This window comes from Truepera sp. (assembly GCA_032027045.1).
Taxonomy (GTDB): domain Bacteria; phylum Deinococcota; class Deinococci; order Deinococcales; family Trueperaceae; genus JAAYYF01.
The window spans coordinates 1672642-1713384 of the sequence record JAVSMU010000001.1 but is presented as its reverse complement, the minus strand read 5'-3'; the positions used below and the strand labels follow the sequence as shown (position 1 = coordinate 1713384).

The window sequence follows — 40743 nt, the reverse complement described above, 5'->3', positions numbered from 1 at the left end:
GTGTAACCGCCCGCCTCGAGCCACAGGCGGCTGCCCGCCAGGAAGGCGGTTCGGAGGGTGGCGGCGTCGAGCAGCGCGCGGTCGTGGCTTATCACGACCGCTGCCCCCTCGTAGGCGCGCAGGTAGCGCCCGAGCCACTCCCGAGCGGCGAGGTCGAGGTGGTTGGTGGGCTCGTCGAGCAGTAGGACGTCGGCGCCCTGCGTCAGCGTCAGGGCGAGGCCGAGGCGGCGGCGCTCGCCGGCCGAAAGCTCGGCAACCTCGCGGCCTTGCTCATCGGCGCCGAACCCCAGCGCCGCGAAGACCTCCCGCGCCATCCCCTCGGCCGCGTACCCGCCGAGCCGCTCGAACTCGACCTGCAGCGCCGAGTAGTTCGCCGCCGCCGACTCGCCGGCTGCCAGGCGCTGCTCCTCCAGCCGGAGCCTCGCCTCCAGCTCTCGAGCATGCGCAGTGGCGGCCCTGGCCACCAGTGCCACCGTCTTGGCGGGCAAGCCGACACCGGTTTGCGGAAGGAGCGCGACCCTGACCCCCGGGGCGCGCCGGACGCTACCCTCGGCCGGCTCGAGCCTGCCGGCAACGAGTGCGAGCAGGGTGCTCTTGCCGCTGCCGTTCGCCCCCACGAGCCCTACCCGGTCCCCGAGCGCCAGCGTCAGGCTTACGGCACTGAAGAGCTCGCTGTTGCCCAGCTGGGCGGTCAGGTTGGAGGCGCTCAGCAGCTCCACGTTACCGGCCGGGTGGCGGCGAGGCGCTTGTGATCCACGGGGCCATCTTAGCCGCGCGAGTAGCCGCATGCCTGCCCTCAGGGCGGGCATGCGGCTATGCTCGGGGGGTGAAGCGTTTTACTGGCCGCGACGTCAACCAGGGGTTCGAGTGCGTGGAGTGCGGGGCCCACGTGCCTCCCCTCCAGGGCGGCGGCTACCGCAACCACTGCCCGCGCTGCCTGCACTCGCTGCACGTCGACGTCAACCCGGGCGACCGCGCCAACCCCTGTGGAGGAGTGCTCGAGCCCGTGGCCGTCGAGCGCAGCGCCAAGAAGGGTTGGGTCATCGTCCACCGCTGCCGGTCGTGCGGAGCGATCGGGCGGAACCGGGCGGCATTGGAGGACGCGGCCTTCCCCGATGACTTCGACGTCATAGTTGCCCTGGCCAGCGGCAGCCTCGCACCCTGAACGTCCAATACGGCGGTTGGATAGACTGACCCGACTCGTAGATGGACTGACCCGACTCGGCCAAGGAGCGGAAGATGAACTACGACCACTTGAAGCTGGATGAGCAGGGCGGCGTCTTGCGCGTCGCCCTTGACCGCCCGGACGTCCTCAACGCCCTCAACCTCGAGCTGCTCGAGGAGCTGGCCGACGCCCTGAGCGGGCCCTCGGCGCAAGGGAGCGTCCGGGCCGTGCTCATCACCGGTAACGGGCGCGGCTTCTGCGCCGGGGCCGACCTCGGCTCCACGCCGGTGGACGGCGACATCGGGAAGATGCTCGAGGAGTACTACCACCCGGTCGTCCGGGCCATGGCGGCGCTGCCCAAGCCCGTGGTGGCGGGCGTCAACGGCGTAGCCGCCGGGGCCGGCGTCGCGCTTGCCGCCGCGTGCGACGTGCGCGTGGCCTCGGCCAACGCCACGTTCACCCTCGGCTTCACGGGTATAGGCCTGGCGCTCGACGCGGGCAGCAGCTACTTCCTCGCGCGCCTGATAGGCACGGGACGGGCGTACGAACTGGCCATCAGCAACCGCCGGGTCGACGCCACCGAGGCCCTCGCCATCGGCCTGGTGGAACGAGTGATCAGCCACGAGAGCTACGAGCTCGAGATCATGGCCGTCCTGCAGACCTTCGCGCAGGGCCCGACCCACGCCTACGGCCTCATCAAGGAGGAGCTGCGGGTCGCCATGACGAACTCGCTCGAGGAACAGCTGCTGGTGGAGGCGCGCGCGCAGTCGGCGGCGGCGGCTTCGCGAGACGCCCGCGAGGGCGTGCTCGCCTTCAAGGAGAAGCGCGGCCCACGGTTCGAGGGTCGCTGAATGCCCGTAGCCGACACCATCCTCTACGGTTCCGTGATCACCATGGACCGGTCGCGGCCCCGCGCCTCCGGCGTTGCGCTCGCGGGCGATAGGATCGTCGCAGTTGGCGACATGGAGGAGCTGCACGAGGTGGCGGGTAAGGAAACCCGAGTCGTAGACTTCGGCTCTGCCTGCATCATGCCCGGCTTTCACGACGCGCACGTGCACCTCACCTGGCACGGGCTCGAACTGGCGGACCTCGACCTGCGCCCCGCCGGGAGCCTGGAGGAGGCCTGCGAGCTGTTGCGCGACCGGGCCGCCGCGACCCCGGAAGGCGACTGGCTCACGGCGGCGGGCTTCGCCTTGCAACGGTGGAACCTCGCAACCATCGACCGGCCCGAGGCCGACGCCCTTGAGCGGGCAGCGCTGGGTCGCAAGGTGCTCATCCACAGCCAAGACCACCACTCGGCCTGGGCCAGCCGCGCGGCCCTGGCCGCCGCGGGGATCACGGGCGCCACGCCGACGGCGGAGGGCGCGGTCGTCGTCCTCGCGCGAGACGGTGAGCCCAGCGGCCTCCTGCTGGAGAGCGCCGTGGACATGGTGGCCGACGTCGTTCCCACCCCTGGCCGCGACGACCTGCGCAGGGCGCTGGAGCGTGCCGGCGATCACCTGGCAGCGTTGGGCGTCACCACCGTGCACCACATGGCGGCCGAGGGGCCGGACCTGTGGCGCCAGCTGGCGCTGACCGCCAGCGACGACGCCTATCCGTTGCGAGTGTGGGCCTGCATCCCGCACGCGGATATCGAGGCCGCCGCCGCCATCGGCGTCGCCACCAACCAGGGCGGCCGCAACTTCCGCGTGGGCGGCGCCAAGTTCTTCGCCGACGGTGCGCTCGGCAGCCGCACGGCCTGGATGCTCGAGCCGTACGCCGGGACCACCGATGCGGGCATGGCGATGGACGGCCCCGACGTCTTACGCGAGCGCGTGCCGCTGGCGCTCGAGGCGGGGCTCACTCCCGTGGTCCACGCCATCGGCGACGCGGCCACGCGCGCAGCGTTGGACGCCTTCGAGGCCACTCGCGAGCAGTGGCGGGGGCTCGGCCTACGGCCGCGCCTCGAGCACGCACAGCACATGCACCCGGCCGACGTGGCGAGGGCCGGGCGCCTCGGGGTAGTGGCGTCCATGCAGCCGATACACCTGACGTTCGACATCGCGTCCATCGACAACCTGTTGGCGGACCGGAAGGACCGGGCGTACGCCATCCGGTCGCTGGCGGCGGCGGGGGCGGTCCTCGCGTTCGGTTCCGACACGCCCGTGGCCCCACCCGACGTGTTCGAGGGTCTTCGCGCCGCTTGCCGGCGTTCCGACGGCCACGGGCGTCGCCTCAACGCTTCCGAAGCTCTGTCGCCCGACGCGGCACTGGCCGCCTACACGACGGGCGCCGCCTACGCCATCCAGGCCGAGGGACACTCGGGCATGCTGAAGCCCGGTTTCGACGCCGACATCGTCGTGCTGAACCACGACCCGCTGGTGTCTCTCGACGGCCTCGCCGTCGTAGCCACGATGAAGGGCGGGGCGTTCACCTTCGGACCCGGCTGAGGCCGGGAGGCGAAGCGTCGCCGCGCGCAGTCGTCACCGGAGTCTTGATTCACCGCGGCCTTGATTCACCGCGGCCTTGAGTTACCGCACCCCTAACGGGAGCTCGTGCACGAAGCCGCGAGGCGGCCGGCTGAGCAGGAACTCGACGGCGTCGCAGAACGCCTCGGCCGAGATCCACTTGTCCGGGTCCGCCTTCGGCATCGCTGCCCGGTTACCCGGGGTGTCCAGCGCCCCCTGCGGCAACAGCAGGCCCACGCTCACCCCGTTCCCGGCGACCTGAGCGGCCAGGGAGCGGAAGTAGGCCGCCAGGGCTCCCTTGCCCACCGCGTAGGCGACCGTCTTGGGCGCGGGGTCGATGGCGGCGGCGGCGCCGACCGCAACGATGGCGCCGGCACCCGCGGCCAGCATGTCGGGCAGCACGGCGGCCGCGCTGTAGACCGCGCTCCGCAAGTTGCTGTCCAACGAGCGCTCGAGCGCCACCGCCGCGGCATCTGGTCCGGCGTCCGCTGCCGGCCCGCCCTCGAAGCGACCGGCCAGGTTGACCAAAGCCGTCGGCGCGCCCATCTCGGCCTTGATCTTGGCGAAGCCGGCACTCACCGAGGCCGGGTCGGCGAGGTCGATGCCGAACGTGCGCAGCTCGGCGCCGTCGGCCGCCAGCTCCTCGTAGCGTTGGGTGGTCTCGCGCTCGCCGCCGGGCCTGGACGTCAGGGCAAGCCGCCAACCGTGCGCGGCCAGCCGAGGAACGAGCGAGCCCGCCATGCCACCCGCTGCTGCGGTGACGACGACGAGCCCAGCTGTCACGGGTGCAAAAGTAGTCACGAGTCACCATACGTCCTACGCGGGTTCGGCTCTGTGTTGGCTATACTCGCGCATGCTCGCCTCCGCGTCCACCCAGACCGCAACCGACCAACAGGGTGCAGCCGAGGGCAAGCTGGCACCCCTCCTGGCCGCCGCGCGTGCCGCCTCGCGCTCGCTGCCCCACCTCGACCGCCGTGCGGCGCTCGTCGCGGTGGCCGAGCAGCTGCGCGGAGGCTCGGCGCTGGTGCTCGAGGCCAACGCCGAGGACGTGGCGGCCGAGCGGGAGCGCGGCACAAGTGCGCCGCTGCTGGACCGGCTAACCCTCACGGCCGAGCGCCTGGAGAGCATGGCCGTCGCCGTGCTCCAGGTAGCCGATCTGCCCGACCCCCTCGGCCGCGTGCTGGCTGGCTGGGAGACACCGAACGGCCTGCGCATGCGGCGCGTGAGCGTGCCGTTCGGGGTCATCGGCATGGTGTACGAGTCGCGGCCCAACGTCACCGTCGACGCCGCGGTGCTCGCACTGAAGGCCGGTAGCGCCGCGGTGCTGCGGGGCTCTTCGAACGCGCTGGCCAGTAATCGCGCCCTGGTCTCGCTCATGCGAGCCGCGCTGGAGGCCGCAGGGGCGCCGGCGGACGCCGTCCAGCTCGTCGACTCCAAGGACCGCGCGTTGGTGACCGCTCTGCTGCGCGCCCGTGGGCAGGTCGACCTGGTCATCCCACGGGGCGGTGCGGGCCTCATCCGTCACGTGGTCGATACGGCGCGCGTCCCGGTCATCGAGACGGGCGTCGGCAACTGCCACGTCTACGTGGACGCGGGTGCCGACCTGGCGGCCGCCCTGCCCATCGTCCTCAATTCCAAGGTGCAGCGCCCTGGCGTGTGCAACGCCATGGAAACCCTTCTCGTCAACGAGGACGAGGCGGCGGCCTTCCTGCCCAGCGCGGCGGCGGCGCTGCGGGCGGCTGGCGTTACGCTCTACGGTTGCGAGCGCTCGCGGGAACTCGTCCCCGGAATGCTGCCCGCCACAGACGCCGAGTATGCCGAGGAGTTCTTGGGCCTTAACCTGGCGGTGCGGGTGGTGGCCGACCTCGATGAGGCGTTGGCGCACGTGGCGCGTTACGGCACGCAACACACCGAGGTGATACTCACCTCGGACCTCGCGCGCGCCGAGCGCTTCAGGCGCGAGGTCGACGCGGCGGTGGTGATCGTCAACGCCTCGTCGCGTTTCACGGACGGCTTCGAGTTCGGTTTCGGCGCCGAGATAGGGATCAGCACGCAAAAACTCCACGCTCGCGGGCCTGTCGGGCTCGAGCAGTTGGTCACCTACAAGTACCTGGTGGACGGCGACGGCCAGACGCGCGCCTGACGCCCCGGCAAGGTGGGGCGAAAAGCCCAAGGACCATAGGCAGAAATACCGTCCAGGACGGTAAGTTTCGTTTGACCAGGGGGCTCCCGCGGGGTAGAATCGAGGGGCTTGAGGGCCGCGGAATCGCGGCCACCGGCCCGCGGCTGCTGCCCGGCGCCGGCGGCCGGAGCGGCCCCGGAGGTAAGCCTTGAATCAACACGAGCACCAGGGCAACGGGTACACAGCCGAGAACATCAAGGTCTTACGCGGCCTGGAGGGCGTGCGCAAGCGTCCCGCCATGTACGTCCAGGGCGGCACGGGCATAGACGGCTACCATCAGTTGCTCACCGAGATCATCGACAACGCCATCGACGAGACGCTGGCGGGCTACGCCGACACCGTCGAGGTGACCCTCAACCCCGACGGCTCCGCTTCGGTCGCCGACAACGGCCGCGGTATCCCCGTAGACATCATGGAGCGCGAGGGCCGTCCCGCCATAGAGGTCATCTTCACCGAGCTGCACGCCGGCGGCAAGTTCGACGACGGCGCCTACAAGGTGTCGGGCGGACTTCACGGCGTGGGCAGCTCGGTCGTGAACGCGCTCTCGAACTGGTTCGTGGCCGAGGTCTGGCGCGACGGCAAGCACTACCGCATCGGCTTCGAGAACGGCGCCGTGGTGGAACCACTGCACGTGGTGGGCAAGGCCGCGCGCGGCCAAGAGGGTAGCAAGGTGACCTTCCACCCCGACGCTCACGTCTTCAAGGACGTGGAGGGCTTCGACTACTCGCGCGTTCGCCGCCGCCTGCGCGAGCTCTCGTACCTCACCGGCGGGGTCAAGATCGTCCTTTCCGACCTGCGCGGCGCCACCCCGAAGACCGAGACCTTCCATGAAGAGGGCGGGGTGGGCGCGTACGCCGCGTTCCTCGCCCGCGAGGGCACGGCCCTTTACGACAAGCCGGTCGTGCTCAAGGGCACCGCCAGCGTGCCCACGGAGAGCGGCACCCACGACGTCGAGGTCGACGTAGGGCTCACGCACACTACGGGCTACGGCCAGACGGTCCTCACCTACGCCAACATGATCACCAACCGCGACGGCGGCACTCACCTCACGGGCTTCAAGAGCGCGTACACGCGCGTCCTGAACAACTACGCCAGGAACAAGAACCTGATCAAGAAGGGCGACACCCAACCCACGGGCGACGACTTCCTCGAAGGCATCGCGTGCGTGATATCGGTGAAGCTGCCCGAGCCGCAGTTCGAGTCGCAGGCCAAGGTGAAGCTCCTGAACGCCGAGGCGCAGACGGCCGTGAACAGCGTCGTCTACGAGAAGCTCTCGGACGCCCTCGAGGAGAACCCCAAGACCGCTCGCGCCATCATCGAGAAGGCGGCCCAGGCCGCGCGCGCCCGCGAGGCCGCGCGAAAGGCGCGTGACCTCGTACGCCGCGCCAACCCACTGGACAACGACGACCTGCCGGGCAAGCTGGCCGACTGCCAGTCCTCCGACCCGGCCGTCAGCGAGATCTACATAGTGGAGGGCGATTCGGCCGGCGGCACCGCCAAGCAGGGTCGGGAGCGGCGCTTCCAGGCCATCCTGCCGCTAAGGGGCAAGATCCTCAACGTGGAGAAGGCCAATCTCGCCAAGATCCTGAAGAACGCCGAGATCCGCGCCATGATCGCCGCCATCGGCGCCGGCGTCGAAGGCACCGGCGACGATACGCACTTCAACATCGAAGACGTCCGCTACCACCGGATCATCATCATGACCGACGCCGACGTCGACGGCTCACACATCCGCACGCTGCTGCTCACGTTCTTCTACCGCTACATGCGGCCGCTCATCGACGCGGGCTACTTGTATATCGCCCAGCCACCCCTCTACGGGCTGCGGTTCCCGCGCCAGAAGGAACTGCAGTACGTGTACGACGAGGCCGCGTTGGCCGAACTGCAACGCAAGAACAAGGACCGCAAGTTCGAGATCCAGCGCTTCAAGGGTCTGGGCGAGATGAACGCCGAGCAACTCTGGGAGACCACCATGAACCCGGAGACGCGCATCCTCAAGCGCGTGACCATCGACGACGTCCTGGAAGCCAGCGAGACGTTCGAGATCCTCATGGGCACCGAGGTTCCGCCGCGGCGCGAGTTCATCGAGACACACGCGCACCTCGCGCACCTAGACGTCTGACGTAAGGCGTCTGACGAACGGCGGCGGCTGACGCTCGACGTCGGTCGCGCGGGGCCAGAGGTCGCCCGCGTACCCTCGGTCCCATGGCCGCGAACGCCAGAAGCGCCGACCCCGGAAACGCCAACGCCTTGAGCGCCGACACGAGAAGCACCAGCACCCGAGACACCAACACCAGAAAAGGGCCCGCGCTTTTCGGCGCGGGCCCAATGAGTTTGCGTTCCTCGGTGGCCTACTCGAGGCCCGCCGCCTTCCGCGCGTCGTAAACCTCCGAAGCGGTGAGCATCTTGCCGCGCACCTCGTTGACCTCGTCCGCCGTGTACGGCTGGTAGTCGGCGGGCAAGTCGGCGTCGTTGCCCCAGGCCTTCATGACGTAGTCGAGGACGGCCGCTATCTCGTCGTCCTGCATCTGCAGGTGCGAGGGCATGACGCCGTTGTAGGTGGCGCCGGCCGCGGTGATGGCGCCTTGCATGCCGAAGACGACGATCTCCATGGGCAGCTCGCGGCTCGCCTTGTAGAGCTCGGGGGCAGTCCCGGCCAGGGGCGGGAACGCCCCGGGGATGCCCTGACCCGAGGCCTGATGGCAGGCCGAGCAGGTGCTGACGAAGAGGGCCTCGCCGTCGGGACCGGCCGCGACCTGGGTAGCCTCTCCGCCGGCCGGTGCGCCGGCTGCCTCGGTGGAGGGCGCAGCGGTGCCCGTGGCGGCCGGAGCCGCGCCTGCCGCGGCCGGGGCGGCCGCCCCGAAGAAGCCCGGCTCTTGGACCCCGCGCTCGACGACGAGCTCCATCGCCCGGTTGATGTCGATGCGGGCCTTCCCGCCGCCCAAGTCCTCGTAGCCCGTGATGCTATCCACGGCGGAGTTGAGCTGGGTCTGGAACGCCGTCCCGTCCAGGATCACGAACTTCCCCTGGGGCCTCGAAGTGGCGAGGAAGAAGAGCACCAGGATGGTGAGAGCCATGCCGACGCTGCCCAGCAGCACCGTCAGGCGCACCTGCTTCTCGCTGATCAAGTACCTACGCTCATCAGGCATGATGATCTGCCACCACCTTCACGAGGCGTGGATCGTTCGCCGGCAGCACGTTCCGCGCGGTCAGGGCGCGCGCGTAGACGGCGACCCAGATGCCGCCCAAGCCAACCAGCATCAGCACGTCGAGGACGGTCAGCTGGAAGCCCTGGCGGCCGAAACCCGGCACGATGAACCAGAAGTAGTTGAGCAGCTGCACGATCAACGCCCACACCGCCACCGTCGCGAGGGCGCGCCGCGTGCGCTTGACCCAGCGGGAGAAGAGGATCATGAACGGCGCGAAGAAGCCGAAGAAGAGGATGAACGCCGCCAGGCCCAACCACGTCGGGCTGAAGCGGATGACGTACCAGCTCGCCGTCTCGACGATGTTGTTCGACCACTGGATGATGAGTTGCGACACCTGCAGGTAGGCCCAGAACATGATGACCGCCATCAGCATGTTCCCCAGGTCCTGGAGGCGCTTGGGGGTGAGCAGCCGGTCGACCGTCGGACTCCTGGCCGCGAGGTTGACCATGACCAGGATGACGAGCGCGATGGCCGATACGACCTGACCCGCCATGATGATGCCCGGGTAGACGCCCGAGTACCACGTGGGCGTGACCGACATGGCCCAATCGAAGGCCGCGAACGTCATGGTCAGGATGTAGACGACGATCCACACGCCACCCAGGTTCTTCATCCTGTAGCCGCTGCGTGGCGCGGTGCTTTCGTCCTCATCCTGCCTCTTGCTCAAGTGGCGGTAGAGGTAACTGCCGAGCGAGAAGACCGCGAAGATGATCACGGCCCTCGCGATGAAGAAGCCGACGTTGAGGTACCACCCGGTCTTGTCCGCCACGGTCGGCTCCGACGCCACGTACTCCGCGTGGACCCAGGGGTAGAGGTCGCTCATGCCCAACAGGATCGGCACGAACAGCAGGGCTAGGAGTGGCACGGCGCTGGCGGCCGCCTCCAGCGGCCTCACGATGATGGCGCCCCACGAGCCGCCGGCCAAGTGCACGATGAACAGTAGGGCCAGTGAGCCGAGCGACAGCCCGACCCAGAAGAGGTAACTCACCAGGTACGACTGGAAGAACCCCGCCGCGTGCCCCGTGAAACCGAGGATCACGGCGACCAGGAGCGCCAAGGCGCCGATGACGAGGGCCGTCAATTGGGCCTTCGCGGTATCGATTGGAGGGAGCTTGAGCGAGGTCATGGGTTCGACTCCGTGCTTGCCTTGGTCAGCTCGACGCCCGCCGGTACGTCGGCGATGCTGGCGTTCTGGCTCAGCTGCAGGGCCTTGACGTACGCCGCGATGGCCCAGCGGTCGGCCACGGGCACACGCGCGGCGTAGCTGTACATGCGGCCGAAGCCGTTCGTCATGGCGTTGAAGAAGTAACCGACGGGCGCGTCGAGGAGGCGCTGCGTCGTGGTGAAGTCGGGCGGTTGCGGGAAGCCCTTGAGGACCGTCGCACCCATGCCGTCGGCGTTGTAGTTGTGGCACGGGGAGCAGTAGATGTCGAAACGTTCCTGCCCGCGGAGCATCAGGTCGCTGGTGAGCTCGACAGGCAGCTCGGCCAAGAACCCGCTCGGCCCCATGCCGGTCAGGTAGGCGGGCTCGAGGGCGCCGAACTCACGCGACACCGTGCCGGGGGGGATCGGCCGCATGGCGGAGCCGTCGGCGAAGAACGGCGACGCCTGGAACGCCTTCGCCTTGGGCTGGTCCCACATGGTGCGGCCGCAGCCGCTAAGGAGTAGCGAGCCCAGGACCGCGAACGCCAAGAGCAGGCGTGGACGGGCGAACCCCCTCACTTCTCCACCTCCGAGACGACCATCGGCTCGAGCCCCTCGAGGAACGCGCGCGTGGCGGCGAGGTCGAACTTCGGGTCGCGCGCCTCGACGCACAAGAAGAAGCGGTCGCGCATGGCGTTCTCGAAGCCCGGGGTGTTGAAGATCGAGTGGTACGGGCGCGGGAGGCCGTTGCGGATGATCATGAGGATGCCCGCCGTAAGGCCCGCGAACAAGATGGTGCACTCGTACATGATGACGATCCAGTTGGGCCAGCTGTTGAACGGCTTGCCGCCGATGTTGAGGGCGTAGTAGTTGGTGTTGGCGAACCACTGCATCCAGAACCCGAACAGGCCGCCGCTGATGCCCATGATGAGCACCGCCCAACCGAGGCGCGTGGGTTTCATGCCCAGGTCGAGGTCGAGGTCGTCGACGGGGAAGGGAGTGTAGGCGTCGATCTTGGTATAGCCGGCGTCGCGGACGCGCGCCGCCGCGGCCTTGATGGCCTCCGGACTGTCGAATTGCGCCACCAGGCCGTACAGGTTGGGCGCAGCCGCTTTGCGGCCGAGTGTAACGCTGCTCATGCCGGCTCCTCGGCGTGGAAGTACTCCATGCGCGCGCGCTCGAAGACGTCGCTGCCATGGTGTTGGTCGTGGTGGGCGGTCTCCTTGGTCTCGGCGGTTGCTATCGACGGCAACAAGCGGATGAAGAGGAAGAACAGGGTAGAGAACAGACCCAGGCTACCGATGAACAAGGACCAGTCCCAGAAGGTGGAGATGTAGTCGGCCCACGAGGAGAGCAGGAAGTCCTTGGTCAGTGACACGACGAAGATCACGAAGCGCTCGAGCCACATGCCCACGCTGACGATGATAGCGATGAGGAAGAGCGCCCACGGACTCTGCCGGACCCGACGGAACCAGATCGGTTGGATGGCCACGAAGTTGCAGAAGATGAGCGCCCAGAAGAAGATGGCGTGATCGCCGAAGATGCGGTTCCAGCTCATGTACTTCTCGAACTCGACGCCCGAGTAGAAGGAGCTGAAGATCTCGATGAAGTAGCCGTACACGACTATCATGCCGGTCGTCAGCATGAGCTTGGCGGCGTTGTCGAGGTGGCGCAGGGTGATCAGGTGCTCGAGCTTGAACGCCTTCCTGAGCGGCACCGCCAGGATCAGCACCATCGCGAAGCCCGCGAACACCGCGCCGGCGACGAAGTAGGGCGGCATGATCGTGTTGTTCCAGCCGGGCAGCTGCGCCACGGCGAAGTCCATCGCGATCGTGCTGTGAACGCTGAGCACGAGCGGGAAGCTCAGGGCGGCCAGCAGGAGGTAAGCGCGCTGGTAGCGCTGCCAGGCCTTGGTGGAGCCGTTCCAACCGAGGCTGAGCACGCCGTACAGGAGCTGTTGGAACTTGGTCTTGGAGCGATCGCGCAGCGTCGCGAGGTCGGGGATCAGGCCGATGAACCAGAACACCACCGAGATGGTGAAGTAGGTGCCGATCGCGAAGAAGTCCCAGTCGAGCGGGCTGCGGAACTGTGGCCACAGGCCCATGGTGTTCGGGTAGGGCACGAGCCAGTAGAAGACCCAAGGGCGGCCCAGGTGCAAGATGGGGTAGAGCCCGGCGCACACGACCGCGAAGATCGTCATGGCCTCGGCGAAGCGGTTGACCGTCGTCCGCCAGGGCTGGCGGAAGAGGAGCAGCGCCGCCGAGATCAGGGTCCCGGCGTGGCCGATGCCGATCCACCACACGAAGTTGATGATGGGCATGCCCCACGCGACCGGGATGTTGTTGCCGAAGATCCCGATGCCCGTGGTGATGAGCTTGACGACCGACACCAGGTACATGACGAGGACGGCGGACGAGATGCCGAACCCTATCCACCACCAGGTGGGCGTCCTTTCGACCGTGCCCAGGACGGGGGAGAGTACTGCGTCGTCGATGCCGCCGTAGGTCTCACCCGGCCGGATGACGCGGTTCGTCTCGCGGAATGGCGCCTTGGGCTTGCCGGCGGTTACTGCCATCAACGGCTCCCTTCGGCATCGGCCAACGCCGGGTTGGGGTTCTTGACCTTGGCCAGGTACGTGGTGCGCGGGAACGTCTGGAGCTCTTCGAGCATCCAGTAGTTGAGCGGCGAGGACTTGACGGCAGCCACGCGCGACTCCGGGTCGTTGAGGTCACCGAAGACGATGGCCTGGGTGGGGCAGGCGGCCTGGCAGGCGGTGACGACCTCGCCGTCCCTGATCTTCCTGTCCTCGTTGGAGGCGTCGATGCGCGCGCTCGCGATGCGTTGCGTGCAGTACGTGCACTTCTCCATGACCCCGCGCGAGCGGACGGTGACGTCGGGGTTGTTGGCGAGCGAGATCTCGGTGGCGTCCGTGGCCAGCTCGGCGTACTGGAGCCAGTTGAAGCGGCGCACCTTGTAGGGGCAGTTGTTGGAGCAGTAGCGGGTGCCGACGCAACGGTTGTAGACCATCACGTTGAGGCCCTCCGAGTCGTGGACCGTGGCGCCGACCGGACAGACGGGCTCGCACGGGGCCTTCTCGCACTGCTGGCAGGGCATGGGCTGGTGGTAGAACTCGGGCTCGTCCATGCTGCCGGAGTAGTAGTTGTCGATCCGGATCCAGTGCATCTCGCGGCCGACTTCCACCTGCTTCTTGCCGACGATCGGGATGTTGTTCTCCGACTGACAGGCGACGACGCAGGCGTTGCAGCCGGTGCAGACCGTCTGGTCGATGACCATGCCCCACTTGTAGCCCTTGTACTCGTAGTCGGGGTAGAGGTCCGCCGATTCGTGCGCCACGGGGTGCACGAAGCCCGGGTGGTTTGGCGCGGAGCGGAACTCGTTCAGGGTGCCCGCGCGCACGATGTGCCGGCGTTCGCCCGTGCCCTCCAGGCTGTGGTGCATCTGCGTGCTGGCCATCTTGTACTGCGCGCCGGTCTTGCTGACGGTCACGGCAGGGGCGCCCTGGACGGTGTGATCGACGAGGCTGTAGGCGTCGACGCCCACGCCCGTTCCGACCTTGCCGGCCTTGGTGCGGCCGTATCCGAGCGAGAGCGTCAGCGCGCCCGCTGCCTGACCCGGCTGCACCCAGACGGGCGCCTCCAGGTCGCGACCGTTGCTCGTGAGCTTGACCACGTCGCCGCTCTTGAGCTCGAGCTCCTCGGCGGTGGCGGGGGCTATGAGCGCCGCGTTGTCCCAGGTGAGGTTGCTGAACGCCTTGGGAAGCTCCTGCAGCCAGCCGTTGTTGGCGAAGCGGCCGTCTAGGAGCGAGGCGTCGAGCACCAGGCTGAGTTCGGTGTCTGCTCCGGTGGGGAGCGCGGCGGTCACCGCCGCCGCGGTGACGTTCACCACGGGGGAGGCGCTTCCCGCCACCGTGCCGCGGTAGACGGTCTCGCGCCAGAAGTCGTCGAACGAGCCGGTGACGTTCGCCTTCCAGTAGGCGCGCACCAGGTCGTAGCTGGTCGACTTGGCGTCACCCAGGATGACGGCCAGGAGCTCGTGGGCGCTCTTGCCGTTGTAGAAGGGCAGGATGAGCGGTTGCATGATGGTCACGGTGCCGTCGAAAGCGCGGGCGTCGCTCCAGGCCTCGAGGAAGTGGGTCTGGGGCAGAGCCCATTCGACGGCCGCCGAGGTCTCGTCCGGGTAGAGCCCCAAGTGCGCGGTGAACGGCGCCTTCTTCAGGGCCGCCGCGAAGTCCAGGCTGGCGGGCGCCGTGTAGACGGGGTTGGCGTCGACGATCACGAGCGCCTTGATGTTGCCGTCGTTCAGGTCGGCCACCAGGCCGGCCAGCTCGTCGCGGTGGATGGCCGGGCGAGCGTCCGCGGGCGCCACGTAACTCACGGTCTGGCCGACGTTCCCGAGCGCCTCGTTCATAGCGTGAGCGAGCGCATGGACCACGGGTGGCTGGTTCTCGCCGGCGATGACGAGGCTCTTGCCCTTGTTGGCGTTCAGGTCCGCCACCAGGGCGTCGAAGAGCTCCTTGGATACGCCGGCGGGCAGTTGCGCCTGCGGGGCGGATGCGCCCACGGCTGCCGCCAGGGCCGCGGAGAAGGCGGCGACGTCGCTCGGCTTGAGCGCCACCCGGTGGTCGGCCAGCGAGGCCGAGGTCGTGGGGGTCGTCTCGAACTGGTACAGGCGGTTCATGCTGTCCGTCGAACGGTGGATGCGGCGCGCGTCGGCGAAGCCGCGCGCGTGTGCCAGGCGGCCGGGGCCGGAGTTCATGAAGTCGGCGTCGAGCCCCACGACCACTGTCGCCTTGCTGAAGTCGAGGACCGGCGTGACGTCTTGCCCGAACGCCAGCCGGGCTCCCGCCACCGCGTTATCTGGGTGGAGCGGGTCGTACTGGTACCAGCGTGCCGCGGGGTACTTGGCCTGCAACGCCGCGATCTGCGAGGCCAGCGTGGGCGAGGTGACGTTCTCGGTCAGGAGCGCGAATCCCTCGCCGTTCGGCAGTTGTGACAGCGCCCCCGTGACGGCGGCCGAGAAGTCCTCCCAGGTGCTCGCCACCCCGCCGCGGGTGAACTCCTGCGACCGGTCGGGGTCGTAGAGCGAGAGGACCTGCGCCTGAGTGACGGCGGCGGTGGCGCCGAGGCTGGCGGGGTGGTCGGGGTTGCCCTCCAGCTTGGTCGGGCGGCCCTGATGGCTCTCGGCCAACACGCCCTCCGCGTAGCCGCCGTAGGTGACGGCGGTGGCGAAGAACAGCGGCCTGCCGGGCGTGATCTGTTCGGGTTGCTTGACGTAGGGGACGATCTTCTCGTGTGCCAGGGGCGGCCGGGCGCAGGCGCTCAGGCCTGCCAGCGCCATGCTGGCTCCCAGCAGCTTGAGGAAGTCGCGGCGCTCGAGGCTGTTCTCCATGGGCGCGGCCTGGCGCGGGAACTCGCGCTGTAAGAAGAGCTGGAACTCTTCGGTGTCCGCCAGTTGGTCCAGGCTGCGCCAGTAGGCGGGGCCCTCCTGGTTGGCGAGCTTGGCGCGGATCTTGCTGAAGTCCATCTGGGAATCGCTCATCGGTGGCACGTCGAGCACTGAATGAGCTTGTCGGTGTCGATGTGGTACGCCTCCACCAGGGTGGCGCCCAGGGCGAGCTGAGAGTTGGGTTCGGGCAAAGGCTGATAGGCCATGTTGAAGACCTCGCTCACGGGCCGCAGCGCCTTGGCGGGGTTGCGGTGGCACTCGAGGCACCAACCCATCGTCATGGGCTGGTTCTTCCAGATCTGGGTCATCTCGTCGATGCGACCGTGGCAGCTGCTGCAGCCGACGCCGTTGTTCACGTGCGCGCTGTGGTTGAAATAGACGAAATCGGGAAGCTCGTGGACGCGGTTCCACTGCAGCGGAACCTGGGCGTTCCAGGAATCCACGACGGCCTGCGTCTGTGGCGTGCCCACGCGCAACTGCGAGTGGCAGGTCATGCAGGTCTCGGTGGGGGGGACGGAGGCGGTGTTGGAGGTCTCGACGGTGGTGTGGCAGTAGCGGCAGTCGAGGCCTACTTGCACCACGTGGAGGTTGTGCGGGTAGTCCACGGGCTGCGCCACGGGCACGCCGACGTTGTTGTTGGTGACGCGGGCGTAGAAGGGCATAGCGATCAGCAAGAGAACGACGAAGACGCCGCCACCCCACACTGCCCAGGTCACGAAGGCGTTCGAGTTGGGTGGGAAGTACTGCGGCATCAGGCGGACACCTCGAAGCTCTCCTTATGTCTGTGCACGCGTGGGGGGACGCTGAGCGGCCTCATCGCGCGGGTTTGCGCGGGCCGACTGGGTTCGACGCTCATGATGCTGGGATCGACCTCCTAACACGAGACCGGGCCGTGGGGCCCGTGCTGTACGCTCTTCGGCGGCGCTGCCGCATGTGAACCTGGCACAATCTATCACAACCGCCTTGCGGCGTATTTCAGAGCCGTAATGCCTTTTAGCTCTCGAGGAGTCGCACCCTCGAATCCTCTCCTACGGAACGTACTTGGACCATGTTAGGCCCCTCGAGCCGGGCCCAGCAGGTGGATTCGCCACGGCGCCGATCGCCCGAATGGATTAACGGCAGCATCTAGCGTTCGAACCCCCGCTCCGGAGCGGGGGTTCGATTGGCGCTGGCGCGCGTTTGGTGGAGCCTGCCGGACTCGAACCGGCGACATCTCGCTTGCAAAGCGAACGCTCTCCCAGCTGAGCTAAGGCCCCTCACGGCGCGGTGGTGGGCGCCTAGAGCGTACGTCGGGTCTAGGGTGTCTTGTCAAGGAGCGTGGACTCGTCTGAAGGCTTGGCGAACAGCATTCGACCCATGTTCGTCTGCAGGCTGGAGGTGACGACCACGTCGATGGTATGGCCCACGCGGTCGCCGGCCTCCTCGACCACCACCATGGTGCCGTCCTCGAGGTAAGCGAGGCCCTGGCCGGACTCGCGGCCCTGCCGCACGATGCTCAGGGCGAGGCGCTCGCCAGGAAGGTACGCGATCCTCACCGCACTGGCGAGCTGGTGGAGGTTGAGAACGCGCACGCCCTGCAGCGCCGCCACCCGGCTCAGGTTGTAGTCGGTCGTGATGAGGTCCGCGTTTCGTTCCAGGCAGAGGCGCACGAGCTTGTCATCGACCACCCCCTTGCCGACGTCGTCGTGCGCCACCTCCGTCACCACGCCCGGCGAGGAGGCGAGCAGGTCGAGGGTCTCCAGGCCGCGCCGCCCGCGCTGACGCTTGAGTTGGTCGTCCGAGTCGGCGATGTGCTGCAGCTCGGTCAGGACGAAGTGCGGCAGGATCAGCTTTCCCTCGAGGAAGTTCGAATCGAGCACCGCCAGCAGCCGGCCGTCGATGACCGCCGAGCTGTCTACTACCTTGTCGTTAGCCGCGCCGGCCCCGGCGCCCACGCGCTTGCCGTCGGCGGCCGGGAGGAAGTAGAGCAGGCGGCGGTTGGTGACGAAGAACCCGCCCATGCCCGCGACCAGGACGATGGCCGCCAGCAGGGACCAGTACCAGGTGAAGCCGGGCACGTTGGCGAGGACGTTGTTGATGAGCACGGTCACCAGCAGCCCAAGGGTGGCGCCGGCGAAGGCGGCGAGCACCGCGTCGGGCCGCACGCCCGACACCCGCGCCATGAACCGCTCCCACACGTGCCCGAAGCGCTCCGCCAGGGGACCGCCGAACAGGTAGGCGCTGAGCACCCCGACCACGGTGATGAACAAGACGTTGTTGGGCCCCGACAGCAGACCGCGGTCGACCAGCAGCCTGCCGACCAGGAAACCCACGATGCCGCCGGCCAGGGCCAGCGCTCCGCGCGCCAGGGCGGCCCCCAGGTGGGAGCTGCTGCTGCCGCCCGCCGCCTCGCGCCCGCCGGTGCGGACCTCATAGCCCCCGGTGCCGGTGCGGCCGTCGTAACCCCCGGCGCCGGCGTGGCCGCGGTTCTGGTCGGCTTCATGGTTCATGTCGAACCCCACAGTAGCAACAGCGCCTCGCGCAGGGTACCCACTCCGTCTTTCAGCTCGCGCGAGCGGGGGCCCACGAGGTGGGGGTGCCCGGCGCGCTTCGCCTCCTCCAGGCGCCTGCTCAACTGGCTGACGGAGCGGAGTTCCCCGGCCAGGCCTATCTCGCCCACGAACGCCGTGTCCTCCGGGGCGGGCCGGTTGGTCACGGCGGAATAGACCGCCACGGCCACCGCCAGGTCCGCGCCGGGGTCGGTTATGCGCAGGCCGCCGGCCACGTTCACGAACACGTCGAGCGCCGCCAGCGGCAACTCGAGGCGCCGCTCGAGCACTGCCAGCACCACGTCCACGCGGCGGGCGTCGAGGCCCTGGACCACGCGGCGCGGGGCCGCGTACGGGCTCTTGGACGCCAGCGCCTGAACCTCCAGGAGGAGTGGTCGCTGTCCCTCCAGCGCGGCCACGACCACCGAACCGGGCGCCCCCAGGGGCCGCTCCGCCAAGAACGCCTCGCTCGGGTTCCCGACCGCCTGCATCCCCGTGGCAGTCATCTCGAAGACGCCCACCTCACCCGCGGGGCCGAAGCGGTTCTTGATGGCGCGGACCACCCGCAGTCCCGCGGCCGACTCGAGGGCGAAGGTGGCGTCGACCACGTGCTCTATGACCTTGGGTCCGGCTATCGAGCCCTGTTTTGTCACGTGGCCGATGAGCACCAGCGTCGTGCCGGCGGCCTTGGCGGCCTTCACGAGCAGTGCGGTGGCGTCACGCAGGCTCGTGAGGGTGCCTGGAACCGTGCCCTCCTCGACCACCAGCGTCTGGATGGAGTCGACGATCACCAGGTCCGGCGCCGTGGCGTACAGGTGCTCGGCGATCACGTTGGCGTCGTTCTCGCGCGTCAGCTCCATGCCGGCGCCGAGCCCCAGGCGGTCGGCGCGCAGCCGCACCTGGGCCGGCGATTCCTCGCCCGCAACGTAGAGCACGCGGCGTCCGGCGGCCACCGCGTGCTGCGCGAGTTGCAGCAGCAGGGTCGACTTGCCGATCCCGGGCTCGCCCGCCAAGAGCACGGCGGCTCCCACGACCCAACCGCCGCCCAGCACCCTGTCGACCTCGGCGTCACCGCTCGCGAACCTTACGAGGCCGGCGTCGGAGACCGCGTCCAGGCGCATGCTCTCCAGGTGGCGGGCCTTGCCCGGGCCGCGGGCGCCGCCCGCGGTTGGCGACGGTTGCTCGGCGATCATGCTGCCCCACGCGCCACACGTCGGGCAGCGGCCCAGGTGAGCGGGGCTGCGTGCCCCGCACTCCTGACAGACGTAGCCGGCGCCCCGGGCCACCCGCGGCCTCAGCCTGAGGCGCCGGGCGTAGCGGCCGGTACCGCTGCTCGTTCTAGCCGGCGCGGGATCAAACCAGTGACACCGGCCGCGCGAAGACGGTCTTGTCGTTCTCCACCGTCACCAATAGCGGCTCGGTGTTCCCGTGTTCGAGCAGCTCGGAGGAGAGGGGATCCTCGATGTGTTCGCGGATCACGCCGCGCAGCGGCCTCACGCTCTCGCCCTTCGGGAGCTTGTCGACCAGGAACGCGGCGACTTCTGCGCCGAACGTCACCTGGATGTCGCGGCCCAGCAGCTCGCGGCGGATGTCCTCGAGCATCTGGTTCGTGATTATCACTACGTCTTCTCTGTTGAACGATTCGAAGACGATGACCTCGTCGAGGCGGTCGAGGAACTCCGGCGAGAAGATGCCCTTCAGCGGTTGGCCGGGGTCCTGGTGCGCCTGGTCCTGGAAGCCGATGGTGCTGCCGGGCAGGTTGAAGCCCGTGTTGCTCGTCATGATGAGTATCACGCGGCGGAAGTCGACTGTGCGGCCGAGCCCGTCCGTCAGCCTGCCGTCGTCGAGCACCTGTAAGAACGTGTTGTAGATGTCGGGGTGCGCCTTCTCGATCTCGTCGAGGAGCACCACGCTGAACGGCTGGCGCCTCACGGCCTCGGTGAGGCGGCCACCCTGCTCGTGGCCCACGTAGCCCGGAGGGGCGCCGATGAGCTTGCTGATGGAGTGAGGCTCCTGGAACTCGCTCATGTCGAGCCTCACGAGGGACCGCTCGCTACCGAACAGCAGGATCGCGAGCTGCTTCGCGAGGTACGTCTTGCCGACGCCGGAAGCGCCCACGAAGAGGAACGACGCGGACACGCGCGTGCGGCCGCCGAGCCCGACGCGCGAGCGTCTGAGCGCCGCGCCCAGGGCGCGGATGGCGTTGCGCTGCCCCACCACCGTGTGCCGCAGGTGCTCCTCGATGTGGGCGAGCTTCTCGTTGTCCTGTTCGTCGACGTAGATGCCGCCCCACGAGTCGACCACCGCCTCGAGGTCCTCGCGGCCCACGATGGGCGTGCCGTCGGGCTCCTCGAGCACCGGGAAGCCGAGCGACTTGTTCAGGCGCGTGCGCGACGCAGACTCGTCGATCAGGTCGATGGCCTTGTCGGGGAAGTTGCGGCCCGGCAGGCTCCGCTCGCCGAACCTCACGGCCAGCTCCAGCATCTCCCGGGGGATGACCACGCCGTGATGCGCCTCGTACTTGTCGCGCAGGCCGATGAGGATCTCGAGCGACTCCTCGGGCGACGGCTCCAGCACGATGACGGGCTGGAAGCGGCGCTCGAGGGCGGCGTCCTTCTCGATGTAGCGGTGGTACTCGCCGGTGGTGGTGGCCCCGATGACCTGCACCTCGCCGCGCGAGAGCGGCGGCTTCAAGATGTTGGCCGCGTCGAGCGTGCCCTCGGCGCCGCCGGCGCCCACCAGCGTGTGCAGCTCGTCGATGAAGGCCACGACGCGCGCGCGGCGCAGCTCCTCGATTATCTGGCGCAGCCGCTCCTCGAACTCGCCCCGGTACTTCGTGCCGGCGACGACGTTGCTGAGTTCGATGCCGAGCACCCGCAGGCTGAGCAGGTTGGGTGGCACGCGGCCCTCGACGATGGCCTGGGCCAGCCCCTCGACGATGGCCGTCTTGCCCACCCCCGGCTCGCCGATCAGGACGGGGTTGTTCTTCGTGCGGCGCGACAGGATCTGGATGACGCGCCGTATCTCCTCGGTGCGGCCGATGACGGGATCGAGCTTGCCTTCTTGCGCCTCGCGCGTGAGATCGCGCGAGTACTCGTCGAGGAAGGGCGTGTTGACCGGCTCGGCCTGGCCCTTGGGGTCGGCTGCGGCCAGGATGCGCCAGCGCACCGAGTCGACGTCGCGGGTGAGGTTCTGCAAGATGCGGTAGGCGACGCCGTCGCCCTCGCGGATGATGCCTAGGAGGATGTGCTCGGTGGCGATTATCGAGGAGCCGAGGCTACGCGCCTCGGACCCGGCGAGCTCCATGACGCGCCTGGCACGCGGCGTGATGGCCGCGGCCTCGTTCTTGGGCATGCCGTCACCGCGGCCGACCATCTCCTCGACTTGCAGCCTGAAGTCGTCGAGCGAGGCCCCAAACTCTTCGAGGACCTTGCAGGCCGTGCCACTCTCGCGCATCAGGCCAAGGAGCAGGTGCTCGGGCCCGATCATGGTGTGGCCCAGCTTCGCGCCCTCTTCACGCGCGTAGTGGAAGACCAGCCTGGACCTGTCGTCGTACCTATTCACGGTGATCTCCGAACCGGGACGGCCCGCTGGCGCGCAGAAAAACTGGTGATTGCGGACGACGCCGCGTAGTCATGGGCCCATAGTACCCGTCCGAGGTTGCGACAGGCTGCGACTTCGTTACCATTTCCTTCATCGGGCCGCCATCCAGACATGGACCCTGGGGCTTGGACCCGATCAACGCTTACAATCGCGAGGTGATGGCGGCGCCCTTCCTCGCGTGCCGCGCGGCCGGCGGGCAGCGCCCGGGCCGAACTAGGGAGTAGCATGCTCTTCCAGGAGATAGTCGCACGCCTCGACCGCTATTGGGCGGAACGCGGCTGCGTGGTGGCCCCGCCGCAAGACACCGAGGTCGGCGCGGGCACGTTCTACCCGACCACCTTCTTGCGGTCGCTGGGCGAAGAGCCGTGGCGCGTGGCCGGCATCGCCCCGAGCCGCCGGCCGACCGACGGCCGCTACGGCGACAACCCTTACCGTTTCCAGTACTTCTACCAGTACCAGGTCCTCCTCAAGCCCTCGCCCGCCGACGTGCAAGACCTCTACCTGGACTCGCTCTACGCGCTGGGCATAGATCCCAAGGCGCACGACATCCGCTTCGTGGAGGACAACTGGGAATCGCCCACGCTGGGAGCCTGGGGGCTTGGCTGGGAGGTGTGGATGGACGGCATGGAGGTCACGCAGTTCACCTACTTCCAGCAGGTGGCGGGCTTCGACTGCAAGCCGGTCTCGGTCGAGCTGACCTACGGGCTGGAGCGCCTCACCATGTACTTGCAGGGCAAGACGCACGCGTTCGACGTGGATTACGGCCCCGGCGTCACGCTGGGAGACCTGCGGCGCGACCTCGAGGTCCAGCACTCCCGTTACAACTTCGAGGAGTCCGATCCCGAACTCCAACGCCTGCTGTTCGAGAAGTTCGAGCTGGAGGCGTACCGGCTTCTCGGCAAGGGGCTCGTCTATCCGGGCTACGAGTTCGTGCTGCGCTGTTCTCACGCCTTCAACCTGCTCGACGCCAGGGGCGTCCTCTCGCAGACCGAGCGCCAGGCGTTCGTTCAGCGCGTGAGACGCATGGCCGAGGCCACCGCCAAGGCGTACTTGCGGCCGGTCGAGCAGGCGGGAGCGGAGGCCACGGGTGGCTGACCTGTTGTTCGAGATCGGCACGGAGGAGCTACCCAGCTGGTACGTGAAGTCGGGCGGCGAAGCGCTGGTGGTGTTACTGACGCAGCGCCTTGCCGCCGCCGAACTCGCGCCCACCGGCGCCTCGGGCTACGCCACCCCCCGCAGGCTGGCCGTATGGGCGAGGGGCCTACCGGCCTCCACCCCCAAGCGCACGGTGGAGCGACGTGGGCCGCCGGCGAGCGTGGCCTTCGACGAATCTGGGGCCCCCACGAAGGCGGCCCTGGCCTTCGCAGCCAAGAACGGTGTCGACCAGGGGGCGTTGGAGCTTCGGAAGGATGAGAAGGGCGAGTACGTCTACGCCCACGTAACGGTCGGGGGAGAGGCCGCCGCGGCCGTTCTACCTGAACTTCTCGCCGGCGTGGTCAAGGACCTCCCGGCGCCACGGAAGATGCGCTGGGGCGACGAGCCGACCCCGTTCATCCGGCCGGTGGCCTGGCTGCTGGCGCTCCTCGGCGACGAGGTCATTCCGGTGGCAGCGGCCGGCGTCCGGGCCGGCGCAATCACTCGTGGCCACCGCTTCATGGCGGAAGGCGAGTTCGGGGTGAAGAGCGCCGCCGATTACGCGCCCGCGCTTGCGGAACGCTTCGTCATGGCCGACCGCGCGGCGCGCCGCGAAGCCACCTGGCTGGCGGTGCAGGCGGCCGCCGACGAGCAGGGCCTGAGCGTCACCGAGGACGACGCGCTGCTCGACGAGGTGACCGACCTGGTCGAGAGCCCGTTCGCGGTACTGGGGAGCTTCGCGAGCGGCTACCTGCAACTGCCCGAGGAGGTGCTGGCAACGGTGATGATCAAGCACCAGCGCTTCTTCCCCACGCGCGACGCCTCCGGGCGCCTGGCGGCCGCCTTCGTGGGCGTCTCCAACACCTCCGTGCCCGACGTGGCCGTGGTGCGGCAAGGCTACGAGCAGGTGCTCGCGGGGCGCCTCTACGACGCCCGTTTCTTCTGGACCTCCGACCGGCGCAAGAGCCTGTCGCAGCACGCCTGGGGCCTCAGCGGGATCGCCTTCCAGCAGGAACTCGGCAGCATGGCCGACAAGACCGCCCGCGTGGGCGAGACCGTCGGCCAGCTGCTCGACGCCCTCGACCTCGAGCAGAAGGAGGCCTACGCCGCAACGCAGGCCCTGCCCATCTTCCGCGCCGACCTGGCGACCGAGATGATCTTCGAGTTCCCGGAGCTCGAGGGGGTGATGGCGCGCGCCTACGCCCTCGCCGAGGGGCTCCCGGCCGCGACCGCCGAAGCGCTCCTGGGCGGCGTGAGCCCCAGGACGCACGAGGACGACGTACCCGCCACCGCCGCGGGCGCCGTGCTGGCCCTGGCCGACAGGGTCGACAAGCTGATCGGCTTCTTCGCACTGGGTAAGCGCCCGAGCGGGTCGGCCGACCCGTTCGCTCTGCGCCGCGACGGCCTGGCGGTGGCGCGGGTGCTGAACGCTCGCGGCTGGCCGTTGCGCCTGACGACCCTGGTGGAGGCGGGCTCCGCCGCCTACGCGGCCGGCCCGGTGACCGCCTCCACCGACGTGCAGCAGGCGGTAGTGGAGTTCGTCTGGGACCGGGTGGCGTCGCTCCTGCTCGACAACGGCGCCCCCGTCAACGTGGTCCGCGCCGCCATCCAGGGCTCGGTGACGGTCATAGGCGCCGCCCGCAGGGTGGAGCTACTCAAGGCGCTCATGGACCTCGAAGAGATGCCCGCCCTGATGGCGCTTTACAAGCGCGCAGCCAACCTCGCGAAGGGCGAGGCCGTGCCAGTCGACGCGCACGCCTTCGACCACCCGGAGCACAAGTTGGGCGCCGCCGTCAAGCCGGCGCTGTTCACCGAGCCGCAAGAAGCGCCGCTCCTGGCGGCGTTACCCGCCGCGCAGCGCGGCGCCGACGAACTGCTGGCCGCCGCCAAGGGCCAGCTGCCCGGCTGGGACCTGAGGGACCCCGCCCCACGCCAGCTGACGGGCGTGGCCGACGCGCTGCAGGCCCTGATAGGCATCAAGGCGCCGCTCGACGACTTCCTCGACGGCGTGCTCGTGATGGCCGACGACCCGGACGTGCGCCGAAACCGCCTGGCGCTCCTGAGCGAGGTAGTGCGCCTGCTCCGCCAACTCGGCGACCTCGAGCAACTCGCGGGTTCCTAGGACGCGCAAAAGGACCTAGCTAGGGCGCGCTGGCGGGCGTTCGCGGCAGTCGAAGGGGCCCCGGACGGTTTCTCCGGGGCCCCTCTGGTTCGCCGCAGCGCGCGCTCTGGTGCCGAAGGTGGGACTTGAACCCACACGTCCTCACGGACACACGACCCTGAATCGTGCGCGTCTACCGATTCCGCCACTTCGGCACGCGCTCAGCGGTCTAGAAGGATACCCAGCCCCGGCCGGTCGCGCAAGTGCCCCATGGGGCAATCGGCACGCTCAACCGACCAGCTTGCCGCCCGCCAGGAACGGCTCGCCGTCGAGCGCGACGCTGCCCTCTGAGCGGAGGTCGCAGACGAGGTCCCAATGGACGCCACTCCTGTTCACCCCGCCCGTTTCCGCGTACGAGGATCCGAGGGCGAGGTGGATGGTGCCGAGGATCTTCTCGTCGAAGAGAGTCTGTAGCGTGGGGAACGTGATGTGCGGGTTGGTGCCTATGCCAAGCTCGCCCAGGAACCTCGCGCCGGGGTCGGTGTTCAGCTGCGCGTCGAGCACCGCCTGACCCTGGCGGGCCGTGGCCTCGACCACCTTGCCTGCCTCGAAGCGCAGCGTTACGCCTTCGACCACCGTGCCCGCCACGCTCGATGGGATGGCGAAGTGGATCGTGCCCTCGGCGGAATCCTCGATGGGCCCGGTGAACACCTCGCCCGAAGGCATGTTGCGTTTGCCGTCCGAGTTGACCCACTTGCGGCCCGCGACGCTTAAGCGCAGGTCGGTGCCGGGCCCCTCGATCCTCACCTCGCCGGCGCGCTCGAGGCGGTCGACCCAGCGCTGCTGCGCCGCACCCAGCTCGCGCCAGCGCTGGGCGGGGTCGGGGTCGTGGAGGAACATGGCGCCGAACACGAACTTCTCGTAGGCGTCCGTGCTCATGCCGGCGGACTGCGCGGCCGCGCTGGTCGGATATAGCGTTCCGACCCAGCGTGTACTCGCCACGCGGTGGCGGGTCACGTCCTGCATGCGCTTGCTCCACGCCGTCACGCGGCTCGAGTCGACGCCTTGAAGGTGGTGCGAGTTGGACGGGGCCGATACCCGCACGTAGCCGTCCATACGCCTTATCTCCTCGAGCTGCACCTGCGGTGGAGACGCGAGCAGCGCGTCCGAGGCCAGCTCCATGATGTCGGCCGCCAGCTCGGGGTACGCGAGCCGCAGGTGGGGCTCGGCGCCCGCCGCGAGCACGCGGCGGGTGAGTGCCCGCGCCAGCGACAGCGCGCCGGTCTCTACCTGGAGCAAGACGTCGTCCCCCGGCTGTACGTTCAGGCAGTACTCGACCAGCAGCTTGGCGTACCGGTCGCTCATGGGGTGGATCATGCCTGGAACGCTATCACTCGGCGCGGCCGCCGCGCTCGACGGTGAACGCGCTCGAGCCCAGAGCCAGCAGCGTGCCGTCGTCGTCGAACACTTCCGTGCGCACGACGATCACGCTGCGGCCGCTGCGCATGACCTCGGCGTCGGCCCTGAGCGAGGCGCCTCGCCCGGGCCTCACGAAATCCACCCGCATGTCGATGGTCGCGACGCTGGGCGCCCGGGAGAGGTCGTCGAGGGTGAGGGCCGCGGCGGCCCCGGCGGCGGCGTCGACGAGGGCGGCCACCACCCCGCCATGCGGCATGCGCCTCACCACGTTACCGATGTGCGCGTCCTGCACCGGCATCGCCAGGCTCACGCGGTTGCCGGCCCGGTCGATCTCCTCGACCTTCACGCCCAGGTGGCGGTTGAAAGGGATGACGTCCTCGATGATGGAGCGCAGCGTAGAGTCGAGGGCACTCACGGAATCCGACATGCCCCATGCTACCCGCGCCGTGGTGGCGCGAGGGCACGCGGGGCGTTGCGCCCTTCCCTTATCATGGGCCTGCATGAGCGCGAAGCGGCCGCCGCGACGGGGGCCTCCCACGAGCAAACCAACACAGCGGACCAAGCGCAAGGGGACCACCACCGGGGCCTCCGAGGAAGGTGCCGGGGCCGGGCGCCGGCAGCGGCCCGCGGCGCCCTCGAGCCCCCTAGCGGGCGAGCGCGTCCAGCGCTTGATCGCGCGGGCCGGCGTGGCGAGCCGCCGCAAGGCCGAGGAACTCATCACGGCCCGCCGCGTCAAGATCAACGGCCGCGTGGCGGAGCTGGGCGACCGCGCCCTGCCCGGCGACGACGTACGTGTAGACGGCAAGCAGTTGCACGTGAGCGACGACCACGTGACCTACGTCCTCAACAAGCCGGCGGGCTACGTGACGACGGCGCGAGACGAGCGGGGCCGGGCCACGGTCTTCGACCTCCTGCCCCCGACCCCCGGGCTGCACTCGGTGGGCCGCCTGGACCGCGAGTCCGAAGGGCTGCTGGTCCTCACCACCGATGGCGACCTCACGCTCAAGCTCACCCATCCGCGTTACGAGCTGGAGAAGGAGTACCGCGTCTGGACCAAGCAGGGTCGGGTGGACCCGGCCGCCCTGAAGCGACTCTTAGGCGGGGTGGAACTCGAAGACGGCCACGCCGCCGCCAAGAGCGCCAGGCCCGCTCCAGGTGGCGCTTACGTGGTATTGACCGAAGGTCGCAAGCGCGAGGTCAGGCGGCTCTTCAAGGCGCTCGGTTACTCGGTCGAGAGGCTGGTTCGTGTGCGTGCGGGCGGTCTGAAGCTGGGCGATCTGGCGGTAGGGGGCTTCCGGGAGTTGACGCCCAAGGAGCTGCGCGCGCTTGGGTATAATCCCGACGAGCGGAGCTGAGAGCCACGGCCCGGACAGTCGGGTACCGGTTATCGCCGCAGCAGGAGCGTTGCCAACGGTGCAGTCAAGTGAACCAGGACCTCGAGTGACGAGCGGCATCTTCCACCCGGGCACGGGCGCGGTGCAGATAAGTGCAGGCGCGATAGCCGCACGCGTGGCTGAGATGGGCCAACAGATCGCCGCCGACCACGAAGGGGCGGACCTTCACCTGATCTGCGTGCTGAACGGCGCGTTCATCTTCATGGCGGATCTCGTCAGGGCCATCGACCGACCCTTGACGCTCGACTTCCTGTCGGTCTCCAGCTACGGGTCGCGCACCGAGTCCAGCGGCGAGGTGCGCTTGGTGAAGGACCTCGAGCAGAGCCTCAAGGGCCGGAGCGTGGTGTTGGTGGAGGACATCGTCGACACGGGCCTGACCATGCAGTACCTCCTTTCTTACCTGCATGGGCGGGCGCCCCGGTCGGTGAAGGTCGCCACGCTGCTGAGCAAGCCCTCGCGGCGCAAGGTGGAAGTGCCCATCGATTACGTCGGCTTCACCATCGACGATGCCTTCGTCTACGGCTTCGGCCTCGACGTCGACCACCGCCTGCGTAACCTGCCGTTCGTCACGAGCCAAGGGACCTGATGCCGCGGGCACGCCGGAACGCCTTGGTGGCCCTCGCGGTACTCGGCCTCGCCCTCGTCACGCTCACGGTGGCGGCGGCGCTGCGCGACACCACGCCGCCACAGCTGTATTCCGAGCCCCCGACCCGGTTGGCGGTCGGCGCCCCGCTCGGCCTCTTCGTCAGCGCTGACGAACCCGTAACGTACGTTCTCGATTACGGCGGCGAGACGACCACGCTGGTCGACCAGGACGCGACTTTCGACGTTCCCGCCGTTCCGGGCGTGCAGCTGGCGCACCTAAGCGCCAAGGACGCGGCCGGAAACGAGACCGTGCTGGAGGCGTCCATAGTAGGGGTGCCGGCCTTCGAGCCGGCACTAGCGGCGCCGGGCCAGGTCAGGGCCGGCGACCCGCTCGGAGTGACCATCACCGGACTCCCCGGCCCCGGCGCCGATCCGGTGCTGAGCGCGGCCGTCACGTCCGTGACGCTGACGGCGGACGGCGCGGTCGTGCCGCTGCGCGAGGTGGCGGGCCCGGCCTACCGCGGCATGCTCGCGACCCCCATGACCGTGGACCCGCAGGCCCTGACCCTGGCGCTGCACGTGACCGACGAGTTCGGTCGCGCCTATGACGTGAGCACCACCACCCTCCTGGAAGCGCTGCCGGTCGAGGTGGAGCAGTTGAGGCTCTCGGCGTCCACCCTCGCCGTGATCACTCCCGAGGGCCGCGAGTTGGAGGCCGAGACCGCCGCCGCCGCGTGGGCCGGTGCGCGGCCGGGCCCGCTATGGACCAAGCCGTTCATCATGCCCATAGACGGCGTGTCGACGAGCGGCTTCGGCGACGCGCGGCGGTACGTTCAGGACGGTCCCGTGTCGTTTCACTACGGACTGGACCTGGCCACCGCCCAGGGCACGCCCATCCACGCCACCAACGACGGCGTCGTGGTCGTTGCCGGCCGCTACCCCATCAAGGGCGGCTGGGTCGCCATCGACCACGGTGCCGGCCTGATGAGTTACTACTTCCACATGTCCGAGGTGAAGGCGGAAGTCGGGCAGGAAGTGAAGCAGGGCGACGTCATCGGCCTCGTGGGCACCACGGGCCTCTCGACCGGACCCCACCTGCACTGGGAGATGCGCGTGAGGCAGGCGGCAAGCAACCCGCTCGCCTGGGTGGGCAAGACGTTCCCGTGACCCGAGCCGCACGCCCAGGACTCAAACTGGGGGGCGCGCTGTTGACGATGGCACTGCTCACACTCGTTCTCCCCGGCCAGCCCGCGCTCGCCCGGGACGCGGCCAGCGCGTTGCCGCCCGGCACGCCGCACTGGAGCGAGGTCGTCTGGTACGAGGTTTTCGTGCGCTCGTTCCAGGACTCGGACGGCGACGGCATCGGCGACTTGCGGGGCCTCATCGAACGCCTGCCGTACCTTTCCGGCCTAGGCGTCGGCGGCCTGTGGCTCATGCCCATCTACCCGAGCCCCAGCTACCACGGCTACGACGTCACCGACTACACGGGAGTCAACCCGGAATACGGCGACGAGGCCGACCTGGTGGAACTCGTCGAGCGTGCCCACGAGCTTGGCATCCGCGTGATCCTGGACTTCGTTCCGAACCACACCTCCAGCGCCCACCCGTGGTTCCGCGCCGCGCTGGCCGGTGACGAGACTTTCCGCGCTTACTACCGCTTCGAGCGGGACCCCCCGCCGATGCGCGGCACGAGGGGGGGCAACGCCTGGCACCTCGCTCCGGACGGCACCAGCTACCTGGGGCTGTTCTCGGAGCGCATGCCCGACCTGAACCTCGCCAACCCCGCCGTCACCGCCGAGCTGCAGGCTGCCGCGCTCCACTGGCTGGAGCTGGGGGTGGACGGTTTTCGGATCGACGCCATCCAGCACCTCATCGAGGGCCCGGACGGGCAGATCTCGAACACTCCAGAGACCTACGAGTGGGTGCGCGCCTTCGAGGCGTACGTGCATGAGGTCGCGCCGCATGCGTTCCTCGTGGGTGAGACGTGGACGGAGATGCCAGCCATCGTCCGCTATCACACGGCCGGCAACCTCGACATGTCGTTCGACTACCCCCTCTGGAAGGTCCTGCTCTCCGCCCTGCAATCGCGCAGCGCGGCGGACCTGGCCGACACCCTGGCGCAGGAGAGGAAGCTGTATCCGGAGGGAGCGGTCCGGGGCACGTTCCTCGACAATCACGACCAGACGCGGCTGGCGACCAGGCTCTCGATCCCCCGCCGCGACGAGGCCAGGTTGAAGCTGGCCGCGGGACTCTTGCTCACGCTGCCGGGCACGCCGTTCGTCTATTACGGTGACGAGATCGGCATGCCCGACGGCCCCGGCGTGTTCGACGTGGAGAAGCGGACGCCCATGCGCTGGGAGGCGGTGGACGCGGACGGCCTGTTCGGGTTCAGCACGGCGCAGCCGTGGACCGACCCTGGCCGCGGCATCCCGGGCGTGAGCGTGGCCGAACAGGACGCCGACCCGGCCTCGCTCCTCAACCACTACCGCCACCTGGCCGCGCTGCGGAACTCGCACGAGGCCCTGCGTTCTGGCGACTGGAGCGTGGTGCCTACCGGCTCCTCGAGGGCCGTGCTGGCGCTGGTGCGCACCGCGCCCGGCGGCGAGCGACTGCTGGTGCTCGCCAACTTGTCGGCGCGGGCGGCGGAGTGGGAGCCGGGCGACCTGCGCATGGCAAGCTACCCGGACCTCGTTACGGGCGCCCCGCTGCGCGTCCTCGAGGGCGGCAACCTCGAGCTTCCGGCCCTCGGCCTGAGCGTGATCCCGCTGCGCTGAACCGCCGGCGGCAGGGGCACCCGTATACTTGGCCCTTATGAGTCCAGCAACCACCGTGGCCAAGGCGCGCGTCTTCTCGGGCGTGCAACCCACCGGAACCCTCCACCTGGGCACGTACGTTGGCGCCCTGCAGCAGTGGGTGGCGCAGCAGCACGAGCGCGACGGCATCTTCTGCGTGGTAGACCTGCACGCCTTGACCGTGCCCGAAGAGGTGGAGCCCGCCCGCCTCAAGGAGCAGGTGCGCAGCGTGGCGGCGCTTTACTTCGCGGTCGGGATCGAGCCCGAGAACAACCTGGTGTTCGTGCAGTCGGCGGTGCGCGAGCACACCGAGTTGACCTGGCTCCTCAACTGCGTGACGCCGCTCGGGTGGCTCTACCGCATGACGCAGTTCAAGTCGAAGTCGGAGGGCCGCGACAGCGTCGGCACCGGCCTACTCGACTACCCCGTGCTCATGGCGGCCGACATCTTGCTTTACGACACGGCCTTCGTGCCGGTGGGTGAGGACCAGGTGCAGCACATCGAGCTCACGCGTGACTTGGCGCAGCGCTTCAACAACCTCTTCGGCGAGGTCTTCAAGGTCCCCAAGGCGCAGATCCCCGAGGTGGGCGCGCGCATCATGGGGCTCGACGAGCCGACCGTGAAGATGTCCAAGAGCATCGCCGTGCATAGGCCCGGCCACGCCATCAACCTCCTGGACGACCCGGCAGCCATCAAGAAGGCCGTCATGAGCGCCGTCACCGATTCGGGGCGCGAGTTGCGCTTCGAGCACGCCTCCCCGGGCGTCCGGAACCTCCTCTCGATCTACCAGGTGCTCACGCGCAAGGCGCCGGCCGAGATCGAGGCCGAGTTCGACGGCGCCGGCTACGGCCACCTCAAGAAGGCGGTGGTGGAGGTGGTGGTCGAGACGCTCCGGCCCATCCAGGCCCGCTACCACGAGTACATGGACGACCGGGCCCAGCTGGAGGCACTCCTCGCGACGGGCGCCGACCGCGCCCGCGAGATCGCAGGCGCCACCATGCAGCGCGTACGCGCCGCCATGGGGGTCGGCTGACGACGGGCGGCCGCATGGGTCGGTCCGAGGGCGGCGAGAGGTTGCCGGACAGCGTGCTGTTCGTGTTCCTCGACGGCGTCGGCCTGGGCGTGGCCGACCCCGCCACCAACCCCCTGGCCGCGGCCGCCACGCCCTTCTTGCGCGAGGTATTGGCCGGGCCCCTCACCAGGGAGACGCCCGAGGTCACCAGGCCCGGTGTCGTCTACCGCCGCTTGGACGCCACCCTGGGGGTCGAGGGGCTGCCGCAGTCGGCCACGGGCCAGACGACCCTGCTTACGGGCGTGAACGGGGCGCTGGCCATGGGACGCCATTACGGGCCCTGGCCCGGTCCGACCCTGAGGGCGGTGCTCGAGAAGGGCTCGCTATTCACCAGGGGCCTGGAACTCCGCGGCGCGGTGCTGGCCAACGCCTACCCACCCCAGTACTTCGAGTCGCTGGGCACCAGGCGCCACCGGCCGAACGCGCCGGTGGTGGCCGCCACCGCCGCCGGCCTGGAACTCCGCGACATGGGCGCCTACCGCGCCGGCCTCGCGGTGGCCGCCGACGTCGACGGTGCGCGCTTCGCCCGCATGGACCCGAGCCTCACCCCGCAGGGCGCGGCGGGGGCCGCCGGCAGCCTGATCCGCCTCGCGGCGAGCGCGTCCTTCGTCTTCTTCGACGTCTGGCCCACCGACGCGCTCGGTCACGCCCGGGACTTCAGCGGGGCAACGAGGTTGCTCGAACAGGTCGATCTATTACTCGAGCGCGTGGCCGGTTCCGGCATCACGGTGGTCGTGACCTCGGATCACGGCAACCTCGAGGACGTCACTTCTGGCCGGCATACGCTGAACCGGGTCCCCCTGTTGGTCTTCGGGCCGGGCGCGCCCGAGTTCGCCGGCGCCGAATCGCTTCTCGACGTGGCGCCGGCCATCGAGCGCTTCTGGGGGCTCGTTACAGGGCCTTAGGCAAGGCCGAGGATGATGATCAGCGCCTCGTACCACGCGCCGACCAGGAGGATGACGCCCGCGATCGGCAGCATGAGGAGCAGCTTGCGGAAGCCGCGCGCGAACCGGCCCGGCGGGCCGGGCCGCACCAGGGTGGCGAGAAGCATGCCGCCTCCGGCGACGACCAGGAAGTATGACGTCAGCTCGAGGGCGAGCAGAACCAGCAGCAACAGGATGTAGATGGGGCCGCCTGAGGCGAGCAACCCGAACGGGATGCCCTGCGTGAAGAAGGACGCGGCCGCGAAAACGTAGGCGGGCACCCCGAAGAGCGCCGCGAGCGGGAAGGTGACGGAGGTCGTCACCACCACGAAGTTCTGGAAGTAGGTGGTAGCCGCGGCGCGCAAGACGTTGCCGCTGCCGTACGCCTGGCTCGCGCCCACCGTGCCGATGGCGGCGTTCACGACGTCCAGCACGGCCTGCTCGCACTCCACGGGGAGCGTGGTGCCGACGAAGGCGCCGAGGCCGAACAGGGCGTACAGCGAGATGAGCGTGATTGCGACGAGCCGGCGGTGCTCGCGGATGACTGTGAGGCCCGCCGCCAACCAGCGCCGCAGCAGGGAGCCCTTGCGGGTCAGGGCGAGAAGCACGAGAAGCGAGAACGCGGCGAACACCCACGCCGCCGCCGGGGTCTGCAACCAGGCGCGGGCGCCAACGGGTTGGTTCTGGTTGAGGAAGCCCACGCTGGCGGCCTTCCAGGCGCCGTCGGCTCGTTGCATGACGACCTCGACCACGTCGAGTTGGTTGCCCGGCCGCACGGCCGCGTAAGTGAAGCGCCTGACGTCGGGGTCGTCGCTGGGCTGCTCGATCCGGTCCTCGAGCCGCACCTCGGTGCCGGGCAGCGGGGCCGGGTTCGCGATTAGGTCGGGGAGTTGCCGACAGAGGTCGGCCGCATCGAGTTGCGAGAGGCTCATGAGCGACACGGGCTCGCGCGCGAGCCACGCCTTGACGGCCGCATCGGCCTCCTGGGGCACCGGATCTGCCGGCGCCTCGGCGACCGGGCCACCGTCCGCGGGCCCCCCTGGGGCGGCGGGAGCTTGCGGCGCGGTGGGCGACTGAGCCCAGCCCGTGGCTGCGAGCAGCGCCAGGAGCAAGACGATCAACGATGGCCAGCGTTCGGGTCGGACGGGACGGTCAAGCACCAAGGACTCCAGGGCCGCCGTGCCGGCGGGAATGGCGCTAGCATACCGCCCCCGGCAGGGCGCCGGTCGTAGACTTGCCCTTGCATGCGCTTGAAGCCCCCCGTCTGGTACGCGAACGCCCTGCGGCGAACGTTGCTGTCGCTGGTGCCCGCGCTGGCCAGGCCGGACGACCCGTGGGCCGAGCAGCACCTGACGCCGAACGAGTACGCGCTCTTCGCCCGGCTCTCGCCCCAGGAGCGGGCGCACGGGGTGGACGTGGCGCGCCGACTAAGGCGCCTCAGGCCGGACGCCCCGAGGGAGGTGGTGGCCGCCGCGCTGCTCCACGACGTGGGCAAGCTCGGAACGCCACAAGCGACCGGCTGGCGGATCCTGGCGCACCTCCTGCCATGGGCGAACGTGCCGCCCGAGCCCAGGTTGCGCGGCCTGGCCGGAGCGCGGCAGGCGCGCGCGCATCACGCCCGCTACGGCGCGGACCTCCTGCGCGGCGCCGGTGCCGCCCCCCGCGTCGTCGAACTCGTGCAGCGTCACCATTCGGATGGCGCCGACCCCGACGCGAAGCTCCTGTTGGAGTGCGATGAGCGCACGTGACGCGCTGGGGGCCGCCTCCAACCTGGACTGGCTCTTCTCCTTGCAGCGCTTCGGCGTGAAGCCCGGCCTCGGGCCGATAAGGGCCCTCCTCACGGAGCTGGGCTCGCCCGACGAGCGGCTGCGCTGCGTGCTGGTCGCGGGCACCAACGGCAAGGGCAGCGTGGCGCGCGTGCTCGCGGCGAGCCTGATGAAGGCCGGCGAGCGCGTCGGGCTCTACACGAGCCCCCACCTCCAGCGGCTCGGCGAGCGGGTGCAAGTGGACCTGGCCCCCGAGCCGCACGAGCGGATCGAGGAGCTGATCGGGCGGGTCAGGCCCGCCGCCGAGCGGCATGGCAACACGTTCTTCGAGGTGGTGACCGCGGCGGCCCTGCTGCGCTTCGCGGAGGCGGGGGTGGCCTGGGCCGTCCTCGAGGTCGGCCTGGGCGGCCGCCTCGACGCCACCAACGCCGTCAGGCCCGAGCTGAGCGTCATCACCTCGGTGGCCCTCGATCACACGGCGGTCCTGGGCGCCACCCTCGAGGAGATCGCCTTCGAGAAGGCGGGCGTCATGCGGCCAGGCGTGCCGCTGATCTCCGGAGTCACCGAGCCGCGACCCGCGGGCGTCATCGCCCGCCGGGCCGCCGAAGTTGGCGCCGGCCTGACCGTGTACGGCAAGGACTTCTGGGGCGAGGACGCGCGGCTGGCCTGGGAGGGCACGAGCTTCACTTGGCGGCATCCGGGCGCCGCGAGCGACGGCGTGCGGGTGGCCTCCGGCCTGGTGGGTAGGCACCAGGTCGCCAACCTCACGCTTGCACTCGAGGCCGGCTGCCGTCTAGGCGTCGGCCTCGAGGAGGCGCTCGACGCCGTGCGCCATGCGCGGTGGCCCGGGCGCCTCGAGAGCTTCTGGTTGCAGGGACGCCGCGTGGTCCTGGATGGGGCCCACAACCCCGCCGCGGCCCGCGCCCTGGCGGCGGCGATCACCGAGCTGACGGGTGAGGCCGCGGTGCTCGTGTTCGGCGCGTCGGCAGACAAGGACGTCGCGGGCGTGGTGGCGGCCCTGGCGCCGGTGGCGCGCCGGACCGTCGTGACCCACGCCGTGCACAGCCCCAGGGCGATGGCGCCCCTGGACCTGGCGGCGCTGCTCCCGGGCGCCACGGTCGCCGACGACCCGGGGGCGGCGCTCGAGGCGGCGCTCGGCCTCTCGCGACCGGGAGAGACCGTAGTTGTCGCGGGCAGCCTCTTCCTGGTCGGGGAGGCGCGTGACCGGCTTACCGGGGACGCCGGCGAGGATCGCCCTCGCTGGCAGTGACCTTGCCGCCGCCGCGCCACTGCAGCGCGTGCTTGAGCAACACGACCAAGACGATGGGAAGCACGCCGGTCACGACCTCGAAGGCTCGTTCCTGTTCCCAACCGAACCGGTTCAGGGTGAGTAGCGCGAGGAAGGGGTACGTGAGGACGGTGATGACGGCCGCCACGCCGGCACTACGTGTGATGAGGATCAGCGCCACTATGAGCACGAGCGCCGCCAGACCCACCTGCGGGTATAGCGGCAGCGAGACGCCGAACGTGGTGGCGAGCCCCTTGCCCCCGCTGAAGCCCACGAACATGGAGAAAGCGTGGCCGAGCACGGCGCCGAAGCCGGCGGCCAGCGGGGCCAGGAGGCTCGGATCGGTGCCACCGGCGGCGCTCGAGGCGCCCGCTATCAGCATGCCCAAGAAGGTGGCGAGGGCGCCCTTGGCCACGTCGACCACTAGCACGGCGGCGCCGAGGCCGAAGCCTAGGTTGCGGGCCGTGTTCATGGCGCCCATGTTCCCCGACCCCAGCCCGAACACGTCCTTCCCCTTGGCCCTGGCGATCCAAGCGGCCGTGGGCACCGAACCCACCAGGTAGCCGACAGCCAGAGCCGCGAGCCCCTCAAACACCGGGGCGCACCAGGGCGCTGTCGCGCGCCGCGGCGAAGCTGCGGAGTTCACGCACGTGGTAGGTCACGTAGGCCTCGAGCAGCTTCCAGTGCTGGCCGCGGTCCACGTACTCGGCCGCGAGAGCCGCTGCCATGGGCCCCTCGACCAGGAGCCGGAGCTCCTCCGCCTTGGCCCCCAGCAGCGCCAGGCCGCTGCGGTGCGTCGCACAGGTGAGGCCGCCGTCCGCCACGTTCAGGGCCACCAACGGCCCGGCCGCGCCGCAGACCAAGCACGCCTTGACGCTAGGCGCCAGGCCGGTGACCCCCAGCAGGCGCCAGGCGTAGAGGAGCGCCACCAGCTCGGGGTCGTGGTGCTCGTTCAACCCCCTCAGGGCAGAGGTCAGGTAGTCGTACACGCGCGCTTCCAGGTGGAGGTCGACGGTGAGGGCGTCGGCCAACTCGCAGAGGAGGTGTGCGAGGGGGTAGGTCGCCGTGCCGCTCAGGCCCGCCAGGGCGCCGTTGAGCTGCACTTGCGTTAGCAGGGCCAGGTCGTCCTCCTGGCGCCGGTAGAACTGCACGGTAACGTCGTGGAAGAGCGACAGTCGGCCGAGGTTGCCGCCCGGCAGCGTTCCCTTGCGGGCCACTGCCCGCCACTTGCCCTGGCGCCCCAGGAGCGTGACCACCACGTCGCCAGACGGCAGCGCGCGCCGTTTGATGACCAGGCCGTCACTGACCGTGTAGCGCTTCATCGAGGAAGTCTAGCGCGCTTGGTGCCAGAGCAACATCGCCGGGGTTGCCACGCTGCGCAGCGTGGCGGTCGTGCCCGCGGGCAAGTCCAGGGCGTCACCCGGGCGCAGCACCCGGAACTCGCCCGCTTCGAGATCGACGATCACCTCGCCGCTCATGACCATGACCCAGCGCGCCGCGTTGCCCGACGAGTCGCAGGGCACCAGCAACTGCTGGACCCTGAACGGGCTGCCCGGAACGTCGATCGGTTCCCCCGCGGCGGAGCGCGCCAGGGCCGGGAGGTTCAGGGCCCGGCCGGGAGTCGTCACCCTCAGCCGCCGGCCTCGCGCTTCCGAGCGCGTCCGTAGCTCATGCGCAACTTGAACAGCCCGCGCTTGTTGCGCGCCGCCGCCTCGTCCTCGCTGAGGCCCAGCTTCTTAGCGGCCTCCGCCACGCTTGCCGCCGGGGCGTCTACGCCCAGGGTGAGCCGGACGACGGCGGCGTCGCCGGCGTCGAGTTCGCCCAGGTGGGCCGCCAGTTGCTCGGGCGTCGCCTTCGGCCTCTTCGCGGCCGAGGACTTGCCGGGATCGGCACCGCGTGTCTTGCCCTTCTGTGCCTTGCCTTTCTGCGCCTTGCCCTTCGGCGCTTTAGCCTTGGCACCCTTGGCCCCCTTGGCGGGCGCCTTCTTGGCGGCGGACGCCTGCTTCGCCTTGCCGCGCCCTCCAGCACGGCCACTACCGCCGCTCGCGCCGAGGGTGGCTTCGCGAGCGTCCAGCAACTCGGCGGCGCGCTCCAGCGAGATGTCGTCGATGGCCACGTCGCGCGGCAACGAGGCGTTCACCTTGCCGCGCTTCACATACGGCCCGAACCGACCCTCGTACAGCTCGATGGGGTCGCCCGAGGTGGGATCGTCTCCCAGCTCCTTGACGGGCGCGTTGCCGCGACGCTTCTTCTGCGCGAGCAGCTCCAGGGCGCGCTCCAGGGTGACGTCCAACAAGAACTCGCCCTTGGGTATCGAGGCGAAGACGCTCCCATGCTTGACGTACGGCCCGTAGCGGCCGATGCCGACCTCCACGCCCTTGTCGTCGCCGGGGAACTCCCCCAGCCGCTTGGGGAGCTCGATCAGCTTGAGCGCGAGCTCCTCGTTCACGTCGTGAGGCTCCACGCCCGGCGGCAACGAGACGCGCTTGGGTTTCTCGCCGCCCTTGCCGGTGTCGCCGAGCTGCAAGTACGGTCCGAAGGGACCGCGCTTCAGGTTGATGGGCATGCCCATCGTCGGTTCGGTGGCCACCTCGACGTCACCCATGTTCCCCTCGGTGAGGTAGGCGACGAGCGCTTCCTTGGTCAGGTCGCCGGGAGACACGTCCTTGGGCAGCGAGGTCGTCTTGGTCTCACCGTCGAGCGGCCCCTCGACGTACGGTCCGTAGCGTCCCACGCGCACCACGTAAGGCGACCATGCCTCGTTGTGGATGGTGGAGATCTGCCGGGCGTCGATCTCTTCGAGGGCCTCGTCGACGAGGCGCGCGATGCCGTGATCGCCCAGGTAGAAATCGCGGAGGTAGTTCGCCGAGGTGCGCTCCCCCGCAGCGATGTCGTCGAGCACCTTCTCCATCTGCGCCGTGAACTCCGTGTCGACGAGGCGGCGGAACTGCTTCTCGAGCAGGTTGTTGGTGGCGAAGGCCGTGAACGTCGGGACGAGCTGCTGGCCCTGTTTGCGGGCGTAGCCCCGTGCCTGGATGGTCTCGATGATGCTCGCGTAGGTGCTCGGCCGCCCGATCCCCTCGGCCTCGAGGAGCTTGACGAGTGACGCCTCGGTGTAGCGCGCGGGCGGCTTGGTCTCGTGGCCCTCGGCGCTCACGGCGTCGCAGGCCAGGCCGTCGCCCTTGGCGAGCAGCGGCAGGGGCTGGTCACGGTCGTCGAGGGCGGCCTCCGGGTCGTCGCTTCCCTCCACGTACGCGCGGAAGAAGCCGGCGAAGAGGACGCTGCGGCCGCTGGCCCTGAAGGTCAGCTCCGGCTCGCCCTGGAGCAGCGCCGAGATCCGCGCCGTCACGAACTTGATGCGTGCGTCCGCCATCTGCGACGCCACGGTGCGCTTCCAGACCAGGTCGTAGACGGCGGCCTCCAGGCCCTTGAGGCCGTGCTCCGCGGCCGTCTTCATCTCGGTGCCGGCCGGGCGGATGGCCTCGTGGGCCTCCTGCGCGCCCTTCGGGGCCCCCTTGTGCTTGCGCTCCTTCGGGCTCAGGAAGTCGTCGCCGTAGCGGCGGGCGATGGCCTCGCGGGTGGCGGCGAGGGCCTCGCTGGAAAGGTTGATGGAGTCGGTGCGCATGTAGGTTATGTAGCCGTTCTCGTACAGGCTTTGGGCCACGCGCATGGTGTCGCGGGCGGCCAGGCCGAGCTTGCGGCCCGCCTCCTGCTGCAGGGTCGAGGTGGTGAAGGGCGCGGCGGGGCTGCGCGTCTGCTCGCGCTCCTCGAGGTCGGCCACCGACCATGTCGCCTTGGGCGCTCGTGCCGCCAACGCCTCGGCGCGCTCCTGGGAGAGCTCGAGAACGTCGACGCCCCGGCTCAGCCCTGCCTTGAGCCGCCCCGTTTCGGCGTCGTAGTCGCGGCCGCCTGCGACGCGCACACCGCCTGAGTGCGTGAGGGTAGCCTCGAAGGTCGTGGCGCCCTTGGCGAGCTTTGCCGCCAGGTCCCAGTAGCTGGCAGGCACGAAGCGCATGCGCTCGCGCTCGCGCATGACCAGCAGGCGCACCGCCACGCTCTGCACCCGGCCGGCGCTGAGCTTGGGAGCGATCTTGCGCCACAGCAGTGGACTGATGGCGTAACCCACCAGGCGGTCGAGGACGCGCCTCGTCTCCTGGGCGTCGACCAGGTTGGAGTCGATCTCGCGGGTGTTGTCCAGCGCGTCCAGTATGGCCTGTTCCGTGATCTCGTGGAACACCATGCGCTTCACGGGCACGTGCGGTTTGAGCAACTCGATCAGGTGCCAGCCGATGGACTCGCCTTCGCGGTCCTCGTCAGTCGCGATATAGACCTCTCCGGCGTCCTCGAGCGCCGCCTGGAGGTTCTTGACGACCGCCCGCTTCTTGGGTGAGACGACATATATGGGCTCGAAATCCGCGTCGACGTTGACACCTAGCCGCGCCCACTCGTTGCCCTTGTACTTGTCGGGGATCTCGGCCGCGTTGGACGGCAGGTCGCGAACGTGCCCCATGCTCGCCTCGACTTGG

General features: G+C 69.4%; 34 protein-coding genes and 2 tRNA genes (1 of these 36 only partly in view). 15 read left to right on the top strand and 21 right to left on the bottom strand.

What is annotated here, in order from left to right:
* Positions 1 to 809 (bottom strand): ATP-binding cassette domain-containing protein (locus tag ROY82_07905; GenBank protein MDT3682382.1); only part of this gene is annotated, 809 nt, incomplete at its 3' end.
* Positions 810 to 826: 17 nt separating this feature from the next.
* Here ROY82_07905 and ROY82_07900 point away from each other — a divergent pair.
* From ROY82_07900 to ROY82_07890, 3 genes are all read left to right on the top strand, one after another.
* Entirely contained in the window at positions 827 to 1165 is a 339-nt protein-coding gene (locus ROY82_07900) for an RNHCP domain-containing protein (GenBank protein ID MDT3682381.1), read from the top strand.
* Between the two features lie 74 nt (positions 1166 to 1239).
* Positions 1240 to 2016 (top strand): enoyl-CoA hydratase-related protein, encoded by a 777-nt coding sequence (locus ROY82_07895; GenBank protein MDT3682380.1) that lies wholly within the window; start codon positions 1240 to 1242, stop codon positions 2014 to 2016.
* A complete protein-coding gene (locus ROY82_07890; protein MDT3682379.1) occupies positions 2017 to 3594 on the top strand; it encodes an amidohydrolase in 1578 nt (525 codons plus the stop codon).
* Between the two features lie 81 nt (positions 3595 to 3675).
* Here the strand turns inward: ROY82_07890 and ROY82_07885 are convergent, their stop codons facing one another.
* On the bottom strand, positions 3676 to 4413 hold the full coding sequence (locus ROY82_07885; GenBank protein ID MDT3682378.1) for an SDR family oxidoreductase: 738 nt from the start codon (positions 4411 to 4413) through the stop codon (positions 3676 to 3678).
* Positions 4414 to 4465: 52 nt separating this feature from the next.
* Here ROY82_07885 and ROY82_07880 point away from each other — a divergent pair, with 52 nt between their 5' ends.
* Both ROY82_07880 and ROY82_07875 read left to right on the top strand, forming a co-directional pair.
* A complete protein-coding gene (locus tag ROY82_07880) occupies positions 4466 to 5755 on the top strand; it encodes a glutamate-5-semialdehyde dehydrogenase (GenBank protein ID MDT3682377.1) in 1290 nt (429 codons plus the stop codon).
* A 187-nt stretch (positions 5756 to 5942) separates the two neighbouring features.
* Positions 5943 to 7916, top strand: coding sequence for a DNA topoisomerase subunit B (locus tag ROY82_07875; protein MDT3682376.1), 1974 nt, complete (start codon positions 5943 to 5945; stop codon positions 7914 to 7916).
* A gap of 229 nt (positions 7917 to 8145) precedes the next feature.
* On the opposite strand, the gene ROY82_07870 is transcribed toward ROY82_07875, so the two are convergent.
* From ROY82_07870 to ROY82_07820, 11 genes are all read right to left on the bottom strand, one after another.
* Entirely contained in the window at positions 8146 to 8943 is a 798-nt protein-coding gene (locus ROY82_07870; protein MDT3682375.1) for a cytochrome c, read from the bottom strand.
* Positions 8936 to 10129: a hypothetical protein gene (locus ROY82_07865; GenBank protein MDT3682374.1), complete on the bottom strand. Its 1194-nt coding sequence runs from the start codon at positions 10127 to 10129 to the stop codon at positions 8936 to 8938. The genes ROY82_07870 and ROY82_07865 overlap by 8 nt, the downstream gene beginning before the upstream one ends.
* Positions 10126 to 10725, bottom strand: a complete 600-nt coding sequence (locus ROY82_07860; GenBank protein MDT3682373.1) for a cytochrome c — start codon at positions 10723 to 10725, stop codon at positions 10126 to 10128. Before ROY82_07860 ends, ROY82_07865 begins: the two co-directional genes overlap by 4 nt.
* Positions 10722 to 11285, bottom strand: a complete 564-nt coding sequence (locus ROY82_07855; GenBank protein MDT3682372.1) for a DUF3341 domain-containing protein — start codon at positions 11283 to 11285, stop codon at positions 10722 to 10724. Before ROY82_07855 ends, ROY82_07860 begins: the two co-directional genes overlap by 4 nt.
* On the bottom strand, positions 11282 to 12721 hold the full coding sequence (gene nrfD / locus ROY82_07850) for an NrfD/PsrC family molybdoenzyme membrane anchor subunit (protein ID MDT3682371.1): 1440 nt from the start codon (positions 12719 to 12721) through the stop codon (positions 11282 to 11284). Before nrfD ends, ROY82_07855 begins: the two co-directional genes overlap by 4 nt.
* Entirely contained in the window at positions 12721 to 15705 is a 2985-nt protein-coding gene (locus tag ROY82_07845) for a TAT-variant-translocated molybdopterin oxidoreductase (protein MDT3682370.1), read from the bottom strand. The genes nrfD and ROY82_07845 overlap by 1 nt, the downstream gene beginning before the upstream one ends.
* A complete protein-coding gene (locus ROY82_07840; protein MDT3682369.1) occupies positions 15702 to 16364 on the bottom strand; it encodes a cytochrome c3 family protein in 663 nt (220 codons plus the stop codon). Before ROY82_07840 ends, ROY82_07845 begins: the two co-directional genes overlap by 4 nt.
* Before the next feature lie 428 nt (positions 16365 to 16792).
* Positions 16793 to 16868, bottom strand: a tRNA-Ala gene (locus tag ROY82_07835).
* Between the two features lie 39 nt (positions 16869 to 16907).
* Positions 16908 to 18101, bottom strand: coding sequence for a hypothetical protein (locus tag ROY82_07830; protein ID MDT3682368.1), 1194 nt, complete (start codon positions 18099 to 18101; stop codon positions 16908 to 16910).
* Positions 18098 to 19426 (bottom strand): DNA repair protein RadA, encoded by a 1329-nt coding sequence (gene radA / locus ROY82_07825; protein ID MDT3682367.1) that lies wholly within the window; start codon positions 19424 to 19426, stop codon positions 18098 to 18100. The genes ROY82_07830 and radA overlap by 4 nt, the downstream gene beginning before the upstream one ends.
* A 67-nt stretch (positions 19427 to 19493) precedes the next feature.
* The gene (locus ROY82_07820) at positions 19494 to 21704 is read right to left on the bottom strand and encodes an ATP-dependent Clp protease ATP-binding subunit (GenBank protein MDT3682366.1); all 2211 of its coding nucleotides are present in this window, start codon (positions 21702 to 21704) and stop codon (positions 19494 to 19496) included.
* A 264-nt stretch (positions 21705 to 21968) separates the two neighbouring features.
* Between ROY82_07820 and ROY82_07815 the strand changes: the two genes are divergently transcribed.
* A complete protein-coding gene (locus tag ROY82_07815) occupies positions 21969 to 22838 on the top strand; it encodes a glycine--tRNA ligase subunit alpha (GenBank protein MDT3682365.1) in 870 nt (289 codons plus the stop codon).
* The gene (gene glyS / locus ROY82_07810) at positions 22831 to 24999 is read left to right on the top strand and encodes a glycine--tRNA ligase subunit beta (GenBank protein ID MDT3682364.1); all 2169 of its coding nucleotides are present in this window, start codon (positions 22831 to 22833) and stop codon (positions 24997 to 24999) included. The genes ROY82_07815 and glyS overlap by 8 nt, the downstream gene beginning before the upstream one ends.
* A 107-nt stretch (positions 25000 to 25106) precedes the next feature.
* Here glyS and ROY82_07805 read toward each other — a convergent pair.
* The 3 genes from ROY82_07805 to ROY82_07795 form a co-directional block, all read right to left on the bottom strand.
* A tRNA-Leu gene (locus ROY82_07805) sits at positions 25107 to 25193 on the bottom strand.
* 73 nt (positions 25194 to 25266) lie between these two features.
* Positions 25267 to 26343, bottom strand: a complete 1077-nt coding sequence (locus ROY82_07800; GenBank protein ID MDT3682363.1) for an aminopeptidase — start codon at positions 26341 to 26343, stop codon at positions 25267 to 25269.
* 25 nt (positions 26344 to 26368) lie between these two features.
* On the bottom strand, positions 26369 to 26824 hold the full coding sequence (locus ROY82_07795; protein ID MDT3682362.1) for a thioesterase family protein: 456 nt from the start codon (positions 26822 to 26824) through the stop codon (positions 26369 to 26371).
* 73 nt (positions 26825 to 26897) lie between these two features.
* On the opposite strand from ROY82_07795, the gene ROY82_07790 reads away from it, so the two are divergent.
* The 6 genes from ROY82_07790 (at position 26898) to ROY82_07765 (ending at position 33145) form a co-directional block, all read left to right on the top strand.
* On the top strand, positions 26898 to 27752 hold the full coding sequence (locus ROY82_07790; GenBank protein MDT3682361.1) for a pseudouridine synthase: 855 nt from the start codon (positions 26898 to 26900) through the stop codon (positions 27750 to 27752).
* 85 nt (positions 27753 to 27837) lie between these two features.
* Entirely contained in the window at positions 27838 to 28377 is a 540-nt protein-coding gene (gene hpt, locus ROY82_07785; GenBank protein MDT3682360.1) for a hypoxanthine phosphoribosyltransferase, read from the top strand.
* Positions 28377 to 29543, top strand: coding sequence for a M23 family metallopeptidase (locus ROY82_07780; protein MDT3682359.1), 1167 nt, complete (start codon positions 28377 to 28379; stop codon positions 29541 to 29543). The genes hpt and ROY82_07780 overlap by 1 nt, the downstream gene beginning before the upstream one ends.
* The gene (locus ROY82_07775) at positions 29540 to 31150 is read left to right on the top strand and encodes an alpha-amylase family glycosyl hydrolase (GenBank protein ID MDT3682358.1); all 1611 of its coding nucleotides are present in this window, start codon (positions 29540 to 29542) and stop codon (positions 31148 to 31150) included. The genes ROY82_07780 and ROY82_07775 overlap by 4 nt, the downstream gene beginning before the upstream one ends.
* A gap of 37 nt (positions 31151 to 31187) precedes the next feature.
* The gene (gene trpS / locus ROY82_07770; protein MDT3682357.1) at positions 31188 to 32201 is read left to right on the top strand and encodes a tryptophan--tRNA ligase; all 1014 of its coding nucleotides are present in this window, start codon (positions 31188 to 31190) and stop codon (positions 32199 to 32201) included.
* Between the two features lie 14 nt (positions 32202 to 32215).
* Positions 32216 to 33145: a hypothetical protein gene (locus ROY82_07765; GenBank protein ID MDT3682356.1), complete on the top strand. Its 930-nt coding sequence runs from the start codon at positions 32216 to 32218 to the stop codon at positions 33143 to 33145.
* On the opposite strand, the gene ROY82_07760 is transcribed toward ROY82_07765, so the two are convergent.
* Complete coding sequence (locus ROY82_07760) at positions 33142 to 34323, bottom strand: hypothetical protein (GenBank protein MDT3682355.1); 1182 nt, start codon at positions 34321 to 34323, stop codon at positions 33142 to 33144. The two genes, ROY82_07765 and ROY82_07760, sit on opposite strands and share 4 nt — an antisense overlap.
* An 84-nt stretch (positions 34324 to 34407) precedes the next feature.
* Between ROY82_07760 and ROY82_07755 the strand changes: the two genes are divergently transcribed.
* Together ROY82_07755 and ROY82_07750 are read left to right on the top strand one after the other, a co-directional pair.
* Complete coding sequence (locus tag ROY82_07755; protein ID MDT3682354.1) at positions 34408 to 34911, top strand: HDIG domain-containing protein; 504 nt, start codon at positions 34408 to 34410, stop codon at positions 34909 to 34911.
* Positions 34898 to 36199, top strand: coding sequence for a folylpolyglutamate synthase/dihydrofolate synthase family protein (locus ROY82_07750; GenBank protein ID MDT3682353.1), 1302 nt, complete (start codon positions 34898 to 34900; stop codon positions 36197 to 36199). The genes ROY82_07755 and ROY82_07750 overlap by 14 nt, the downstream gene beginning before the upstream one ends.
* Here the strand turns inward: ROY82_07750 and ROY82_07745 are convergent.
* The 4 genes in view from ROY82_07745 to topA are tightly spaced (at most 9 nt apart) and all read right to left on the bottom strand, a layout consistent with a single transcriptional unit that may run on beyond the window.
* Positions 36159 to 36812, bottom strand: a complete 654-nt coding sequence (locus ROY82_07745; GenBank protein ID MDT3682352.1) for a glycerol-3-phosphate acyltransferase — start codon at positions 36810 to 36812, stop codon at positions 36159 to 36161. The two genes, ROY82_07750 and ROY82_07745, sit on opposite strands and share 41 nt — an antisense overlap.
* Positions 36805 to 37539: a DNA repair protein RecO gene (gene recO / locus ROY82_07740; GenBank protein MDT3682351.1), complete on the bottom strand. Its 735-nt coding sequence runs from the start codon at positions 37537 to 37539 to the stop codon at positions 36805 to 36807. The genes ROY82_07745 and recO overlap by 8 nt, the downstream gene beginning before the upstream one ends.
* Before the next feature lie 9 nt (positions 37540 to 37548).
* Positions 37549 to 37845, bottom strand: a complete 297-nt coding sequence (locus ROY82_07735; protein MDT3682350.1) for a cupin domain-containing protein — start codon at positions 37843 to 37845, stop codon at positions 37549 to 37551.
* Positions 37846 to 37847: 2 nt separating this feature from the next.
* Positions 37848 to 40743 carry the 3' portion of a type I DNA topoisomerase gene (topA, locus tag ROY82_07730; GenBank protein ID MDT3682349.1) on the bottom strand. Its footprint extends 71 nt past the window's final position, so 2896 of the gene's 2967 nt are visible here — the last part of the coding sequence; the start codon falls outside the window, past its right edge; it ends in the stop codon at positions 37848 to 37850.

Coding starts and splice junctions, on each gene's coding strand:
- ROY82_07895 (MDT3682380.1), top strand. CDS start 1,240: ATGAACTACGACCACTTGAAGCTGGATGAGCAGGGCGGCGTCTTGCGC.
- ROY82_07890 (MDT3682379.1), top strand. CDS start 2,017: ATGCCCGTAGCCGACACCATCCTCTACGGTTCCGTGATCACCATGGAC.
- ROY82_07880 (MDT3682377.1), top strand. CDS start 4,466: ATGCTCGCCTCCGCGTCCACCCAGACCGCAACCGACCAACAGGGTGCA.
- ROY82_07870 (MDT3682375.1), bottom strand. CDS start 8,943: ATGCCTGATGAGCGTAGGTACTTGATCAGCGAGAAGCAGGTGCGCCTG.
- ROY82_07865 (MDT3682374.1), bottom strand. CDS start 10,129: ATGACCTCGCTCAAGCTCCCTCCAATCGATACCGCGAAGGCCCAATTG.
- ROY82_07855 (MDT3682372.1), bottom strand. CDS start 11,285: ATGAGCAGCGTTACACTCGGCCGCAAAGCGGCTGCGCCCAACCTGTAC.
- nrfD (MDT3682371.1), bottom strand. CDS start 12,721: ATGGCAGTAACCGCCGGCAAGCCCAAGGCGCCATTCCGCGAGACGAAC.
- ROY82_07845 (MDT3682370.1), bottom strand. CDS start 15,705: ATGAGCGATTCCCAGATGGACTTCAGCAAGATCCGCGCCAAGCTCGCC.
- ROY82_07840 (MDT3682369.1), bottom strand. CDS start 16,364: ATGCCGCAGTACTTCCCACCCAACTCGAACGCCTTCGTGACCTGGGCA.
- ROY82_07830 (MDT3682368.1), bottom strand. CDS start 18,101: ATGAACCATGAAGCCGACCAGAACCGCGGCCACGCCGGCGCCGGGGGT.
- ROY82_07815 (MDT3682365.1), top strand. CDS start 21,969: ATGCTCTTCCAGGAGATAGTCGCACGCCTCGACCGCTATTGGGCGGAA.
- ROY82_07800 (MDT3682363.1), bottom strand. CDS start 26,343: ATGAGCGACCGGTACGCCAAGCTGCTGGTCGAGTACTGCCTGAACGTA.
- ROY82_07795 (MDT3682362.1), bottom strand. CDS start 26,824: ATGTCGGATTCCGTGAGTGCCCTCGACTCTACGCTGCGCTCCATCATC.
- ROY82_07790 (MDT3682361.1), top strand. CDS start 26,898: ATGAGCGCGAAGCGGCCGCCGCGACGGGGGCCTCCCACGAGCAAACCA.
- ROY82_07780 (MDT3682359.1), top strand. CDS start 28,377: ATGCCGCGGGCACGCCGGAACGCCTTGGTGGCCCTCGCGGTACTCGGC.
- trpS (MDT3682357.1), top strand. CDS start 31,188: ATGAGTCCAGCAACCACCGTGGCCAAGGCGCGCGTCTTCTCGGGCGTG.
- ROY82_07765 (MDT3682356.1), top strand. CDS start 32,216: ATGGGTCGGTCCGAGGGCGGCGAGAGGTTGCCGGACAGCGTGCTGTTC.
- ROY82_07755 (MDT3682354.1), top strand. CDS start 34,408: ATGCGCTTGAAGCCCCCCGTCTGGTACGCGAACGCCCTGCGGCGAACG.
- ROY82_07750 (MDT3682353.1), top strand. CDS start 34,898: ATGAGCGCACGTGACGCGCTGGGGGCCGCCTCCAACCTGGACTGGCTC.
- recO (MDT3682351.1), bottom strand. CDS start 37,539: ATGAAGCGCTACACGGTCAGTGACGGCCTGGTCATCAAACGGCGCGCG.